The 55924-nt window shown below is 60.9% G+C and carries 57 protein-coding genes and 2 pseudogenes (1 of these 59 cut by a window edge); 30 read left to right on the top strand and 29 right to left on the bottom strand.

The window, feature by feature from the left end:
* Window positions 1-617: 617 nt before the first annotated feature.
* A complete protein-coding gene (locus tag JQ611_RS36030; protein ID WP_212270117.1) occupies window positions 618-995 on the top strand; it encodes a hypothetical protein in 378 nt (125 codons plus the stop codon).
* Between the two features lie 8 nt (window positions 996-1003).
* On the opposite strand, the gene JQ611_RS36035 is transcribed toward JQ611_RS36030, so the two are convergent.
* Window positions 1004-2650, bottom strand: a complete 1647-nt coding sequence (locus JQ611_RS36035; RefSeq protein WP_212468132.1) for a winged helix-turn-helix domain-containing tetratricopeptide repeat protein — start codon at window positions 2648-2650, stop codon at window positions 1004-1006.
* A gap of 158 nt (window positions 2651-2808) precedes the next feature.
* Between JQ611_RS36035 and JQ611_RS36040 the strand changes: the two genes are divergently transcribed.
* Together JQ611_RS36040 and mddA are read left to right on the top strand one after the other, a co-directional pair.
* Window positions 2809-3141, top strand: a complete 333-nt coding sequence (locus JQ611_RS36040; RefSeq protein ID WP_212270119.1) for a hypothetical protein — start codon at window positions 2809-2811, stop codon at window positions 3139-3141.
* Window positions 3142-3196: 55 nt separating this feature from the next.
* Entirely contained in the window at window positions 3197-3970 is a 774-nt protein-coding gene (gene mddA / locus JQ611_RS36045) for a methanethiol S-methyltransferase (RefSeq protein WP_212468133.1), read from the top strand.
* A gap of 90 nt (window positions 3971-4060) precedes the next feature.
* Here the strand turns inward: mddA and JQ611_RS36050 are convergent, their stop codons facing one another.
* The 10 genes from JQ611_RS36050 to JQ611_RS36095 form a co-directional block, all read right to left on the bottom strand.
* Window positions 4061-4267, bottom strand: a complete 207-nt coding sequence (locus JQ611_RS36050) for a hypothetical protein (protein ID WP_192740350.1) — start codon at window positions 4265-4267, stop codon at window positions 4061-4063.
* 71 nt (window positions 4268-4338) lie between these two features.
* Window positions 4339-5538: a hypothetical protein gene (locus JQ611_RS36055; protein ID WP_212468166.1), complete on the bottom strand. Its 1200-nt coding sequence runs from the start codon at window positions 5536-5538 to the stop codon at window positions 4339-4341.
* A gap of 5 nt (window positions 5539-5543) precedes the next feature.
* A complete protein-coding gene (locus JQ611_RS36060) occupies window positions 5544-6584 on the bottom strand; it encodes a hypothetical protein (protein WP_212468134.1) in 1041 nt (346 codons plus the stop codon).
* Window positions 6585-6829: 245 nt separating this feature from the next.
* Entirely contained in the window at window positions 6830-7105 is a 276-nt protein-coding gene (locus JQ611_RS36065) for a YiaA/YiaB family inner membrane protein (protein ID WP_192740352.1), read from the bottom strand.
* Between the two features lie 178 nt (window positions 7106-7283).
* On the bottom strand, window positions 7284-7442 hold the full coding sequence (locus tag JQ611_RS36070; protein WP_212468135.1) for a hypothetical protein: 159 nt from the start codon (window positions 7440-7442) through the stop codon (window positions 7284-7286).
* Window positions 7443-7515: 73 nt separating this feature from the next.
* Window positions 7516-7674 carry a hypothetical protein gene (locus tag JQ611_RS36075; protein WP_212468136.1) on the bottom strand — a complete coding sequence of 53 codons (159 nt, stop codon included), beginning with the start codon at window positions 7672-7674 and terminating at the stop codon, window positions 7516-7518.
* Window positions 7675-7687: 13 nt separating this feature from the next.
* Complete coding sequence (locus tag JQ611_RS36080; protein WP_212468137.1) at window positions 7688-8266, bottom strand: hypothetical protein; 579 nt, start codon at window positions 8264-8266, stop codon at window positions 7688-7690.
* On the bottom strand, window positions 8247-8675 hold the full coding sequence (locus JQ611_RS36085; RefSeq protein WP_212270124.1) for a hypothetical protein: 429 nt from the start codon (window positions 8673-8675) through the stop codon (window positions 8247-8249). Before JQ611_RS36085 ends, JQ611_RS36080 begins: the two co-directional genes overlap by 20 nt.
* A gap of 156 nt (window positions 8676-8831) precedes the next feature.
* Window positions 8832-9107, bottom strand: a complete 276-nt coding sequence (locus JQ611_RS36090; RefSeq protein WP_192740356.1) for a YiaA/YiaB family inner membrane protein — start codon at window positions 9105-9107, stop codon at window positions 8832-8834.
* Window positions 9108-9201: 94 nt separating this feature from the next.
* Window positions 9202-9897, bottom strand: coding sequence for a PspA/IM30 family protein (locus tag JQ611_RS36095; RefSeq protein ID WP_212270125.1), 696 nt, complete (start codon window positions 9895-9897; stop codon window positions 9202-9204).
* A gap of 103 nt (window positions 9898-10000) precedes the next feature.
* On the opposite strand from JQ611_RS36095, the gene JQ611_RS36100 reads away from it, so the two are divergent.
* Complete coding sequence (locus tag JQ611_RS36100; RefSeq protein ID WP_212270126.1) at window positions 10001-10597, top strand: TetR/AcrR family transcriptional regulator; 597 nt, start codon at window positions 10001-10003, stop codon at window positions 10595-10597.
* A 64-nt stretch (window positions 10598-10661) separates the two neighbouring features.
* Here the strand turns inward: JQ611_RS36100 and JQ611_RS36105 are convergent, their stop codons facing one another.
* The 7 genes from JQ611_RS36105 to JQ611_RS36135 all read right to left on the bottom strand — a co-directional run bounded on the left by JQ611_RS36105 (window position 10662) and on the right by JQ611_RS36135 (window position 16214).
* Entirely contained in the window at window positions 10662-11144 is a 483-nt protein-coding gene (locus JQ611_RS36105) for a hypothetical protein (protein ID WP_212468138.1), read from the bottom strand.
* 118 nt (window positions 11145-11262) lie between these two features.
* On the bottom strand, window positions 11263-11847 hold the full coding sequence (locus JQ611_RS36110; RefSeq protein WP_212468139.1) for a DUF1963 domain-containing protein: 585 nt from the start codon (window positions 11845-11847) through the stop codon (window positions 11263-11265).
* 100 nt (window positions 11848-11947) lie between these two features.
* Complete coding sequence (locus JQ611_RS36115; RefSeq protein ID WP_212270128.1) at window positions 11948-12277, bottom strand: hypothetical protein; 330 nt, start codon at window positions 12275-12277, stop codon at window positions 11948-11950.
* Window positions 12278-12529: 252 nt separating this feature from the next.
* The gene (locus JQ611_RS36120; RefSeq protein WP_212270129.1) at window positions 12530-13504 is read right to left on the bottom strand and encodes a quinone oxidoreductase; all 975 of its coding nucleotides are present in this window, start codon (window positions 13502-13504) and stop codon (window positions 12530-12532) included.
* Window positions 13505-13555: 51 nt separating this feature from the next.
* Window positions 13556-14002: a Rieske (2Fe-2S) protein gene (locus JQ611_RS36125; RefSeq protein WP_212270130.1), complete on the bottom strand. Its 447-nt coding sequence runs from the start codon at window positions 14000-14002 to the stop codon at window positions 13556-13558.
* A gap of 15 nt (window positions 14003-14017) precedes the next feature.
* A complete protein-coding gene (locus JQ611_RS36130) occupies window positions 14018-15130 on the bottom strand; it encodes an amidohydrolase family protein (protein WP_212468140.1) in 1113 nt (370 codons plus the stop codon).
* A 22-nt stretch (window positions 15131-15152) separates the two neighbouring features.
* Entirely contained in the window at window positions 15153-16214 is a 1062-nt protein-coding gene (locus tag JQ611_RS36135; RefSeq protein ID WP_212270132.1) for an amidohydrolase family protein, read from the bottom strand.
* A 240-nt stretch (window positions 16215-16454) separates the two neighbouring features.
* On the opposite strand from JQ611_RS36135, the gene JQ611_RS36140 reads away from it, so the two are divergent.
* A complete protein-coding gene (locus JQ611_RS36140) occupies window positions 16455-17741 on the top strand; it encodes a sulfite oxidase (protein WP_212468141.1) in 1287 nt (428 codons plus the stop codon).
* Window positions 17742-17758: 17 nt separating this feature from the next.
* The gene (locus JQ611_RS36145; protein ID WP_249133728.1) at window positions 17759-18088 is read left to right on the top strand and encodes a hypothetical protein; all 330 of its coding nucleotides are present in this window, start codon (window positions 17759-17761) and stop codon (window positions 18086-18088) included.
* Between the two features lie 30 nt (window positions 18089-18118).
* On the opposite strand, the gene JQ611_RS36150 is transcribed toward JQ611_RS36145, so the two are convergent.
* Together JQ611_RS36150 and JQ611_RS36155 are read right to left on the bottom strand one after the other, a co-directional pair.
* Window positions 18119-18994, bottom strand: coding sequence for an amidohydrolase (locus tag JQ611_RS36150; RefSeq protein ID WP_212468143.1), 876 nt, complete (start codon window positions 18992-18994; stop codon window positions 18119-18121).
* 8 nt (window positions 18995-19002) lie between these two features.
* On the bottom strand, window positions 19003-19416 hold the full coding sequence (locus tag JQ611_RS36155; RefSeq protein ID WP_212468144.1) for a carboxymuconolactone decarboxylase family protein: 414 nt from the start codon (window positions 19414-19416) through the stop codon (window positions 19003-19005).
* A gap of 181 nt (window positions 19417-19597) precedes the next feature.
* On the opposite strand from JQ611_RS36155, the gene JQ611_RS36160 reads away from it, so the two are divergent.
* The 11 genes from JQ611_RS36160 to terL all read left to right on the top strand — a co-directional run bounded on the left by JQ611_RS36160 (window position 19598) and on the right by terL (window position 30952).
* The gene (locus JQ611_RS36160; protein ID WP_212468145.1) at window positions 19598-20560 is read left to right on the top strand and encodes a tripartite tricarboxylate transporter substrate binding protein; all 963 of its coding nucleotides are present in this window, start codon (window positions 19598-19600) and stop codon (window positions 20558-20560) included.
* A gap of 9 nt (window positions 20561-20569) precedes the next feature.
* On the top strand, window positions 20570-21460 hold the full coding sequence (locus JQ611_RS36165) for an NAD(P)-dependent oxidoreductase (protein ID WP_212468146.1): 891 nt from the start codon (window positions 20570-20572) through the stop codon (window positions 21458-21460).
* Window positions 21457-22458 carry a Gfo/Idh/MocA family protein gene (locus JQ611_RS36170; RefSeq protein WP_212468147.1) on the top strand — a complete coding sequence of 334 codons (1002 nt, stop codon included), beginning with the start codon at window positions 21457-21459 and terminating at the stop codon, window positions 22456-22458. The genes JQ611_RS36165 and JQ611_RS36170 overlap by 4 nt, the downstream gene beginning before the upstream one ends.
* A complete protein-coding gene (locus JQ611_RS36175; RefSeq protein WP_212468148.1) occupies window positions 22448-23203 on the top strand; it encodes a GntR family transcriptional regulator in 756 nt (251 codons plus the stop codon). Before JQ611_RS36170 ends, JQ611_RS36175 begins: the two co-directional genes overlap by 11 nt.
* Window positions 23204-23456: 253 nt before the next feature.
* Window positions 23457-25166: an FAD-dependent oxidoreductase gene (locus JQ611_RS36180; RefSeq protein ID WP_212468149.1), complete on the top strand. Its 1710-nt coding sequence runs from the start codon at window positions 23457-23459 to the stop codon at window positions 25164-25166.
* Window positions 25163-26092: a glutathione S-transferase family protein gene (locus JQ611_RS36185; protein ID WP_212468150.1), complete on the top strand. Its 930-nt coding sequence runs from the start codon at window positions 25163-25165 to the stop codon at window positions 26090-26092. The genes JQ611_RS36180 and JQ611_RS36185 overlap by 4 nt, the downstream gene beginning before the upstream one ends.
* A 35-nt stretch (window positions 26093-26127) precedes the next feature.
* Window positions 26128-26844 carry an AzlC family ABC transporter permease gene (locus JQ611_RS36190; RefSeq protein WP_212270143.1) on the top strand — a complete coding sequence of 239 codons (717 nt, stop codon included), beginning with the start codon at window positions 26128-26130 and terminating at the stop codon, window positions 26842-26844.
* Window positions 26837-27142, top strand: coding sequence for an AzlD family protein (locus JQ611_RS36195; protein WP_212468151.1), 306 nt, complete (start codon window positions 26837-26839; stop codon window positions 27140-27142). The genes JQ611_RS36190 and JQ611_RS36195 overlap by 8 nt, the downstream gene beginning before the upstream one ends.
* A gap of 537 nt (window positions 27143-27679) precedes the next feature.
* Window positions 27680-29071 (top strand): DNA methyltransferase, encoded by a 1392-nt coding sequence (locus JQ611_RS36200; RefSeq protein ID WP_212468152.1) that lies wholly within the window; start codon window positions 27680-27682, stop codon window positions 29069-29071.
* A complete protein-coding gene (locus JQ611_RS36205; RefSeq protein ID WP_212468153.1) occupies window positions 29061-29498 on the top strand; it encodes a DUF5681 domain-containing protein in 438 nt (145 codons plus the stop codon). The genes JQ611_RS36200 and JQ611_RS36205 overlap by 11 nt, the downstream gene beginning before the upstream one ends.
* On the top strand, window positions 29495-30952 hold the full coding sequence (gene terL / locus JQ611_RS36210) for a phage terminase large subunit (RefSeq protein ID WP_212039180.1): 1458 nt from the start codon (window positions 29495-29497) through the stop codon (window positions 30950-30952). Before JQ611_RS36205 ends, terL begins: the two co-directional genes overlap by 4 nt.
* Before the next feature lie 388 nt (window positions 30953-31340).
* Here the strand turns inward: terL and JQ611_RS36215 are convergent, their stop codons facing one another.
* Both JQ611_RS36215 and JQ611_RS36220 read right to left on the bottom strand, forming a co-directional pair.
* Window positions 31341-32342: a tripartite tricarboxylate transporter substrate binding protein gene (locus tag JQ611_RS36215; protein ID WP_212039181.1), complete on the bottom strand. Its 1002-nt coding sequence runs from the start codon at window positions 32340-32342 to the stop codon at window positions 31341-31343.
* A gap of 121 nt (window positions 32343-32463) precedes the next feature.
* Window positions 32464-33441, bottom strand: coding sequence for a tripartite tricarboxylate transporter substrate binding protein (locus tag JQ611_RS36220; RefSeq protein ID WP_212039182.1), 978 nt, complete (start codon window positions 33439-33441; stop codon window positions 32464-32466).
* Window positions 33442-33584: 143 nt separating this feature from the next.
* Here JQ611_RS36220 and JQ611_RS36225 point away from each other — a divergent pair, with 143 nt between their 5' ends.
* Window positions 33585-34490, top strand: coding sequence for a LysR family transcriptional regulator (locus tag JQ611_RS36225; protein ID WP_212468154.1), 906 nt, complete (start codon window positions 33585-33587; stop codon window positions 34488-34490).
* Between the two features lie 604 nt (window positions 34491-35094).
* Here the strand turns inward: JQ611_RS36225 and JQ611_RS36230 are convergent.
* The gene (locus JQ611_RS36230) at window positions 35095-35496 is read right to left on the bottom strand and encodes a PTS sugar transporter subunit IIA (RefSeq protein ID WP_212039184.1); all 402 of its coding nucleotides are present in this window, start codon (window positions 35494-35496) and stop codon (window positions 35095-35097) included.
* A 324-nt stretch (window positions 35497-35820) separates the two neighbouring features.
* On the opposite strand from JQ611_RS36230, the gene JQ611_RS42175 reads away from it, so the two are divergent.
* A complete protein-coding gene (locus JQ611_RS42175; protein WP_249133729.1) occupies window positions 35821-36456 on the top strand; it encodes a hypothetical protein in 636 nt (211 codons plus the stop codon).
* A gap of 488 nt (window positions 36457-36944) precedes the next feature.
* Window positions 36945-38618, top strand: coding sequence for a SulP family inorganic anion transporter (locus JQ611_RS36240; RefSeq protein WP_212468155.1), 1674 nt, complete (start codon window positions 36945-36947; stop codon window positions 38616-38618).
* Between the two features lie 473 nt (window positions 38619-39091).
* On the opposite strand, the gene JQ611_RS36245 is transcribed toward JQ611_RS36240, so the two are convergent.
* Window positions 39092-40312 (bottom strand): vanadium-dependent haloperoxidase, encoded by a 1221-nt coding sequence (locus JQ611_RS36245; protein WP_212468156.1) that lies wholly within the window; start codon window positions 40310-40312, stop codon window positions 39092-39094.
* A gap of 372 nt (window positions 40313-40684) precedes the next feature.
* On the opposite strand from JQ611_RS36245, the gene JQ611_RS36250 reads away from it, so the two are divergent.
* Both JQ611_RS36250 and JQ611_RS36255 read left to right on the top strand, forming a co-directional pair.
* Entirely contained in the window at window positions 40685-41407 is a 723-nt protein-coding gene (locus JQ611_RS36250) for a hypothetical protein (RefSeq protein ID WP_212468157.1), read from the top strand.
* A 204-nt stretch (window positions 41408-41611) separates the two neighbouring features.
* Window positions 41612-42090: pseudogene (locus JQ611_RS36255) on the top strand (IS110 family transposase); the annotation flags it as partial.
* Between the two features lie 171 nt (window positions 42091-42261).
* Here JQ611_RS36255 and JQ611_RS36265 read toward each other — a convergent pair.
* From JQ611_RS36265 to JQ611_RS36275, 3 genes and pseudogenes are all read right to left on the bottom strand, one after another.
* Window positions 42262-43116, bottom strand: coding sequence for a metal-dependent phosphohydrolase (locus JQ611_RS36265; protein ID WP_212039339.1), 855 nt, complete (start codon window positions 43114-43116; stop codon window positions 42262-42264).
* Window positions 43117-43203: 87 nt separating this feature from the next.
* Window positions 43204-44452, bottom strand: a pseudogene (locus JQ611_RS36270) (ABC transporter substrate-binding protein).
* 32 nt (window positions 44453-44484) lie between these two features.
* Window positions 44485-46383 (bottom strand): adenylate/guanylate cyclase domain-containing protein, encoded by a 1899-nt coding sequence (locus tag JQ611_RS36275; protein WP_212468158.1) that lies wholly within the window; start codon window positions 46381-46383, stop codon window positions 44485-44487.
* A gap of 718 nt (window positions 46384-47101) precedes the next feature.
* On the opposite strand from JQ611_RS36275, the gene JQ611_RS36280 reads away from it, so the two are divergent.
* From JQ611_RS36280 to JQ611_RS36310, 7 genes are all read left to right on the top strand, one after another.
* Window positions 47102-47893, top strand: a complete 792-nt coding sequence (locus JQ611_RS36280; protein WP_212468159.1) for a DUF2092 domain-containing protein — start codon at window positions 47102-47104, stop codon at window positions 47891-47893.
* Window positions 47890-48192, top strand: coding sequence for a hypothetical protein (locus JQ611_RS36285; protein ID WP_249133731.1), 303 nt, complete (start codon window positions 47890-47892; stop codon window positions 48190-48192). Before JQ611_RS36280 ends, JQ611_RS36285 begins: the two co-directional genes overlap by 4 nt.
* A gap of 190 nt (window positions 48193-48382) precedes the next feature.
* Window positions 48383-48739, top strand: a complete 357-nt coding sequence (locus JQ611_RS36290; protein WP_212468160.1) for an HdeA/HdeB family chaperone — start codon at window positions 48383-48385, stop codon at window positions 48737-48739.
* Between the two features lie 417 nt (window positions 48740-49156).
* The gene (locus JQ611_RS36295; RefSeq protein WP_212468161.1) at window positions 49157-49591 is read left to right on the top strand and encodes a hypothetical protein; all 435 of its coding nucleotides are present in this window, start codon (window positions 49157-49159) and stop codon (window positions 49589-49591) included.
* 57 nt (window positions 49592-49648) lie between these two features.
* Window positions 49649-50092: a hypothetical protein gene (locus tag JQ611_RS36300; RefSeq protein ID WP_212468162.1), complete on the top strand. Its 444-nt coding sequence runs from the start codon at window positions 49649-49651 to the stop codon at window positions 50090-50092.
* Window positions 50085-51317, top strand: a complete 1233-nt coding sequence (locus tag JQ611_RS36305) for an HlyD family secretion protein (protein ID WP_212468163.1) — start codon at window positions 50085-50087, stop codon at window positions 51315-51317. The genes JQ611_RS36300 and JQ611_RS36305 overlap by 8 nt, the downstream gene beginning before the upstream one ends.
* Window positions 51318-51485: 168 nt before the next feature.
* Complete coding sequence (locus JQ611_RS36310) at window positions 51486-52520, top strand: alpha/beta hydrolase (RefSeq protein WP_212038874.1); 1035 nt, start codon at window positions 51486-51488, stop codon at window positions 52518-52520.
* Window positions 52521-53249: 729 nt separating this feature from the next.
* Here JQ611_RS36310 and JQ611_RS36315 read toward each other — a convergent pair.
* Both JQ611_RS36315 and JQ611_RS36320 read right to left on the bottom strand, forming a co-directional pair.
* A complete protein-coding gene (locus tag JQ611_RS36315; protein WP_212468164.1) occupies window positions 53250-54245 on the bottom strand; it encodes a tripartite tricarboxylate transporter substrate binding protein in 996 nt (331 codons plus the stop codon).
* A 437-nt stretch (window positions 54246-54682) separates the two neighbouring features.
* The gene (locus JQ611_RS36320; protein ID WP_212468165.1) at window positions 54683-55186 is read right to left on the bottom strand and encodes a heme-binding protein; all 504 of its coding nucleotides are present in this window, start codon (window positions 55184-55186) and stop codon (window positions 54683-54685) included.
* A gap of 310 nt (window positions 55187-55496) precedes the next feature.
* Between JQ611_RS36320 and JQ611_RS36325 the strand changes: the two genes are divergently transcribed.
* On the top strand, window positions 55497-55924 hold the 5' portion of the coding sequence (locus JQ611_RS36325) for a hypothetical protein (RefSeq protein ID WP_212263513.1). 169 nt of this gene lie beyond the right edge of the window; the window shows 428 of its 597 coding nt (coding positions 1-428); the start codon lies at window positions 55497-55499; its stop codon lies off the right edge, out of view.

The following is a 55924-nucleotide window of genomic DNA, read 5'->3' on the forward strand; positions in this document are numbered from 1 at the left end:
AGAGGGCGCAGGGAAGACCGGGTGCGCGCTGCACCCGCGGTCCCGTGTGCGGTTAGCACAAGAAATGCTGCACACGAGCATACAGGGCAGCGGAGAACACCCGGCCTTCCCTGCGCAATGGCTTTACGGCTTATGCCGTGCTCTCCCCGGAGACGAGTTCTTGGTTGACTCCGTCGCTGCCGTTCCCGCTTGCGCTTCTCCAACAGCTTGACGCCTGCAACGGGCGCCAGGACCACACGGTTTTGCCGTACGCTTATCCACGCCGTCGTCGAGGCGTAAACCAGCGTCCACCGCAACCCGTCCAACGTCCGTGACGACGGCCGACGCCCTTCTGAGTAGGACGGGATGGGCGAATATATGCCCCTGATTTGTGTTCTGGTAAACAGAAATATTTTTTATTTCAGGACTTGACACGATTTCCGTAAACCAGAAGCGATTTGCCCGTCGGGCTGATATGTCGCACTTAACCGTCATTGCGAGCCACCGGGTCGCAATGACGCGGAGAGGACGACATCCAAATTAAGCTGTCATTCCGCGGCTCGCCAAGCGAGAGCCCGGAATGACGGGCGGAGAGAGCCGTGATAAGAGTGACAGGCCAATTCGCACGGGAGCAGGTTGTGAAAGCATTTGGTCTGGCTGTCACGCTGGCCGTCATGGCGACGCTGTCGCCGGCGCGCGCGCTTGAGGTGAGCGGCACTTCCGGCTTTCTCGGGGAATGGGAAGTGACTGCCACCGTCACCGAAACGGCATCCGGCCGCATCAGGGACTACCGTGGCCCGCTCGTACTGAAGCATATCGGCCTGTGCACGCAGGACGGCCCGGTGGAGAAGAAAGGCGAAATGCGCCTGCAGATTTCGGCTTCGTCCCAGTTGAACGCGACATTGTCGATGCCGGGCACCGAATGCACGGCCAGCGGACCATTATCCGATGGCTATAACGGCACCATGACCTGCTCCGACCGGCAGGTCATTCCGCTCCGGCTGCGAGTGAAATAGCCGCTTTGCTAGCCGCCGGTTATGCCGGCGACACGCAGGCCCGCGACGAACCGGTCGATGAAGCCCTGATCATTGCAGAAGAAGAGCTCCTGCCGCGCGGTATCCGTTTTGTAACCCGGCTTGCGTTGCAGCAGTTCGGCGGCCACCGCTTCGGCCTGAGCCTTTTCGCCGAGACGGCCGAGCGAGGCTGCCAGTGTTGCAAACGCCCGATACGGGACATTGGGCTGCCGGGTTGCCCTGCGGGCAAACTCGACGGCGATGTCGTACTCACCGAGCGAGAAATGCGCCCAGGAGCGCACGTGATGGAAACTCCAAAGATGGCTGTCGCGCGGACTGAGCATGGTCGCTCGATCGAGCAGCGTTTCCGCTTCGATCTCCCGCCCGTACCACAATAGATTGAACCCTTGCGCAAAATACCCTTGCGCAAAGCTTGGATTGAGTTCCAGCGACAGGTCGATCGCCGCCAGCGCTTCGTCATTCTGACGGGTCAGGCACAGCGCACGGCCGAGGGCGCAGTGACAAAAACAATCGAGGTCGTCGAGCGCCACGGAGACACGCGCCTGGCGCAACGCCGTCTCCAGCCGAGCCGGACGATCCCTGGGCTCGTCATACAGCGAGCGCTGAACATTGACGTAGGCGAGCGCGCCATGGCCGCGGGCAAAATCCGGATCGGCTTCGATCGCGCGCCTAAAATAGGCCTCCGCCTGGTCAAACCCCGGTGTGGTAAATCGCCATAGATTCCATAGGCCGCGCTGGTAGCAATCCCAGGCATCCAGGCTTTCCGGCGCCTTGCGGGCAGCCAGTTGCTGCTCCACCTTCGACAGCTCCGGTTCGATCGTGGCCGCGATCTGCCGTGCCATCTCCTCCTGGATATCGAAAATATTCTCGAGCTGAAGATCGTATTTGTCGGACCAAAGCTGTTTTCCGTCCGCAGCCCGGGCCAGTTCCGCCGTGATCCTGACCGCGTCGCGACTCTTGCGAACGCTGCCGGACATCACATAACTCACGCCGAGCTGGGCACCGACCTCACGCGCATCGACCACGCGCCCCCCGAATCCGACCGTGGAGTGGCGCGAGATCACGGAAAGCCAGCGATTGCGCGCCAAGAGGCGGATGATGTCTTCGGTCAGGCCGTAGCTGAAATAGTCGTTCTCCGGGTCATTCGACATGTTCTCAAACGGCAGCACCGCGATCGACGATCGCGCGATGGCTTCCGCCTTCACGACTTCCGAGACGACATCGTCGAGATGAGACACGTCGGTGGCAATCGAGACCCGCGCGGGAGCCACGCCCGCTGCAGCGGCGTCATCAGGAGCAAGCCTGACCGCATCGGCATCCGACGCTGCGACCGCCTGAACATCGCCGACGAACCGGAAGCCGCGCCGGTGCAACGTCCTGATAAAAAGCTGATCCGTTCCGTTGTCGCCAAGCACGCGTCTGGCGCCATTGATGCGGCTGGAGAACGCGGCTTCCGAGATCACCCGGCCATGCCAGACCGTGTCGATCAACTCATCCTTGCTGACGACCCGGTCATGGTTGCGCACCAGATGAACAATGACATCGAAGACCTGAGGCTCGATGTGGACGGACACGCCCTCGCGGCGCAGCTCGTGTTGGCCAAGGTCGATCTCGAAATTAGAAAATCGGTATTTCATTACCACCTCGCCAGAGGCCACGCCACAATCCCAAGCATTGCAGATCGAAATCAACCTCTGGCGGAGGAAAAACCAACGTCTCCTGAAGGAGTCCGCCAAGCGTGAGGGCGCATCTCAATTTACAGACGGGTCAAGGATCATACAACCGGAGACGTCACATGATCGGCTCGTCTGATTTCCACGCTTACGGATATTCCGCCAGACGGCCCGTTGCCGCACGGCAACGTGGCCAGCATCATGCAGTGCGGGCGCTTGCGCCGTTCCAGTCCACGACGACGCCAACCCTGCTGAGGAAGATCCTCGTCCTGGCCGCGCGCCTGAGGCGATTCCTCAATGGCCAGGTGGCGGCCGCGATCGCCCACCATGAGCGAGAGGCCGCGTCAATCGCGCAGCGAAAGCTCGATCAACGCCGGTTGGACAAGACGCGCATCTACTGCGGCCCGATCGACCAGGTCCTGGCAGCCGCGAGGCAGCGCAAGCGCGCCGCCTGAACCGGCTTGAACGAAACGATTTCCGAGCAACTGCATATTTCAAAGGAGACTGAAGATGTCGATTACGATGCAAACGGGTACGCCTGCCGCAATCCCTTCCTTTGCGATGAGAATGCTCGCCCTATGCTACGGCGGCCTCGCCTATCTGATTTTCCTCGGCACTTTCCTGTACGCGGTCGGCTTCGTCTCGCGACTGGTCGTCCCCAAGACTATCAACACCGGCTCGGCCTCTTCGCTGTCGACGGCTTTGCTGATCAACCTGATCCTGATGTCGATCTTCGCCGTGCAGCACAGCGGGATGGCGCGGCAGGGCTTCAAGAGAATGTTCGCGCGCTTCGCCTCACCGGCGATCGAGCGCTCTACCTACGTCCTGCTCGCCAGCCTCAGCCTGATCCTGCTGTTCTGGCAATGGCAGCCGATGCCGGCGGTGGTCTGGAACATCGAAGGGCCGGTCTTCGCCGGCGTCGTGACCGCGATTGGCTTTATGGGCTGGCTTATCGTGCTCTACAGCACCTTCCTGATCAGCCATTTCGAGCTGTTCGGATTGACGCAGGTGGTGGCGCATTTCGCCGGACGCCTGACCGCGCCCATCGCGTTCAGGACGCCGGGGCTGTATCGCCTGATCCGGCATCCGATCTATCTCGGCTTTATCATCGCCTTCTGGTCAACGCCTGTCATGACGCTGGGGCATTTGCTGTTCGCGTCCGTGACGACCGCCTACATCTTCGTCGGCATCTGGCTGGAAGAGCGCGACCTGGTCGCATTCTTCGGCGACGAATATCGCAAATATCGCGAACGGGTCGCCATGTTGCTGCCCGGTCTGTTCTGAGCGAGACGAGCGAACGCGCCATGCATCAGTCGGAACGGCCTGCCGATGACCCGGCGGGCCGTTCGCGTTGTCAGAGAGAAACGACGATGCTCAAAGCGTCTCTTGCTTGTGGCCGCATTGCTTGCAGGCGAATTTGACGCGGGTGGCGCCCTTTTCGGCCTGCAGACGGTTTGGCGCGCCACATTTGCCGCAAGTTGTCTCGATCCGCGTATTGCCCTGCTTGATGGTCAGGTTTCTCTTTTCCATGGTCTCGCGGATCAGGCGCTCGGCCTCCTCGCGCATCGCTTGCTTGTCCATCAGCCGCACCTGTCATGAAGAACGCTTGCCGCGTAAGATGTCAGGCACCTAACACATTTTGATGTCGGCCGTCACGCCGCTTCCGGCGTCAATGCGAGGATGCGCCGCACCAGCGCGAGCGCGGTTTCGGTGGCGGGATCGGCGGAAATGACGGGAACGGCCAGCACCAGCAGATCGACCGGTTGATGCGACAAAATGATCACATGCGTGGCATTGCCGGCCTTCATCAGCGACATCAACCGTTCGACCGCGGGATCCGTCGCGGCAAGGCCCCATGGCGCTTCGGGACGGCGCAACACCCGGCGCGTCGACAGCGCGTTCCGCAACAATGGCGGATCGTAGGCGGCAAGATCGCTTTCGCGGTAGCGCCGGGCGCTTTCGAACATCGGATGGCGCGCCAGTTCCGCGATCAATTCGTCGCGAGTACCGGCCGCGGACGCCGCGACGGAATTCAAAACTCCCGGCACCTGGGCTTCGAACAGCGCGCGCAGCGTATCGGTCATCAGGCCGATGGTCAGCACGCCCGCAATCGCGATCGCGCAAAAGCGCATGATTTGCGCGGCATCGGCATCCGGCGACACGCAGGCGGCTGCCGCGCCAAGTAATGCGGAACTCACCAGCCGCAGCGCCGTCATCAGGATACCCTGCCGCCGCGTTTCGCTGCCGCCACCCGCGATCAACACGGCGGTGACGACCAATAGCGCACCGAGCGCGCCAAGCCGGACCGGCATATCAGGCGCGAGCGCCTGATAATCCGTGACGATGAAGGGGATCACGATCAGCGCGCCGGCCGCGAGCCGGCCGATGCTGCGGTTTTCGGAGGCCAGCAGCGAGGTCCGGTCCCGCGTCGCCAACAGCCACGCGCAAATGACAAATCCCGCAAGCTGGAATATCGCCAGCGCGATCGCATAAGGCGTCGTGTAGCTCTCCAGCCCGAACACGCCGCCGAGGCCGATCACGACCGCGCCCGCCAATGCCGCGATCTTGGCCGCACGCGGCGCGTGACGCCGCAGAATACCTTCCGTGACAATGAGCGCGCCGAGCGGCAGCAGCGCCGCCGGAATCAGCGACAGCCGGTCGAGCAGCACGCTGCCGGTCCACCACGCCACGCCGCGCGTCAAGAACAACAGCGCGACGACGCCAAGCAGCAGGAGCAGGCGCTGGGTCAATGGGCTCTTGGGATCGCGCCGGTACAGCGCGAACATCGCGACGCAAAGCCCGAGCGCGCCGCAGAGATTGACGATGGAATCGGCGATCACGCCTGATGACATCGGGCTCATCGGCTGCTCCCTGACCGGGGGCGCAAGGTGCCGAATGCGCGCGTATCGTCCAGCCAATGCAAAAGCGGAAGCACCAGCCGCTGCAGCGCCAGCACGGCGGAGGCGGCCAGCAGCGCCGGCATCGAGCCGGCCGGCACCTCGCGCTGCAGATAACGCCGCGCGCCGGCGAGATCGACGCGGCCGAGCTGCAGCAAATCGTCGCCCCTGGCGTAGTCGAGTTCGCGCAGGCAGAACGCGTTGTATTGCTCGTCGCGATGTTTTGGCGCGACGTCCCAGGTTTTCTTGAGCGCGTCCGATCCACCGGTATAGGCGTCGGTGATCACGAAACGCGTCTCGTCGAACCCGGCCTCATCACCGACGCCGAACACCGCGCGATGCTCGCGCATGATGCCGCGCGCCAGTTGCAGATGGGCGAAGCTCTGCCGCGCGCTGGCATCAGCCGAGGGAAACACATCCGAAAACGTGTCGCAGACCATTCCGAACACGGAAGGCACCTGCGTCACGTTCGAGATCCATTTGGGACGAAAACCGTCGCGGGCGAACAGCACCAGCGTGGTCAGGCCGTAGAGCACCCAGGACAGCCCCTGCCCCTGCACGTCAGGGTCGACCATCACGAGGCCGAGATGGGTGACCTCCTGCGGCTCGCCGTCGAGCTCGACGGACATCACCGACAGCGCGTTGAAGGCGATCGGGCGGCCGGTGGCTTCTTCACGGATCAGCGTGACGATGGCGCGCGACAGGCGTTCGCGCTCGCCGGAGAAGATCCCGTAGGTGAGGCTGCCGGCCGGCAGGGTCTTGCTGGCGACGGTGCGCAAATCTGCGACCAGTGCGCCGAGGTCTTGCTGCGGCAGCGAGAGGCCCGGGCTTTCGACGATCCGCGTCTGCAGGCCGGTATGGGTGCGCAAGGTGAGATCGATGGTTTCCTGCGAGAACGCCTTCAGCCAGAACGCCGCGTAGCCGGGCAGACGCCCGGCTGCAGCGCGGACCTGCCCGAAACCATGACGGATCGCCGAATTGCCGCTCCAGAAAGACGCCATGCCACCTGCCCGCACCCGATCCGGATTTGTGCGCCGGGCCCGTTAAGGAGCCATGAGTGCGGCACGTTGCGGTGGCGAGAGGGTAAACGATGTGTTGGCGGCGTCAAACAATCCGCAAGGAAGACATCAAGGAAGACATCAAGGCAGACATCGAGGCAGACATCGTGCCAGGCAGACAAACGGCGGATGCCGAAGCACCCGCCGTCTGCCCTCGCCAGCCACGGCGCTCACGTTACGTGGACCGATTACGTGGATTTGGAAACTTCCATCAGCAGCCGCTCGGCCTTGGCGTCTTCCAGACGGTTCACCATCCGGTCGCTTTCGTGCATGTCGCGCACGGTCTTCGTCAAGGTGACGCAGCACTGCACGAGCATCAGGATGCCCATCGTGAGATAGCCCTTGATCCAGAGATCGACGGGGAGGAAGTAGACGCCGACGGCGACCATGAAGGCCGAGGCCGCGAACGAGACATAGGTGAAGGTGACCCACGCGTTGCTGTGGTGTTGGACATTCTGGTTCATGGCGCCATCCTGCTGATGCGGCTGAAGTGAAGGACCGGTCCCGGACCAGTGACGTGAATCCCGTTGCGGAACTTTCCGCCGCCGGATTTCTGCGCCCGCGCCAGTTAAGGAGGTATGATTGAAGCACCCTCAGGTTGCGCAAGGGTAAACGATGCATTGAGCGGCCATTGCAAATGACTCATGATCGGGAACCGCTGACGTCGTCGGGCCGGGCTTTTTGGGCGTTATAGTCGTGCGCAAGCAACGAACACAGCCCCATACAGAATGCGCCACAGAGGCCGAACTGCACCGACATGTCCTGCGGCAGCGATCCAAGCAAGGCGCGCGGCAGCACCATGGCCGCCGTCGCGCCGACCAGCGCCGTCAGGGGCGCCCTCAGCAGAAGCGGGATCGCCCGGGCCAGCTGTCCATCAAGGACCCCTACGATCGCCGACACTCGGAAAGGTGACAAGAAACAACAGCACCGCGAAGAAGAGGGCAAAGCTTTCAAACGGCATTCCAACCGCGACCCAGGTCGTGAGAACGACCGATAACGGACCCAGCAGCAGGAACACCAGCGTTCGATTCATTGAAATCAGTTCCTCATAACGGACGGCTGCGGCCATAATCATGCGACAGCAGCGAGCACACGGCCATATTGAGTGCGCCGACAACCCCAATTGCTATCGAAGAATCCAGCGGCATCGGCCCAAGCAAGACAGCCGGCGGGCCAATGGCGAGCAGCGCGCCTGACAGCGCCGCCAGCGGCGCCCGCAACGCGATCGGCAAAATGCCGGACAGCCTGCCGTCAATGATCCCGGTGACGACGGAGGCAAGCAGGCCGAAGACAAACACCACTCCCATGATGACGGAAAGCAGGTAACCTAATCCGCCGCGCACGGCCTCGTATGCCAACAGCTCGAAAACGCCGAGCAGCGGACCCAGCAACCCGAACACGAGCGTGCGTCGCAGCCAGGGCAGATCGGTAAAGAGCGATCCGCGGTCGGCATCATTTTCGGGAGGGTTTTCAGTAGACACGTGCATTGCCCTTAATCCTGTTTTCGCCTTGTAACATGACTTCGCCGATTGGCGCGTGGTGGACGCTTGACGCGCCGTTGATGAAGCGGCGCGTCCCGCAGAAGCGGACGGCGGATGCCGGCTTTCAAGTGTTCGTACGGCCATATTCGTGCGACAGCACTGAGCACACGCCCATGCAGAATGCGCCGCCGATCGCAAGCGCCATCGACATCTCCTGCGGCAGCGGTCCGAGCAAAGCGGCCGGCAGGCCAATGGCCGATATCGCGCCGACGATCGCGATCAGGGGCGCCCGCAAGAAGATCGACAAGGTGCGGGACAGGATGCCGTCGACGAGCCCGGTGATTGCCGATACCAGCAGCGCGACGACAAACACCTGCTTGCCGATGAGCACGAGCCAGGCGTTAAGTCCCCCGCTCGCAACGTCGGGTGACAGGGCGACGAGAACGCCGAGGATCGGGCCCAGCAACAGGAACACGAGCGCCCGTCGCAGCGAGGGCGGACCCCATGCCGGTACGCCGCCAAATTCATCATCGAGAGGATTTTCGGAAGACATATGCATCGTCCTCACCTTTCTCTTGCCAGGTAAATTGGAGTTCGCGCGGGATCGCGCTCCAACGCGATTGTTGATGAGCCAGAGCGCGCCCCCGGAGAAACGAACGGCGGATGCCGAAACACCCGCCGCCCGCCTTCGCCAGCACGCGCCACAGGTTTACGCGGCCTTCGAAACTTCCATCAGCAGGCGCTCGGCTTTCGCATCTTCGATGCGGTTCACCAGCTTGCCGCTTTCGTGCATGTCACGGACGGTTTTGGTCAGGGTGACGCAGCACTGGACCATCATGATGATGCCCATCGTGAGATAGCCCTTCATCCAGAGATCGATCGGCAGATAGAACAGGCCGACGGCGACCATGAAGACGGAGGCGGCGAACGAAACATAGGTGAAGGTAACCCAGGCATTGCTGTGGGGTTGGACATTCTGGTTCATGATAGTCTCCTGTGTGTGGACGTTTGAGGTTGGGTATTAAATCGAAGGCTCGGTTCAGTCGGCTTGCCTCAGTGGGCTTGGTTCAACGGGTCGTTCAGGTCGTCTGCGTGCGCTTGGCGTTCAGCCGCGCGAGCACGTCGTCAGCGGTCGACTTCAGTCGTGGTCCAAAGCCCTGTTCGGCGAGCTTTTCGGCGGTCGCCAGCGGTCCTGAGGCGGCATCGAGTTCGATCAGGGCTTCGTCGGCAGCCTGGGCTTCCATCTGCCGTTCGCGCAGACGCTTCAGCGTCCGCTCGGCTTCCGGCAGCGTGGCTTCGTAAGGCCGGGTCGCCTCCACCCCGCCGCGGCGCATGGCGCGAACCGCTTCCGAAGCACGGGCGATGCGGCGGCCACGATCGAGCTCTGTGATCCGAGACTCCGCACCGGCGACCTGGCGCTTCATCCGCGTGATTTCGGACGCGAACAGCGTGCGCGCGGTCATCGCGGCGTCGCGGTCGGCTTCGAGATTGGCGATGGCTTGCGCGGCCTCGCGGGCGAGGTCTTCCCGGCCGGCATCAAGCGCCGCGGTGGTGCGCACTTCGAGATCGGCGATCCGGGCGTTGGTGGCGTCGAGCCGGCGGCCCTCCTGCTGATCGCCGGCGATCGCCAGCGCCAGCGTGCGCTTGGAACGTTCCACGGCCGCGGCCGCGTCGCGCATCTGCTGGTCGAGGATCAGAAGCGCCGAGCGGTCTTCCAGTTCTTCTCCCGCGGCAGCCACGCTGCCCCGGAAAAGCGTCAAAACAGTTTTGAACATTTGCAGCTCCCTGTGTTATGAGCGTTGCTCATGAATCTGTTGTAGCACATCTTGAGCAATGCTCAAGAACTATTTTGAGCATCGCTCAAGAAAATGGTAGAAAATGTCTAAGGCATTGGAAAGACGGGCTAAATTACGCGAAGATTTGATCCTAGCGGCGGAACGGAGCATTTCCACGGGCGGTTTGGGGGCGCTGAAGACGCGGGAACTGGCGCGGGAAATCGGCTGCGCCAATGGCGCGGTCTATAATCTGGTCGACGATATGGACGAACTCGTCCTGCTGGTGGGATCGCGCACGCTGCGACGGCTCGATGCCGCGCTGAGCGAAGCCGAAAGCGCGGGTCCCCCCTCGCCGACCGAGACGCTGGTGCGCATTGCGGTCGCCTATTGCGATTTCGCCGCCGAAAATCTCCAACTCTGGCGCGCGCTGTTCGAACACCGCATGACGCCGGGCAAGCCTATTCCGGAGTGGGCGGTCAGCGAGCAGATGGATCTGTTTCGCCACATCTTCCAGCCGCTCGCTGCATTGCTGGCGTCACGATCGCCAGGCGAACTCGGCGTCACGGCGCGCAGTCTTTTCTCCGCCGTGCACGGCATGGTGCTGCTCGGCCTCGAACAGAAGCTGATCGCGGTGCCGGTCGAGGCGCTGCGCGCGGAGATCGCGGTTATCGTGCGGGCGATGGTGAAGGGGCTGACCTAGGCCGCGTGCTCATCAATCAGGGCGCTTGGATGAACCTCGCTCGTCCCGCGCGCCGTTTGGCGGCCTAGACGGCGCAATGGCGGACCAGTTGGCCTTCGTCGAACAGGCCTTTCGCCATGCGATCGCGCGGGCACCAGATGGAGAGCCCGTACTCGTGCTCCGATGTTGTCTCGAGCAAATCATCGGCGAAGATGCTGATGACGCAATCCTGCCCGCGCAAATCTTCCCAGTTGTTTGCAAATTCCGGCTCGATGCCGAACAGCCGATGGCGGCGCCAGCCGGTTTCGCGCATGTCGACGAAGGGACGGTAGCACACCGGGAGTTCGCCATAGCCTTCGCCGTGGCGGAGGCGCGGATGCTGCCGCTGGATCGCGTCCCAGACTGCCTCGGCCCTGCCCGCGAGCATGTGCTTCGACATGTGTGGCAGCATCTCGTCATGCAGTTCGAGGCGCAGGCGCATCATTGCCTCGAAGGAATCCCTGTCGACGGCCTCGTCCTGCGGCCTTGAGAGCGCAAAGCCGCGCCAGACTTCGAGGGCTCCGATCACGTCCGGCGCCTTGCGGCCGATGATTTGGTAATGCGCAGTCGTGCTGGGGTCCCGTTCGTTGGCGGGGCTGCCGCGGCTACGCAAATAATCCCGGGCACGAAAGTAATCTGCGCCGTTCTCAGATCGGATTTGAGGCTGTCGATGACGTTCTGGGCTTCGAGCGCGGCGATGCCCCAGTTGACGATCCAGTCGAGCGGCGACTTGAAGGGATCTGGAAGGAAGGCAGGACGGTCGTCGTCGCCGGTGTCGAGATACGCGTCGGGGTGACGGGCCGGCGGAGAAACGTTCGCCCTTCGCCAAAAAAGCCGTGCTTGCTGACCGGCGCGAGGTCTTCGGGCGGCGGAAGGATCTTTGCCTGGGACATCTGGGCAGCGCTCAGGATCCGGCAGGCCCAAGATTTTCCGATGAAGACCAGCAGGGCACCTTCCGCCGGCAAGCCCGGCGGCCGCAATCCGGTCTGCGGTTCAGGCTTCAACGACGCGAGGTCAATCTGGGCAATGAAGTGGAGTGGCGTTCCGTCCCTGTCTTTCGCCCATTCGAAGTTGCCCGGCGCTTTCGGCGCGCCGCCGATCCACGACGTGGCGTCGCCAGAACGGTCGAAGGGCGAGTGGAACAGCAGGGCCCAGGCCGGCAGCTGTTTTGCGCGGTCCGGGTCGCCTCCGCGCTCAAACAGTTCGGCAAGCCAAGCATCATCATCATCCATTGGCTTAAGACCTCGATTGAAAGCGAAATGGTTTGGAAGCGGCGGCTGTCGTCCAGCTTGCTTCAATGCGTCTATGGCTGCGCGTTAATGCGTCCATGTCCTAGTTGTGCAACGATGCCGGCCGCGCCAGCTGCGGCGCCCATACCCGGCCGAGCGAAGCCAGCGCGTGGAACAAGCCGCACACGAACCAGCCCAGCGTCAGCGCGAGGAAGGACAGCGGCCTGAACATCGCGAGGATGTCAGCCAGCGACAAATAATGTCCCGCGATCGCGCTGTTGTAGATCTGCGCTGAAATTGCCAGCAGAAGCGCGCCGATCAGGACAAAGAAAGCGGCGCGCTGCGATCTGGTGAGCCACCGCATGATCAGGAAATACAGCGGCGAGACGAACGCTCCCGCCATCAAGCCGCCGACTATCCAGAAATCCGTCATCTCAGCCCCCTGAGTTCTCGCAACCGGAGATACACAGGAGGCGTTGAAGGGCGGTGCGGAGGTAGAGTCGGATTTTAGTAAAATTTTATCGATGAGGCAGGATCGTTGGCCAGCAAGGCATTAGCGTGCAGGCGCTTAACAAGGAACGCCGTCATGCCCGGCCTTGTGCCGGGCATCCACGTCTTTGCAGCGTTGCAGCAAGAAAGACGTGGATGGCCGGGTCAAGCCCGGCCATGACGGAGAACGGGGGCCTCACACCGTCAACACCGTCGATCCCGTGGTCTTGCGCGCGGCGAGATCGGCATGGGCCTTGGCCGCGTCTTTCAGCGGATAGGTCTGGTGCACCTCGATCTTGACCGCGCCTGATTTCACGACTTCGAACAATTCGTTTGCCATCGCCACGAGATTCTCGCGCTTGGCGGCGTAGGTGAACAGCGTCGGGCGGGTGACGTAGAGCGATCCCTTCGCAGCCAGCAGGCCGAGGTTGAGCGGCTCGACGGCGCCGGAGGACGCGCCGAACAGCGCGGCGACGCCGAGCGGCGCGAGGCAATCGAGCGATTTCAGGAACGTGTCCTTGCCGACGGAATCATAGACCACGGGCACCTTGGCGCCGCCGGTGATTTCGTCGACGCGTTTTACGAAATCCTCCTTGGTGTAAATGATCGTGTGGGCGCAACCATGGGCTTGCGCGAGCTTCGCCTTCTCCTCGCTGCCGACGGTGCCGATCACGGTGGCGCCGAGGTGCTTGGCCCACTGCCCGAGGATCAGGCCGACGCCGCCGGCCGCGGCATGCAGCAGAATGGTGTCGCCGGATTTGACGCGATAGGTCTGGCGGATCAGGTATTGCGTGGTCAGGCCCTTCAGCATCATCGCGGCCGCGGTCTTGTCATCGATGCCGTCGGGCAGCTTCAGCAGGCGATCGGCCGGAATCAGCCGCGCCTCGGAATAGGCGCCAAGCGGCGAGGCGCCGTAGGCGACGCGGTCACCGGGCTTCAGATCGGTGACACCGCTGCCGACTTCCTCGACCACGCCGGCGCCCTCGCTGCCCAGCCCGCTCGGCAGTTGCACGGGATAGACCCCCGAGCGGTTGTAGATGTCGACGAAGTTCAAACCGACCGCGGTGTGGCGGATGCGCGCCTCGCCCGGTCCAGGCTTGCCGACCTGGACTTCCTCCCAGGTCAAAACTTCAGGACCGCCGGTCTTGTGAAAACGGATGGCGTGCGTCATGGGATGCTTCTTCCTTCGGGTGGGATGAAAAGAGAAAAATCTTGCGGCGGTTCAAGTCTCGATGATGACGTAGCTGTCCTCGACATGGACCGCAAAGGTCTCGGCCACATAGGGGCCCTTCTCGAGGTCTTCAAGACCTTTGGCAAGTTCTTGAGTAAGCTCTTCGCCGCGTTCGATCGCAACCGGATAAGAACGGATCTTGACGCGCTTCGGATCGAAATAGGATTGCCCGTTGCGCATGTCGAACTCCCAGCCGTGCCAGGCGCAACGCAGCAGCTCGCCGACGCGCGAGCGCTGATAGACACCGGGCTCCGGCGAGGTCAATCGCGCCACGCACGCCGCCTTCTCCAGCGGCGCACCAGCGTGCGGACAACGATTGAGCAACGCAAAGAATTCGCCATTGACGTGGAACACGACGATGTCGCGGCCCTCGACGCCAAAGACCTTGTTGCCGCCGGGCGGGATGTCTGAGGTGCGGGCGACGATGTGCCGGGCCATGCTTGGGTTAAACTATCATAGCTTGTAGACCGAGCGCGCGTTGCTGCTGAAAATCTTCTGGCGCTCGATCTCTGACAGCGGCGTCCTGAACGCGAAGCGCGGATCGTCGAAGTCCCAATGCGGGTAATCCGACGAGAACAGCAGGCGATCGACACCGACCCATTCGATCAGCGAGCGCAAATGTTTTGCCTCATCCGGCTCGTCGATCGGCTGCGTCGTGAACCAGAAATGCTCCTTCACATATTCCGACGGCTTGCGCTTCAGATGCGGCACCTCGCTGCGGAAGGTCTCAAAATGCCGGTCCATCCGCCACATGGCAGGCGGGATCCAGCCGAAGCCGCCCTCGATGAACACGATCTTCAGGTTCGGGAAACGTTCAGGGATTCCTTCGAGCACGAGGCTGCAGAGCATCGACGCCATGGTATGCGCGTTGCTCTGGTGTTCTTCAGCATAATAAGACGGCCAGCCGCCGCCGGTCGGCGCGTGCCCGCCATAGCCGCCGACGTGAATGCCGAGTGGCAGGCCGAGTTCCTGCGCGCGCTCGTAGATCGGCCAGTAGCGGCGGCGGCCCAAGGGTTCATTGGCACGCGGGCAGACGTTGATCTGCACATAGCGGCCGGTCTTGGCGCAGCGTTCGATCTCGGCGATCGCGAGCGCCGTGTCGTCCTGGCCGGCGAGGATCGAGGCTTTCAACCGCGGATCGCGATCGGACCAGAAGGCGAGCTGCCAGTCGTTGATGGCGCGCTGGATCGCGGCGCCGAATTCGAGATTCTGCTGCGAGAAGATGAAGAGGTCGAGCACCTGCAAAATGCCGTACTCGACATCGAGGGGATCGAGGTGCTGCGTCTGCATGAAGGAGAGATCGGAACCCGGAGGCCCGCCGGTCGGCGGCCACGCATCACGCCGCGCGATCAGCGGCGAAGAGCGCGGATAGGGCGTGGTGCCGATATAGGGCGTGCGCAAATGGCTGCCATATTCCCTGAAATGCTGTTGCCAGCGCTTCGTCATGAACTGGTCGAGGTCGCTATGGGCATGGATGCTCGGATGCACGTCGCAGTCGATGATGCGCAGCCGGCTCTTGGCGGCGGCTTCCTGTTCCAGAATCGGGCGGTCGATGACGTCGCTCATGCGATCCTCCTCATAAGGTAGTTCAAGCCGCAAGCTTCAGCCGCGGAAAGGTTTCCAGCGGATTGTCGGCGCACATGCGCGAAACGATACTGGCCGGCAGATGCGGCGGCATCGCGTCATTGCCGTCGAACTGCCAGTGCGGATAGTCGGACGCAAACAGGAACATCTTGTCGGAACCGATCTGCTCGATGATATCTGCGACGCCAGCCGCATCCGGCGGGCCATCGAACGGCTGCATCGTGACGCGAAAATGGTCGCGGATGATCGAGGCCGGCTCGCGTTCGACCCAGGGCACCTCGACGCGCACGCCGCGCCAGGTCTTGTTGGCGCGCCACATGAAGGCCGGCAGCCAGCTGACGCCTGATTCCATCAGCACCACCTTCAAGCCCGGGAATTTGCCGAACACGCCCTCATAGACCAGACTCAGTATCTGGGCCTGAAACGCCTGCGCCTCCATCAAATAAAATTCGTAGCGGTAGGACGGCCAGCCGATCGAACTCGGCGCGCCCCGGTACTGGCTGCCGGCATGGATCGCGATCGGCAGCTTGTGTTTCTCGGCGGCCTGATACACCGGCCAGAAGTGACGCTTGCCGAGCAGCTGATCGCCCTGCGCCAGCACCAGCACGGAGACAAAGCGCTGATCACCCGCAAGCCGCTCGATTTCCTCGACCGCGAGATCCGGCGCCTGCATCGGCACCACGATCGAGGCGCGCAGCCGCTTGTCCTTCGAGAGCCATTCGGCCGCGATCCAGTCGTTGATCGCCTTGCAGAACGCGGCCGCCATATAAGGATCGAATACCGCTTGCGCACCGTACAACACATTGCAGATCGCGTGGCTGGCGCCGAGCTGGTCGAACGCACCGCGCTGCACCATCGCGAGGTCGCTGCCGGGCTTGCCCGTCGCAGGGCGCCAGTCGGCGCGGCCGGACAACGGCATGCTCGGCGGATAGGAATTGAGATCGAGGCCGTCGATGGCGCGGCTGACGACCTGCTCTTTCCAGTGATCGTCGAGATAGGGCAGCAGCGTGGTGCGGGTTCCGCCCACCGCGGGATGGATGTCGCAGTCGATCCGCGTGGCCGCCATGGCGTTTCCTTGAGTGTCTTTATTGGCAACGAGTGCGTCGCCCCGCAAATGTGCCGCCGATGTGCTGGCTGCGCAAGGGTCGAACGTGGAAACCGACCGGGTGGCAGACCTTGGATGGACGCATACCGAGCGATATTCGCGGCCTTGCGGCACGGCAGCAAAGCGCAAATACTCGTCTCAAGCGGGCCGGGAAAGATTCCGGCTGAACCCGCAAGAAACAGAGACCGGGGGAGAAACGTTATGACGCATACGGAGCGGAAGGCCGCCAGTAGCGAGAACAGTATGCAGATCGACCGGCGCAGATTCCTGGCAACGACGGGTCTTGCTGCCTTCGGAGTCACCCTCGGGATTTCCGGCAGCGGCGCCGACATTTCCGCCGCCTATGCACAAGGCGCCGCGCCCGCGGCCGCCGCGCCGAAAGGGCCGCAATATCTGAAATTCCCCGGCAAGAATGAAAAGCTCATCCTGCTCGGCGACAAGCCGCTGGTGGCGGAGACGCCGGAGAGCCTGCTCGACGACGACACCACGCCGATCGAGAAGTTCTTCATCCGCAACAACGGACAGCTGCCCGAAGAGACGAAGAATCCCGACGCCTGGAAAATTACCATCGACGGCGAGGTCAACAACAAGATCGAGATCACGCTCGGCGAGTTGAAATCGAAATACAAGACGGTGACGCGGCGCATCGTGCTGGAGTGCGGCGGCAACGGTCGCGGGGCATTCTCGCCGCCGGCGCGCGGCAACCAGTGGAGCAATGGCGGGGTCGGCTGCGCCGAATGGACCGGCGTGCCGCTTGCCGATGTGCTCAAGAGCGCCGGGCTCAAACCCAGCGCCAAATACACCGCGCACTATGCCGCCGATTTGCATCTGTCGGGCGACGCAACCAAGCCTGCGATCTCGCGCGGCGTGCGGATCGAAAAGGCGATGGATCCCAACACGCTGATCGTGTGGGCTATGAACAGCCAGCCGCTGCCGAACATTCATGGCGGGCCGGTGCGCCTGATCGTGCCGGGATGGCCGGGCTCGGCGTCGCAGAAATGGCTGACCAAGATCACCATCCGCGACAAGGAGCATGACGGCCCAGGGATGACCGAATTTTCCTATCGCACCCCGATCAAGCCCATGATCCCCGGCGACAAGGGCGACCCTGCAAACTTCCGGATCCTGGAATCGATGCCGGTTCGCTCGATCATTACCAGCCCGGCGAATGGCGCCAAGTTCGCAGCCGGAACGAAGGAGCTGAAGCTGCGAGGCGCGTCGTGGGCCGGCGACCTCACGGTGAAGCAGATCGACGTCTCGACCGACTTCGGTGCGAACTGGCAGAGGGCCAAGCTGGAAAAGCCGAAGAACAAATATGACTGGCAGCGCTGGACCGCGAGCGTGAAGCTGGCTTCCGACGGCTATTTTGAAATCTGGACGCGCGCGACCGATTCAAAGGGAGCGATGCAGCCGCACCAGGCCGGCTTCTGGAATCCGCAGGGCTATGGCGGCAACGCCATGCACCGGATCGCGGTGCTGGTGGGCTGATGCTGCGAGCTTTGGGAATGGCTGTCGCCGCACTGCTGTGGATGACGCCGGCGATCGCCCAGACCGCCTTCACGCCGCGTGACGAAAGCCCGGAGGAATTTGCCGCCGGGCCCGGCCGCGACGAGACGTTCTATGCCTGCACCGCCTGCCATGGTTTCAAACTCGTCGCCCAGCAAGGTTTGACGCGAGCGCAGTGGGAGGACTCAATCAACCTCATGATCAGGCGCCACAACATGCCCGCACTCGACGACAAGGATCGCGCCGTGGTGCTAGGCTATCTCGAAGCTGCCTATCCGCCGCGAACCCCCGCCGCGCGCGGCGGCTGGCAGAACCCGTTTGCCAAGTAACCTGTTTGCTGCCAAGCGAACACGAGCCAGTCAAATCCGGTACAGCCGGCTCGCGGTGTCATGCAGGATGGCGGCCTGTTCGGCATCACTGAGATGCGCGATGGCGCTTCGGAACGTGCGGTACAGCGTGCCGTAATCGGTCCAGAGCTTTTCGATCGGAAAATTGCTGCCGTAGAAACAACGGTCCGCGCCGAACATCGCGACCGTTTCCTTGACGATCGGACCGATCACGTCGGCGCGGCAGGCGTGAACGAAGGTGCCGAGCCCGGAGAGCTTGACGTTGACATTCGGGCATTGCGCCAACGCGGCCATGCCGTCGCGCCAAAGCTGCCAGCCCGACGCCGACATGTCTTCCAGCATGCCGGCATGTTCGAGCACGAACACGATGTCCGGGAACGACCGCGCCAGCTTCGCGCCGTCCGCCATCTGGGAAGCGAACAGCAGACCGTGATCGGCCAGCATCGCGAGACCACGCCGCCAGTCCGCATCGTTCATCACGTCCGCGCGCGGCGCGAAGCGGTATTGCGCGTTCTCATGCCAATGCAATTGCTGCCTGATGCCCCGTGTCGCCGGCAATGCCGCCAGACGCTTGAGCAAACTGCCGGCGTCGGGATCGGCGAGATCCGCATGGGCGACATTGGCGTGCGGCCAGCCCGTCGTATCCGCAATCGACTGAACCCACCGCGCCTCGTCGTAGCTCCGCCCCGCCGGCCAATTGGTCTGGATATAGATCGATTTGACGATATCGCAGTCCATGATGTCGCTGCGGTATTCGTAGATCGAGTAATCGCGGCAGATCGGCTGATAGGGTCCAAAAATGCGCGGCACAGGCGGCCCGGACAGCCAGGGCAGATCATTCAGGCGCCAGACATGATGGTGCGCGTCGACGGTTGGAACGGATTTCATTGCAGAATCTAACTTATGGCTTCATCTGCTTGCGGCTTCGTGGCGGGATCGGCTTCGCCGAAAATATCGGCGGCGATGCGCGTCGGCTCGATCGCGGCGGGCACGCCGCAATACATCGCCACCAGCAACAGGACGTCCTGCACCTGCGCCGCGGTGCAGCCGTTCGCCAGCGCCCCCTTGGCGTGGACGCGGAACTCGGCGGGCTTGTTGCTCGCAGCCATCATGCCGAGCATCACCAGGCTGCGGACGCCGTCGGAGAGAGCCGGCCGCTCCCAGACGTCGCCATAGACATAGGCATTGATGATGTTCTGCAGCGGCGCGCCGAACTCGCCTGCTGCAGACATGCGCTCGGCGACATCGGCCTCGCCGAACAGCTTTTTGCGCCGGCGCAGGCCTCGGGCGTACAGTTCACTGGTGTCCAATTCGAACTCCCCACGCGGCGTTGCCAATCTGACCTAGATTATACGGTTATTTCGCGAACGGATAAATCCGCCAAAATAGCCATTTCAGGCTACAATCTCTTGCACCATATCTATTTGTCCGTATAAATCCAGACCAGAAATCCGTAAAGAGATTTCGCCGATGATGGCTGGAGGAAACGGGATGAAGCTGCGATTTCGCATTCTCGCCGGTCTGGTCCTGCTCGGACTGTCGGGACCGCAGGCCAACGCCGCCGACGAATATCCGACGCGGCAGATCAAGATCATCGTGCCGTTTCCCGCCGGCGCCGGACCCGACCAGGTCGCGCGCCTGATCGGCCAGCGCCTGCAGGAGGATCTTGGGCAGACGGTCGTGATCGAGAACCGCAGCGGCGCGCTCGGCAGTCTCGGCGCGCAGGAAGTCGCGCGCAGCGCGCCTGACGGTTACACCCTGCTGATGGGAACCAACACCACCCAGGCCAGCAACGTCGCGATGTTCAAAACCCTGCCCTACGATCCGGCAAAAGATTTTGCACCTGTCATCCGCACCATCACGACAGCGATGGTGCTGCTGGTGAAGCCGGACTTCCCGGCCAGGGATCTCAAGCAATTCATGGAATACGCCAGGAGCCGTCCGAACCTGACCGCCGGCTATGGCTCCGGCGCCTCGCAGATATCGAACGCGCAACTGCAGAGCCGGGGTGGCATGACGATCCTCTCGGCGTCGTATCGCGGCGTGCCGCTGGCGGTCACCGACGTGATCTCGGGCGTGATCGATCTGGCCTTTGCGGATTTCTCGGTCGCGATCCCGCAAATGCAGGGCGGCACGCTGCGCGGCATCGGCGTGACGTCGCCGAAGCGCAACGAACTGACGCCGGACCTGCCTCCGCTCGCCGATGCCATGCCGGGCTTCGAGGCGACGATCTGGTACGGGCTGCTGGCGCCTGCGAAGACGCCGGAACCGGTCGTCAACCGGCTCTACACCGCAACCCAGAAAATCCTGTCGACGCCGGCGGTGCGCGAAAGGCTTGCGAGCCTCGGCATGGTCGTTGCCCCGATGCCGCCGGCGGAATTTGGCGCCTTCATCGCTAGCGAAATCACGCGATGGACGGCGGATGCCAAGGCCGCCGGCATCGAAGCCAAATAGGCGTGGATGATGACAACGGACGCGCCGGTCGGGATCGTTGGCCTCGGCCTGATGGGAATGGCGCTGTCGGCGCGGCTGATCGACGCAAAGATCCCGCTGGTCGGGTTCGTCGACCCGGTCAGATGCGGGATGTTCAAGGCCAGTGGCGGCATGGTCGCGAATTCGGTGCGTGAACTCGCCGGGCGTTGCCGAACAATCATCGTCGCCGTCTATAGCGGCGAACAGGTCGAGGCATTGTTCGATGAAATCGACGATGGCGCCGGCGCCGTGCGGCCGGTCGTGATCTGCACCACGACCTGCGGTCCTGGCGAGATCATCCGGATTGCCGTGCGCGCATCAGGCGCCGGGTTGCCGCTGGTGGAGGCGCCGATATCCGGCACCAGCACCGAGGTGCTCGACGGCACCGCCACGGCGCTGCTGGCCGGCGACGACGGCGTCATCGACCACGCCGGCGGACTCCTGAATATTCTCTGCCCGCGCAGCCTCCGCGTCGGCGTGATCGGCGACGCCAGCCGGGCCAAGCTCGCGATCAACCTGATCCTGCAGAACAACCGCGCCGCCCTGGCCGAGGGAATCGCGTTCGCCGAACGCATGGGCCTGGACGGATACGCCTTCCTGGCGGCGGCGCGGCAATCGGCCGCCTATTCCCGTGTGATGGACTCCAAGGGTGAGAAGATGTTGACGCGGGACTATCGGCCGCAGTCACATATTGCCCAGACATTGAAGGATGCCGAGTTGATCATCGAGGAAGCCGGGCGATGCGGCATGCATCTGCCGCTCACCACCATCCAGGCCGAACTTCTGCGCGCCACGATCGCGCTTGAGGGCCCGGACCGCGACAGCGCCGCGGTCATCGAGGCGATCCGGCGGCGGTCCGCCTTGCCTGAGGTGTTGCGATGATCCGTGCCGCCATTGCCGGTCTCGGCCGCTGGGGCCGCAATCTGGTCGAAGCCGCCAGCGGCCATCCGCGGCTGAAAATCGTCCGCGCCGTCGAGCCTGACATCAAGGCGGCGCAGCAATTTTGCAGCAAACACGATCTCGAATTGACCGCCGATCTCGATGCGGTCCTGGCCGATGACACGATCGGCGCGATCCTGCTGGCGACGCCGCATTCGCTGCATCCGGCGCAGGTGATCGCCTGCGCGGGGGCGCGAAAGCAGGTTTTTTGCGAGAAGCCGCTGGCGCTGACGCGCGCCGACGCCGCGCGGATGTTCGGCGCCTGCCGCGACGCCGGGGTCATGCTGGCCGTCGGCCATAACCGGCGCTTCTGGCCATCGATCCGCGCCCTGCACGAAACGCTGGCAAGCGGCCAGCTCGGGACCATCCTTCACGTCGAGGGCCACAACAGCAACGAAAACTCGCAGAAAATCACCAGCGGATGGCGGCTATCGCCGGAGGAATCGCCCGGCGGCGGCTTCACCGGCGCGGGCCTGCATGTGCTCGACGCCTTCGTCAGCATGCTGGGGCCGGTGGAACGGGTCTATGCCCGGCTGCGTCGGCGCGAGACCGGCCCGCCGCCGCTCGATACGGCGGTCGTGGCGCTGGATTTTGTCAATGGCGTCACCGGCACCCTTGCCACCGTGCGGGCAACGCCGTTCTACTGGCGCATACACCTGTTCGGAACGGACGGCTCCGCCGAGGTGCTGGATGAAACGACCATGATCCTGCGAAAGAGCGGCGCTGCGCCGCAACGGCTCACCTATCCAGCTACCGACGTGCTGCGCGCCGAGCTCGACGCCTTTGCCAGCGCGATCGAGAACAAGGGTGCATTCCCGGTGCGGGAAGCGGAGGTGCTGGCGACCTTGTCGGCGTTCGAGGCGGCGCTGCAATCGATGAAATCCGGCCTGCCCGTGCAATGTCAAAGCCTTCAAGAAAATGCCGGTCAACATGGCCGCTAAAAAAGAACCGCGCAAATCGGCGCGCTACCGCGACATCGCCACCGAGCTGCAGAAGGAAATCCGGCTCGGCTCGACGCCGGTCGGCGAATTGCTGCCGACCGAGACCGAATTGATGGCGCGGTTCGGCGCCAGCCGCCAGACCGTGCGCGAGGCGCTGCGGATCGTCACCGAACAGGGCCTGATCGTGCGGCGGGCCGGGCTCGGCTCGGTGGTGATCGCGGCCGAGCCGCCGGTGCTGTTCACGCACAGCGTCAAATCACTCAATGAATGGCTGCGATATTCCAACGAGACCTATCGCCAGGTGGTGGGCTCCAGCGATGTTGTCGCCGACCGCAACCTCGCCGCCCTGCTGAAATGCGAACCCGGCAAGCACTGGTTCCTGATCGAGGCGATCCGCCGCTCCGATGAATTTGCGGATCCGCTGGGCTGGGTCGAAATCTATGTGCTGCGGAAATTCGCCGGCGTGGTGAAGCGGCGCGATCATGGCCGCAGCCCGGTGCATGAGCAGATCGCAAAGATGTTCGGCGAGACCATCGAATACGCGCAACTGGAAGTGTTCGCGCGCGGCATGCCGGCGAAACTGGCAAAGGCGCTCGGGGTCAAGCCCGGTTCACCCGCGCTGACGATGGTGCGCCGTTACTATGGCCTGCGCGAGGAACTGTTCGAGGTCACCGTCACCACGCATCCGGAGGGACGCTACACCTACACCATGGACATGCAGCGCTCGCTGCGGCCGAAGGTGTAGGTTGCTCTCCTCCCTCTCCCCGTTCTTTACGGGGAGAGGGTTGGGGTGAGGGGCTCTCTCCGCCACCTGTGGTCTATCGATAGACCTGTACCCCCTCACCCGCCGCGCTATGCGCCATAGCCGAGGCTTCGCCTCGGCGTTCTCTAAGGACGGCCGCCGGAGGCGGCCATGCTCTCCCCGCAAGCGGGGCGAGGTGAAGACAGCGGCGCCGAAACTTGCTTAAGTTTCCAAAATTGGATCATGGGGAGATCGCGTGGCGGGCAACGAACAAGAAACGTATCAATGCGACGTGCTGGTAGTCGGCTCAGGCTGCGCCGGCCTGTCGGCGGCGGTCACCGCGGGACATCAGGGGCTCAAGGTGCTGGTCGTCGAGAAGGAGCCGCGCTTTGGCGGCACCACCGCGCGGTCCGGCGGCTGGCTGTGGATTCCCGGCACCTCGCTGGCGCGCAACTGGGGCATCGTCGAGAGTCCAGATCAGGCGCGGACCTATCTGCGGCATGAAGCCGGCAACTCCTTCGATGCCGCGCGGGTCGACGCGTTTCTGACCTCCGGTCCCGAAGCGGTGGATTTCTTCACCAGCAAGACCGCGGTGCGTTTCGACATGCCGTTGACCTTTCCGGATTATCACGCCGAGGCCCCCGGCGGCACGCAGGGCGGCCGCTCGATGGTGACGCGGCCGTTCAATGGAAGTGAACTCGGCGAGCACCTCAAGGATATCGGCGCGCCCCTGCCCGAACTCACCGTGTTCGGCATGATGCTGGGCTCCGGCAAGGAGATCGTCCATTTCATGCGCGCGACCAAGTCGCTGACCTCGGCGCTGTTTGTCGCCAAGCGGCTGTCGAAGCATCTGGTCGACGTGATCCGCCATGGCCGCGGCATGAACCTCACCAACGGCAATGCGCTGGCCGGACGCCTCGCCAAATCGGCGTTCGACCTGAAGATCCCGTTATGGCTATCGTCACCCGTGCGCGAACTGATCAGCGACAGCGGCGCGGTGCGTGGCGCCATCGTCGAGCGCGACGGGCGCAAGATTCGCATTAATGCAAAGCGCGGCGTCATCCTCGCCTGCGGCGGCTTTCCGCATGATGTGGCGAGGCGCAAGGCGATGTTCCCGCACGCGCCTACCGGCAACGAGCATTACTCACCGGGCCCGACCGGCAACACCGGCGACGGCTTGCGGCTGGCGGAATCCGCCGGCGGCCGCGCCGAGGATTCGCTGCCCAATGCCGCGGCCTGGGTGCCGGTCTCGATCACCACGCGCAAGGACGGCAGCAAGGGCGTGATGCCGCATTTCATCGACCGCGCCAAACCCGGCGTGATCGCGGTGACGCGCGAGGGCGTGCGCTTTGCCAATGAAGGCAATTCCTACCACGATTTTGTGCAGGCCATGATGAAGGTCGCAAAACCCGGCGAGGAGATCGCGGCGTTCCTGCTTTGCGATCATCGCGCCTTGCGCAAATACGGCCTCGGCTGCGTGCCGCCGTTTCCGATGCCGCTCGGCCATCATTTGCGAACCGGCTATCTCAAGCGCGGCGCGACCTTGGCTGAACTCGCGGCGCAGGCCGGCATCGACGCCAGGGGGCTCGAGGCGACGGTCGCGCAGTTCAACAAGAGCGCCGCCGACGGACAGGACCCGGCATTCGGAAAAGGCTCGCGCGCCTACAACCGCTACCAGGGCGATGCGCTGCACGGCCCCAACCCCTGCATCGCGCCGATCAAGGACGGGCCGTTCTATGCGATCAAGATGGTGATCGGTGATCTCGGCACCTATGCCGGCATCCGGACCGACGCCAATGCGCAAGCGCTCGATGCCGACGGCCAGCCGATCGCGGGCCTCTACGCCGTCGGCAACGACATGGCGAGCATCATGGGCGGCAATTATCCCGGCGCCGGGATCACGCTGGGGCCGGCGCTGACGTTCGGGTATATCGCGGGGCGGCACATCGCGGGACAAGCGGCATGACGGATTCTCGGTTGCCGATTTTGCACCATTTCGAAGCCTCGCCCTTCTCGGAGAAGATCCGCCTGATCTTCGGCTTCAAGCAGATCGCCTGGCAGTCGGTTCTGATCCCGCGCATCATGCCGAAGCCGGACCTTGTGCCGCTGACCGGCGGCTATCGCCGCACGCCTGTCATGCAGATCGGCGCCGACATTTTCTGCGACACCCGGATCATCCAGCGTGAGATCGAGAAGCGCTTTCCCGAGCCGACGCTGTTTCCGGGCGGCAATGGCGGCGTGCCTGACATGACCGGCCTGTGGGCCGATCGGATCTTCTTTGGCAGCGCCGTGTTCCTGGTGTTCGGTTCGCTGGGCGACAAGGTCCCGCAGGACTTCATCGACGACCGGACCAAATTGCGCGGCGCGCCGTTCGACGTGAAGGCGATGGCGGCAGCATTGCCGCATCATCGCGACCAGTTTCGCAGCCAGGCGGCGCTGATCGAGGCGCAGCTCGCGCATGGCGGGAAGTTCCTGCTCGGCGAATTCAGCCTCACCGATGCCGGCTGCTACATGAACATCTGGTACGTTCGCTCGAACCTGCCTGAACTCGCCGACGAACTGCTGGCCGAATTTCCGCGGCTGCGCGACTGGGAACAGCGGGTCCGCATCCTCGGCCACGGCACCCGCACCGAACTCTCGGGACAGGACGCGCTCACCATTGCGGCGAAAGCCACACCCGAGGCCCGCGCGCCGGAGGCGACGCGCGATTGCGAACGCTGGAGGATCGGCAACATCGTGAAGGTTTCGGCCGATGAGCCGGTCAAGACGCCGATCGAGGGGGAAATCGTCTCGCTCTCCGTACACCACATCGCCATCCGCAGGCGCGATCCTGATCTCGGCGAGGTCGTCGTTCACTTTCCACGGCTCGGGTATGTCGTATCGGATGCGTGATTGACCAAACCAACGCTTCGCTTTCAAATAGCCGCATGGCGGAGCAAACGACGGTAACCGACCGGGCACAAATTCCACGCTTCACCGCGAAAGGCGTGTGGCGTGGCTGCGTTGAAATCGCACCTATCGCCGTGTTCATCATCCCGTTCGGAATCGCGTTTGGCGTCGCCGCTTCCGCGAAGGGCATCGCGCCGGAAGTCAGCATCCTGATGAGCATCGCGATCTATGCGGGCGCCTCGCAATTCGCGCTGCTTGATCTGTGGTACGCGCCGTTGCCGCTGGCGACCCTCGCGCTCACGGTGCTCGCCGTCAACGCGCGGCACATTCTCCTCGGCGCGGCGCTCGCGCCGTGGCTGCTGCAGATCCCGATCAAGGGGCGGCTGGCGGCGCTGATCGGACTCAGCGACGGCAGCTTTGCGTACGCCATGTCCGCCCGCGAGCGGGGAGAAGTCGACGCCGGCATTCTGTTCGGCAGCGGCATCGCGATGTGGCTGATATGGATCGCAAGCACCGCGGTCGGCGCCCTTGCGGGTTCATTTCTCGGCGATCTGACGCGCTTCGGCTTCGATGCGGTCATGGTGACGTATTTCGCGGCCGTCGTCGTCGGCCAATGGAAGGGGGCCAAGGACCTGTATCCGTGGCTTGCGGCGGCGGCCGTCGCCGTGATCGGGACGTATGTTCTGCCGCCGGGCTGGCACATCATCGCGGGCGCCCTGGCCGGCGGGATCGTCGGAACCTGGCGCCATGGTTGATACGGTTGCGGCGGTGGCCGCCGTCCTGCTGCTGACATTGGTCACGATGGCGACGCGGGTCGGCGGCGTCTGGATGATGTCTTACGTCAAAATCACGCCGCGCATCGAGGCCTTCCTCAAATACATGGCGGTATCGGTGCTGATTTCGATCGTGGTTCCGACAACGCTGGCCGCGGCGCCGCGGATCTGGATGGCGGTCGCGGCGGCCGCACTCGTGGCCGCCGTCACCCACAGCGCGCTCAGCGCCATGCTGGTGGGCGAGGCCGTGGCGGCGGTGGTGAAGAATTTGGGGATGTGAGGGATGGGTGGTGGAGGGCGGAGATCGCGGCGCCAGCCCGCCTTCGCCAAAAGGCTTCGGCGTGGCAGCCTTCGCTCGCTTCGCTACGATAGGGTACGTTCCGGCTTGCCTAGCCGTAGCTCGCGAAGCGAGCGAAGGCTGGTGGTGCGCGCAGTCAGTTACAAACCAGTCTCCGCCGGCAAATTCCCTATTAACAGGGAACATACAGGGATTTTTATTAATTTCGGCTGCTAAACGAGCTTCCCCTAGAGCAAAAGACCGCGCTTCCACAGTAGTTTACTCGAATTTCCCTGTCGCAATTATCAGGGAAACGATTGCCGATATCAGGGATCACATTTCCGAGAACAGGACCCAAAACGTTGGAGACACGTGGAGAGCTCACCGCACCGATTCTTCTTTAATGAAATTTTAGTCAGCGTGCGTTGAACTGCGGTTACGGAAGCCAAGGCCCCAGTTGCGATTCGGGCTGGCATCTTAAACCCCAGGAGGCGTGGCGCATGTGCGCCGACAATCAGTACAGCCTACTAGGGGGCCGCGATGCGGAAACCTCGTCCAGTACACCAAAACGGTTACGCTGTTTCCCGTGACCTTACATCAGTCCTTGTCTGCACCGAAAAACTGAAGCCGCTCGGTCGAGAGACCCGCCGGCACCCTCGCCGCCAACTCGACAAGCTCGCAGGGAGCCTGGCCGAGTTCGGCTTCGTTCTTCCCATTATCATCGACCTCGATTGCCAGGTTGTTGCCGGCTGGGGCCTTGTCCTGGCGGCTCGGAAACTAGGCTTAGCTCAGGTTCCCGCGGTGACCATTACGGACCTGGACGAAGCCAAACTTCGCCTGCTTCGGCTGGCGCTCAATCGGCTTGGCGAAGACTCCAGCTGGGCTGACGACACCCTGAAGCTGGAATTCTCGGACGTGCTCACGCTGGACACAAACATCGACCTTCAGATCAGCGGATTCGAGATGGCTGAGCTCGACGTCCGGCTCCGCCCCTCAGCTGACGATGAAGAAGACGAGATACCGAGGATTGATCAACAGTACCGGCCGATTACCAAGCCTGGCGATATTTGGGTGTTGGATCAGCACCGGATTGTCTGCGGCGACGCGTTACAGGCAGAGAATTATACCCGGCTACTCGGAGACGAGCACGCTCAAATGCTGTTCACCGATCCACCCTGGAACGTGCCGATCAAAGGACATGTCTCTGGTCTGGGCGCCGTCAAGCACGCTGAGTTCGCGATGGCGTCCGGCGAAATGTCATCGGTAGAATTCGAAAGCTTTCTTGCGACCGCCCTCGGTCATGCCGCGCGACATGCCGTCGACGGCTCGATCCATTTCGTCGTTATCGATTGGCGCCACGTCAAAGACCTGCTCGGCGCCACCGCCGAAACCTACACCGAAATGAAGAATTTGTGCATCTGGAACAAGTCCAACGCGGGCATGGGATCGTTTTACAGGTCCAAGCACGAGTTGGTTTTCGTGTTCAAGAAAGGAAAGGCCCCCCACATCAATAACATCGAGCTTGGTCGCTTCGGCCGGTACCGAAGCAACGTTTGGGATTATCCCGGGCAGAACACGCTCAACAACAGCGCAAAGGGGAAGCTGTCGCTGCATCCGACCTGCAAACCTGTCGCCTTGGTCGCGGACACGATGCGGGATTGTTCCAAGATGAACGGTATCGTCCTTGATCCATTTGGCGGCGCTGGCACCACTTTAATTGCTGCTGAGAGAACGGGACGGCGAGCAAGATTAATCGAAATCGAGCCCCGCTTTGTCGATTGCACGGTTCGGCGGTGGCAGCAGCTGACGGGTCGAATCGCCGTTCATGCCGAGACCGGCGTGCCGTTCGGAACGACAGAAGCTTCTGAAGCAGATATTGGCAGCGGCCAGCGCGTCACCCTTCCAATTATGGGGGCAGATCATGGCCGCTGATCATTCTGATGACAATGAGGATGACAAGGTGGGGTACTGCAAGCCGCCGTCGCGCAGCCAGTGGAAGCCGGGCCAATGCGGGAATCCTCGTGGCCGCCCCAAGGGTGCACTCAATTATAGGACTGAAGTCAAGTTGATGCTGGCAGCCCCAGTCGTCGTCAATGATAACGGAAAGCGTAAGAGGATGACGACGGTACGGGCATCACTGTGGCGCGTTCGAGAAATGGCGTTGAAGGGTAACATTCGTTGTTTGGAAAAGGTTATCGAATGCGCTGCTGAAATCGACGGTGTCCTGGCTACCGAGCCGCTCGGCGACGACTCCAAAGACGATCAGGCCATTCTCGACGCGTACCGGGAAGAAATTCGAGCCGAGAGAACCAAGGACGACCCGGGGTCGCGCAACGATGACGGTGAGGATCCGAAATGAAAGCGCCGCTTTCTGCGCTGCTCAGGACCGACTTGCGTTACTTCGTCTGGAAAGCCTTCAGCACCGTCCTGCCAGGCACCACGTATCTGCCGAACTGGCACATCGATGCCATCGTTTATGAGTTAACGCGAATCCATTCCGGCGAAAGCCGACGGCTCCTGATTAACCAGCCGCCGCGCTCGCTGAAATCAATCTGCGTCTCGATCGCTTACGTTGCATGGCTTTTGGGACGCGATCCTACCCAGCGCATTATCGTCGTAAGCTACTCTAACGATTTTGCCAGCGAGCTTCATCGCCAGTTTCGGATGGTGATTGACGCTCCTTGGTACCAAACGCTGTTCCCAGGCATGCGCCCGGCAAAGGACAGTGGCACGGAACTAGTCACGACAGCTGGCGGCAGCCGCTATGCCACCTCGATTGGTGGTACTCTTACAGGTCGCGGCGCCGACCTCATCATCATCGATGATCCGCTTAAGGCCGAAGACGCCATGTCGGAACCAGCGAGAAGACGCGTCATCGACTGGTTCGGCGGCAGCCTGGTCTCGCGCCTGAACGACAAGGAGAAGGGTCCGATCGTGGTGGTGATGCAACGCTTGCACGAAGACGACTTGGCCGGCCATCTGATCCGCCAGGACGGGTGGCATCATCTCGACCTGCCCGCGATTGCCATTGAAGAAACTGAAATTGTCGTCGGCCACGGCAAACATTTTACCCGCAAAGTCGGTGATGCACTTCATGCGAAAAGGGAAAATCGAGAAATCCTCGATCGGATTAAGGCGGAGATCGGCAGCCTGATGTTCTCCGCCCAGTATCAGCAGCGACCCATCCCTCTCGAAGGCAATCTGATCAAGCGCGAGTGGTTTCGCCAGTACGATGTCCGGCCTCAGAAAGGCCCCGGCGATCGCATCATACAGAGCTGGGACACCGCCACCATGATAGGTCAGGCCAATGACTATTCTGTTTGCACCACTTGGCAGAAAGTCAAAAAAGATTATTACCTAATCGACGTCTATCGAGCGCGGCTGCAATATCCAGATCTTAGGCGCATGGTCGCACGCCTGGCCACCCGACACGCCGTCGAAACTGTCCTGATTGAAGATGCAGGACCTGGCATGCTGCTGCTGCAAGACCTGCAGCGCGATACGCCGAACGGAATGAACCGTCCCATCGGGATTAAGCCTGATGGAAGCAAAGCCGATCGCATGGCGGCGCAATCAGCCAAGATTGAAGCCGGACATGTTTATCTGCCGCAGGAAGCTGAATGGCTCGATAACTTTTTGCTTGAGATCCTCGGATTTCCGCAGGCACGGCACGACGATCAGGTTGATAGCGCGTCGCAGTTTTTGAAGTGGGCGTCCACGCAAGCATTATATGACGATATCGACCTTGGGGGTATGATCTCGGTTGGTGGCCGCGACGCCTATTACCCTTATGGTCCTACTCGCAATTGGTGACTCGCAAAATTGAACCCGATCAAAGAAGTCAGGACCAACTTCGGCGAAGGTCGCTGCAATATCGGTGCTCCTAGTCGTCCGGACCCAGACGGAATCATCCGTCACGATAGTTCCGCATTCACGTAAACGACGTTATTTTGTATGAGGGCATCACCTTGGCCAGACCACCGATAGGCAGTGAAAAATCCTTTCCGGCGACGCTGTGTCGAGCAGGCTGCGGAGCTGCTTGAGATGATCGGCTTTCCGTAGCTAATAGTGGCCGAAAAGAACCGGATTTTTTCCGGTCAGTTTCGGACGTCCAGATGGACTGAAGTGAAGTCCGCCCTGCCTCAGAAAGCAGATATCGCTGACGTTGCTCACCAAGTCCGTTTCGTGCCAGAAGGCGACTTCACCGCGGCTTAATATTCGCGCGGCGGATGACGTCCTTCCAAAGCTGAAGTTCAGCTCCGATCAGCTGGGCGAATTCGTCGGGCGTGCTTGCTACGGGGTTATAGCCCAGTGTCATCAGTCGAGCCTTAGTCTCCGCCTCGTTGATAACGGCGACAATCTCGCGGTGAAGCAATGTGATGATTTTTTCGGGCGTGCCGGTGGGAACGAGCACCCCCACCCAGCTGTCACCTACAATATCGGGAAACCCTGCCTCAGACATCGTCGGTACCTCAGGCAAAGCTCCAGCGCGAGCTGGGCCGGTCACCGCTAGAGCCCGTAATCGGCCCTCATTGACTTGGGGGTAAACGGCCGCGAGCGAAATAAACCCGATCGGCGTATGGCCCGCGACGACCGATGCCGTGGCTGGAGCTGCGCCACCAAAGGGAACGTTTACGAGGTCGAGATTAAGAACCAACCTGAATTGCTCGCCTACTAAGTGCCCTTGGGTCCCCATCCCTCCATGCGCGAAGTTTAGGTTGCCTGTATTCGCCCGGATGTGATCGATCAATTCTCCAACCGTATGCGTGGGAATGGATGGATTGACGACGAGCACCGTAGGAGTTGTGGCGGCGAGCGTTACCGGTGCGAAATCTCGCTTCGGATCGAAGCCAGGGTTGGCAAATAGACTCGGGCTGATCACAAAAGACCCGAACACAAACAATATGGTACTGCCGTCTGGCGCTGCCCTTGCTGCCCGAGCCGTTCCCAGGTTGCCCGAGGCACCTGCGATGTTCTGAACATAGAACTGCTGCCCAAGGCGCTCGCTGAGTTTCCAAGAGATTTGTCGCGCCAGGATGTCCGCCCCGCCGCCTGGTGCAAACGGCACGATGACGTGAACGGGGCGCAAAGGATAACCCGGCTCCGCCAGCGAACCTTGTGTTGACACCAAAGTAACAAGCGCCGCCGTGCCGGCCTCCAGCAGGCTACGGCGCTTGATACCGCCTCTGTCGATCGAAGACATGAACGCAGCATTGCACAGGCGCCCCCCGTCCGCGAGCAGGAGTTTCGCATCACTCTTTCAACACAGCAGGAATCTGCCACGGTCCATCGTTTCGCGAAATTTACCTGACAGCCAGCCTAGCCTAGCTTCCTTTCGCACCAGAAAACTTCACCGCCCTGGCCCATCTTTCGGTCTCGTCGGCAATCAACCGCGCAAAGTCGGCGGGAGAACCCGAAACCGGCGTTTCACCCAGTTCGGCCATGTGAGCCTTAACGCCAGGATCGCCTAGAGCGGCATTGATCTCCGCGTTGAGCTTTTCGATGATCGTCGGAGGTGTCCCCTTCGGGGCACCAATCCCATACCACGTGGTTGGTTCGTAGCCCGGCACAAATTCGCTGACCGTCGGAACGTCCGGGAGTGCCTCTGACCGGGTCGCGGAAGTCACGGCGAGAGCCCGAAGTTGACCGGACCTGACATACGTAATCGCACCGGCCATGGAGCCGAAATAAACCTGGACCTGTCCGCCGATCAGATCCGTCAGCGCAGGTGGCGCACCGCGATAGGGCACGTGAAGCATCTTAATCCCTGCCAAGGCGTTGAATAGCTCGCCCGCGAGATGTTGCGGGCTTCCGACGCCCGCCGATGCCATGTTGACCTGATCAGGCCTTGCCTTCGCGAGTGCTATGAATTCCGCGACTGTCTTTGCGGGATACGAAGGATTGACCAGCATCACGAGAGGCCCACGCGTGATGCTTCCGACCGGCGCAATGTCGCGGATGAAGTTGTAATTTAGCTTGTCGTAAAGCGTGGCGTTGATTGCGTTGCTCGCGCTGACGAGGAGCAGCGTGTGGCCGTCCGGCGGGGCGTTTACGACCGTCTCGGTCGCGAGATTGCTGGCCGCGCCGGGGCGGTTCTCGACGATGAATGGTTGGCCGAGCCGCTCGGAAAGCCGTCGTCCGATCAGCCGCGCCGCGATGTCCGACGCCCCGCCAGCAGCATAGCCGACGATCACGCGCACTGACCGCGCCGGGTAGGTTTGCGCAGACGCGATGCCGGAGGCGCCCGGCAACACGAAGGCGCCTGCTATCATTTTTAAGAATTGGCGGCGCGGAAGCTTCATGTGCGTCCTCCGACAGTTTCGGTCGCATTGCGCGAGCCGCGCCAGCGACGCTGACGTACGAATAGCATCATCTTGTTAGTTCAGATATGATGAGGTTTGACTACAATTGATACCTGTTGGGTATGACAATGGAATTTAGAAGTTTGCGCTATTTTGCGGCGACTGCTGAAGCGGGTCACATTACACGGGCTGCCGAACGGCTAAATATGCAGCAGCCGCCACTCAGCCGACAAATCAAGGCGCTCGAGCGGGAATTAGGCGTGCAACTATTCCGGCGCAAGGCGCGCGGCGTTGAACTGACCGATGCTGGACATACGCTGCTTCAGGCCTCCCGCGACATCCTTCCAAGAGTCCAGCGCGCCATCGAGGCCACGCAACGCACCGCGCAAGGCGAACAGGGTCAGGTCCGTATCGGAGCGGCGCCGACCGCGCCGTTCAATTCTTTTGTACCGCGGGTCATCCGCGCGTTCCGGGAAGCCTTTCCCCGGGTAACGCTGACGATAGAGGAAAGCCTCAGCCACGACCTGTTCCAGCGACTGCGCGACGATCAAATCGACGTCGCCTTCTACCGTAGCGCGCCCGCTGACGGGGCGGGATTAAAGCTCGACTCGTTGTTGACGGAGCCTATGATCATGGCGGTGCCAATTGGCAATCCACTCGTCAAATCCGCCCGCCGTTCCAAACTGTCCCTCCGGGACTTTGCGGACGAGACCTTCATCGTCTATGGGCGCCGTTTAGGACCAGGGCTATACGACGCTACTGTCGCAGCCTGTCATGACGCGGGGTTCAGTCCTCGGCTTGGCCAAGAGGCGCCTCGGATCGTTTCGACATTAAATCTGGTCGCGGCAGGTCTTGGCGTTGCGATGGTGCCCGCTTCACTCCAACATATGAAGGTGGATGGTGTCCGCTATTGCCCGCTAAGTGGGCCAGTTCAGCCGAAAGCTCTTTTGGCCCTCGCATCGCGTCGCGGCGATCCCTCGGCATCCGTGCGGCAATTCCTGAAGCTGGTAGTGCGAATGGCGGCGGCTTCGTCTCGGCCGCGTTTCTAACGGTCCTTGCCCAACGATCCCAACGTCCGGATCGGGTCAAAAACGGTCCGGATGACTCCGAACCACGACTTCCGGTTCACCCTGAATAACGGACATCGTCGGACCACCTTGGTTAGCCCGTTCGTGCCAGAAGCGGAACAAGGTCTCAAACCGCCATGTTTGGGCCACTTCCTCATCGGCCGTCCCTGTGGTTCAAAGCGTTGATCTTTGGTTAGCGTTCGCTCCAAAGTGTCGGAGATTTCCCATGACTGACGGTCAGGTAAATCTCATCGTTCAGCACCTTGCGAGATTGCACTTGGCGCTCCGGGGCAGCGAAGCACATCCACCAAACGCCAAGGACATTGGATTCGATCCTGCCTCTCTAAGAACTGCATTGCTGACCGGGTTGCGTTCCGCGGGTGTCGCGATCCACCACGAGGCGGCCGGGGGAGCGAAGAGCCGTCGTGGTCCTAAACGCGAGCCCCACGCCAATTTCTCAGTTGGGTCGAAAGCGCCGTTTTGGCAGTCGGTCGGCCACTTCCGGGTTACCTTGAACAACGGACATCATTGGCCCGGCTGGTCGGGTTCGTCATTGGGGCGGGTTCATTTAGAGCGCCCCTCGTCCTCATTTCCCCGCAAGCACGCTGCTGGCGGTGGTGACGTATTTACGGCCGGCCTCCTGAGCCATGTCTACAGCCTCCAGCAGGGAGCGGCTCTCGCGCACTTTGGCCAATTTGACCAGCATGGGAAGGTTGATGCCCGCGAGCACTTCCACGTTTGGACGGCTCATGCAGGAAATCGCGAGGTTGGAGGGCGTGCCGCCGAACATGTCGGTGAGGATAGCGACACCATCCCCGCTGTCGACACGATTCACCGCTTCGATGATATCGCTTCGACACAAATCGGCGGCGTCTTCGGCCCCAATCGCGACGGCTTCAATTTGCTTTTGCGGACCCATAACATGCTCGAGCGCCGCCCTGAACTCGTCGGCAAGGCGTCCATGGGTCACAAGCACTAGACCAATCATCGGAACTCGGTCCTGAGCGAGTCGAACGGCGCCTCCGCGACCAGGACGATCGTTTTATTCGGGGTAGAGGGGCAAAAAGCGCCAGACAGAAGCGCCGCACGTAGCGGTATTGCGGCATGCGCTCAACTAACGTTGGCATGTGGTGCCGACGCTTCTAAATCGACGGTGGCCACCAGGTCTTGTGATGACGCGCCAAAAATTTGGGATCTCGCGCCAATGATAAAGCGCTGAAGCATTTATCGATGCATCAAACTGGCGCCTAAAGCGAGTAACAGGGCAGCATGATCTTAGTAAGCTTTGCTTCACAGGCCGACCGCAACTTGCATGCCGTTCATTGAGCAGGCACCCAAGCCGACCTCGAAAAGACCCGCTTTCGACCAGGCAGATGAGCATCGCCACCGGGCATATAATGTTGCCGCGCTTTGGGGCTCCCATTCGGTAAATGCCGATGCGTTGCGGCGCGGGCCGTCAGGCCTTGGCCGTTGCGCCGAAGCGAACCATATGTTGATAATGGTGTTTGCTGCGCCTTTGAATTTTGGAGAACAGGCTATGTCTAGAGTGTTCCGATTAGTTGGCGCAGTCATCATGCTGGGCTCAAGCGTCCTTTCCGTGGCGGAAGCGCGGGCAATCGAACTTACCGGCGCATGGGCGACCCACGCGGATCTATGCGGCCAGGTCTTCACAAAGCAGGATAATAGAGTCGTGTATGCAGAGTTTTCCGAGGTCTTCGGTTCAGGTCTCATCATCGATGGCGACCGGATCAGAGGAAGAACCGGGACCTGCACCATCAAATCAAGGAAGCAGGCGGGCAATAGCCTAGAGCTCTCCGCAGCTTGCGCGTCGAGCGTCATGACCCAAGATCTCCGTTTCAGCCTGAAAATTATCGACGACAACAACTTTTCCCGGTCATTTCCTGAGATTGCGGGGATGAGCCTGAACTACACGAGATGCGAGCTCTAAGCGAACGACTGTAGCCTACTCTGGAGAGCGAGTGCATTTCTGTTGATGGCACAAATCGGCGGTCAAAGGGTGGGCAAGCATGTCCGCTCTGCCCCGTATTAGAGTAGCCTTCGTGCGGCGCAAGGAAAGCGTTCCAAGGCGGACTTCGAGTAGGACCTGGCGGCAAACGATCTGTAGCGATCGACCCACAACGGACATCGGCAGACTGCCATGCTGGCAGTGGCGAAGCCGCTCCAGCCCCTGCCATGGGTCGAGATGCGCGACCAGGATGCAATGTCCAGAGCGCGGAGGATCATCATGGGCCACAGCAATTGCTGCTCGTAAGTCCACCTCAATGACGGAAGCGTAAGTCGATAATGAACCCCATCGCCGTGACCCGGCAGCTGCTTTGCGCTGCGCTCCATCCGGGCTACGCTCTTGCTTGTCAACGCGCCGCGCCAGCGCAACGGATGTCGAAGCGGACACCCCGCCGGAAAGTGACCAGGCCCATGACGCCCAACCTCGGACTTTCGTCCTCGACGCTCCGCGCCGACGCCATCGCCGGGCTCACGGCCGCTGCCGTGGTTCTGCCGAAGGCCATGGCTTATGCGACGGTTGCCGGGCTGTCCGTCAGCGTCGGGCTCTACACCGCGTTCGTTCCCTTGATCGTCTACGCGCTCATCGGGACGTCGCGCGTGCTGAGCGTCAGCTCGACGACGACGCTGGCGATCCTCACCGGTGCACAGCTCGGATTGGCGGTCCCCGACGGCGATCCCGTCAAGCTCACGGTCGCAGCCGCAACGCTGACCGCGCTGACCGGCGTGCTGCTGATCGGTGCCTCGGTCCTCCGGCTCGGATTTCTTGCGAACTTCATATCGACGCCCGTGCTCACCGGCTTCAAGGCTGGCATCGGGCTGGTCATCGTGCTCGACCAGGTGCCGAAGCTGATCGGCATTCACGTTACCAAGCGGGGCTTCTTCCATGACATCGCCAGCCTGGCGCAGCACGTGCCGGAGGCGTCGCTGATCACGGTCGCGGTTGCCGTCGCAGCGCTGGTCGCCCTGCTGGTGGCCGAACGGCTGAAGCCGCATTCGTCCGCCCCGCTGTTCGTGGTGGCGGCCGGGATTGCAGCTTCGTGGTTCTTCAGCCTGCCTGCGTCGGAGGTCGCAACCGTCGGCACCATTCCGCAAGCGCTGCCCGCTTTGACGCTGCCGAGCTTCGCCCTGGTGGGACAGCTGCTGCCCGGGGCGCTTGGCATCGCCCTGATGAGCTTTACCGAAACGATCGCCGCCGGCCGGGCTTTTGCAGCGCCGGCCGACCCCCCGATCACCGCCAACCGGGAGCTGGTGGCGACCGGCGCCGCGAACCTGGGTGGCGCCTTGTTCGGCGCGATGCCGGCCGGCGGCGGCACCTCGCAATCCGCCGTGGTTCGCGCGGTCGGCGGGCGAACGCAGACCGCCTCGCTGATCACCGCCGCAGCGGCAGCCGCGACCATGCTGGTGTTTGCGCCGTTTCTCGGGCAGCTGCCGCAGGCGGTGCTGGCAGCCGTTGTCATCGTGTACTCGGTAGGCCTGATCAGTCCCGCCGAGTTCATCGCGATTCGCAAGATCCGGACGCTAGAATTCACCTGGGCGATCGCCGCGTTTGCCGGCGTCCTTATCTTCGGGACGCTGCAGGGCATCATGGTGGCGATCGTGCTGTCGCTGATCGGACTGTCCAGCCAGGTGGTCAATTCGAAAGTCTATGTGATCGGCCGCAAGCGGGGGGCCGACGTGCTGCGGCCGCTTTCGCCGGAAAATCCCGACGACGAAACCTTCGAGGGGCTGCTGATCCTGCGACCCGAGGGCCGGCTGTTCTTTGCCAATGCACAGCAGGTGGGCGACCAGATCCGCGCACTCATTGCCGAGCAACGCCCCAGCGTGGTGGCGCTGGACCTGAGCCGCGTTCCCGACATCGAATACTCGGCCTTACAAATGCTGGTGGACGGGGAGCGACGCTTCACCGCGGACGGGGTCACGGTCTGGCTGGCGGCGGCGAACCCCAACGTGCTGGCGTGCATCCGCGCCTCGCCGCTGGCGAAGCTGGGCCGGGAGCGGCTGCTGTTCAACGCCCGCGAGGTCATCACGAAGTATCAAGATCAGGTTGCGGCTAAAGACACGCCGCAAGGCCTTGAGCGAGGTTAGTCAGTCGCCCGGATGGAGCGGAGCGCAATCCGGGGATTGTGGCGCAAGTGAGCCTATGTCAGCCGCTTTCTAAATGGAGCAACACCTGGTGAGCTTCCAGTGATCCAGCCGACCAAATTTGGGTTGATCGTCACCTGAACATGGCCAAAGCGACCTCGTCGCCAAATCTCAGGAGCGATTCCTCAATTTCACACCCTGTGGGCGCGCCGCAAGCGCGATCAATTGCTCCTGTTGAACTTGGAATCGAATATAGAGCTGTAATTTGCTGCGGTGCGAATGGTCGCTAATGGCACTTTTGAGACATGCCGATGGCCTCTGACGAAGTCCGCTGTTGAGGGAGGGCAAAGCCGACTTCCCGGTTGCCCGCCCGACCTTCTCAGTTTGACCCGCAGCGGACGTCCGATGGTTGATAGCGGTCTGACTCTCAGCCCTACAAGGTCAGGAATTTCTCAAATTTCAAATTTTTTGGGGCCTCATTGCGAGGGCTTGAGCGAGTGTTCCACCATGTAGTCGGCAATCTTCTTGCCCATGTCCACGCCGACGTCGAGCGAGTTGCGGAAATGGATCCCGCCCCAAACCCGCACATTGCACTGCTCGTCCGCCAATTCTTTGATGCTGGCAAACTGACGCTTCTTTGTTGGATCGACGAGGTCGGTGGCCGTCACCGATACGCCATGCGGGGACGGAACAACCAATTCCAGCACTCGTGCCGACACTCCGGCGACGATCGCCGCCTGTGATGGGTATTCCGGGTGCATCGGCGTTGCATTCGACGGCGTCCAGCCGGCGTCGCGCTCGGTGGCATCGTTGCCATCCATATCGCCGTTGCGTATCGCCGTGACCGGACGCCAGAAGTTGTAGGTAAACTTCGCATCCCAGTCGTTAATGAAGGTGTTCGCCATCGCCATGTTGAGCAAGGCGAAGAGCCGGGCATTCTCCGCGAGTCCCAATCCCTTGGCCGCCGAGATCTGTCGCGCCGCTTCCTGCCAGGCGGGGCTGATATTCGCCTGCGTCCAAAACTTCACGATGTCGGACTGCTCCGCTGTCCGCGCCGTATTTCGGATGCCACCTAGACTCTTCGTCTCGTTGTAATCGCGCGCATAAATCGCGCTTGTCAATTGTGGGGGCGGGCCTGGGCGGAATTGGTCGGCGCTCTTAAGCACCCAAGGCTTCGCTTGGGCATATTGGGCCATTATTGGCGGCGTGGTAGGTATCCATACTCCCGGCGTGGCAACGGGCCGGTAAGTGTCGGGGGCACTGGTGCCGTCAGCCGCGCGATCGGCCTGGACGAGCGCAGCCACCTTTTCGCCAAGCGCTATGCCCGAGGTCTTCCCTGCACCATCCGGGATCGCCTTGGTCGAGGTGGTGTAAGCCTCCTCAATCAAGGCTTTCTGACCGGGATAAAGTTGGAGCAGGAGTTGCCGGGCCGCCGACGCGGCTGCGGCTTCGGCCGATGCATCGCGCGCCAAATCCCCTGTGGCAATATAGCGGGCATATCGGCCCTGCACCGAGTTGACGGCATCGGACATCGCAACATGGACCATCGCCATGCCGCGGGTCCACGGATTGCCGGCAATATTCTCAGCCTTGAGGACCCCGATCGCTGTCTGATTCCAGTCTGTGACGGTGTCGGCATTCGCCGTGCATGTCGCGAAAGAGATCAGAATGCCGATTGCTGCGGCTGTGTGTTTCATGTCGCTCCCCGTCCGCTGTAACTCCAGTGCTCAGTTGGATGGTGAGTTGGAGCTTACCCGAGTTTGCGAGCGAGCGGGAGAAAAAGCAAAGGAGTGACCTATGTCTACTTTTATCACGAAGCGGAAGAGCCGAGCCGATCTGGCGATGTCCGCTTCCGGGGGAGGGCCGGAAGTCATGGTCAGACCGGCAAAACGACGCGAATGCCCCAAAGCGGACGAAGCCAGTTTTCCCAACCATCATTGAGGTAGGTCAACGCCCGAACCGTTTACCTCTTCTCGGGGGAGCGTTAGTCAAAAACGTTGCATTTCTGACGAGCCGCTGCCGTGTCTCCTTTCCTAGGATGGCTCGGCGCAATCACTGGGAGGTAACATATGAATCAGCCCGCTGTTGCCGCTGCCTCCACGCCGACAACGCTCCTGCGGCGGGCCGTCACCTGGTGGCTCACACAGGTAAGGCATGCGCTTCCGCCAACAATCTTCTTCTTCGTCGGCTTCAACCTGATCCTATGGACCAAACGTCTGATCCTGCAGGAGCACGGCATCGAGTACAGCGGCTTCTTCACCGCGCTAGTAGCGGCGTTACTGGTCGGAAAAGCCGTTTTGGTAACCGACAACCTACCCTTCATGCGCCGCTTCGACGGCGCGCCAATGATCCAGCCCATCTTGTTCAAGAGCGCCATATACTGGCTGTGCGTTTTGACTGTGCGGCTGGCCGAGGAACTCGTCCATTTCGTCGCCGCAGGCGGCGCTATCGCCGATTTCGGAGACCACTTCGCTGGTCAATTTCCGTTGGCGCGTTTTTTGTCAATTCAGATATGGTTGATGGTCCTGTTCCTTGCCTACGTCACGATACACGAACTTAACCAGCTCTTCGGAGACGGTGAGCTGTATCGCCTGTTCTTCCGCTGGCGCTCGTCCGAGGCCAAACTCACCCGCCGTCGGCGCATTCGCCTGCTCACACATCTCAACCGACTCACCGAAGCTAACCCAATCGAGGCGTTCAGTGACCGGACATCGCCTGTGCACACCGAGCTCGTCGCCATTCTCCACCAACTGGCTTCGCCGCCACGTCGGCCGAGCCTGACTGCGACATGACGCTGCGGAGCGGACCCGGCTTCTCCTAATGGCACCTTTGAGACATGCTCGCCTATCCTGAGAATGTCCGTTCACTTTAGACCGGAAGTCGCCGTGGTCCGGCCAAACCGACGCGAATGATGTGGTGGACGACGCCCGCTCCCGGCATCGGATGTGCCAAAGGGGTGATCGTTGAACAACGAATCACCTGAGGGGGTCGTCCACATGCATGTTAGCACCATCGGCGTTGATCTCGCCAAGAACGTATTCCAAGTTCACGGCGTGGATATTGCGGGCAAGGTCGTTATCACCCGGCAGTTGCGGCGCAAGCAGGTCTTGGACTTCTTTAGTAAGCTTCCCGCTTGCCTGTTGGTATGGAGGCCTGCGGAACCGGTCATCATTGGGCACGTGAAATCTCCAAGCTCGGTCACACCGTTCGTCTAATGCCGCCGAGCTATGTGAAGGGTTATGTCAAACGGTCGAAAAGCGATGCTGCCGACGCAGCTGCGATCTGTGAAGCCGTGACACGCCCATCGATGCGGTTCGTGCCAATCAAGTCGGCCGATCAGCAAGCCTTGCTGATGTTACATCGAACACGGGATCTTTTAGTCCGTCAGCGCACGCAGCTGGTCAATGCGCTCCGAGCCCACCTTGCCGAGTTCGGCCTCGTTGCGGCGACAGGGCGCGAAGGTCTCGCGCAGCTTGCCCACCGGCCCTTTTGAGCGCGCAATTTTTGTTCGCAAGGCTGCATAGCCTGCTGGAGTTGTTTCCATGCGGCTATAACCTTCACAGGGTTGAGCTCTCAGGAAAGTACCGAGAAGCCGCCCGATCGCTCGATCTGGCGAGGGCCTGAGAGATCTCTTACGCTCGACTTTTTATCGCTGCGGCCCAGACAGGTTCACCTCGCGTTCAGCCCGAAAAACGTTGCTGTGGAGGTTCGCGATCCATTGGCGCCCCCTGGAAGTCGCATTGAGGTAGCGGATCGCAAGCTGTATTTGCGGCGCGACATTGGTCAAGTAGAACTGGGGGAATTTATAAACGATGTCGGCGGGGGTTGCGTAGCCTAGCTTGTTGTTCAGGCCGATCTCCTCGAATTCGTAAAAGAGAGCATTGGACTTCCGCATGTAATTTGGGTCGCCTAGCTGGCCGATCAAGTCGGCTGCCCGCAATAGTAGCCCTTCCTCTTCGTTAAGATCGTCGGTGTCGGCCTTCTGTGTCGTCTCATAGGGAAAGCGGGTGTAGTCGATCGCCTTGGCAATTCTCGACGCGTCAACTCCCTCCACCGCATCGAACCGTTCAATCACAAAAAGCTTTGAGCGATCGACGTGGTATGGCGCGAGCGCGGCGTCTGAAGATCCAACGGGCAACTGAATTTTGCGGCCGCTGACGTCCGCAACATACGCGTCGTCCTCGTCGCCCTGGACGATGCCGCGGACGTAACCGATGTCATGGGTCAAGCAGGCTAAGATGAAATTTGTGTAGTCGTCTGCCGTGGTGGCTCGTGCCAACGTGCGACCAATCAAGATGTCGTGGCCCACCAGGGTCACGAGCATCGTATGTTCGATGTTGTGGTACAATGCGTCACTGTTGCCAATGCACTCCAATGCCAGCTTGGCTGCAAAGGGCAGGAGCTCTGTCAATCCAGCCTGCGAAGCTACGAATCGACCTCTAGTCTCCTGCGCCAGGAATGAACCCAGTGCTTCCGCGGTGAGTTGAGGAATTGTGATCATCTTGGCTCCTCATGCTGTGGTTACGATCGACAAGGCAGTTTGCAGCGAACATATCTCGCTTGCGCCGTGCCGATCGAAGCAATCCTATCACCAATCCTTGTATGTCGGCTCGATGCACCCGCCGCAAACCCAGGGAAATGTCCAATCGGCGATGCGTCTGGCGCTCTCGGGAAGATATCTGCTCCAGACCGAAGCCTTGATCGGACTGATTGACCGCCAGACTACGTCATAGCTTCCGGAAGCTTCGAGCTTGCCGATCATGACTGGCTTGGAGAGATGATGATTGGTGTTCATCACAACCTCGAAACCGCTTGGTGCCCTTACGCGCTGGCCGTACATGGCTTGTCGGACCGCATTGACGTCGGCGGTGCCGGCCTGGCTGACGGCCTGCGCCCACATCCGAAAGCCGATAAAGGTCGCCTCCATCGCATCATTTGTGGTCTTATCCCGCTGTCCGTTGAAATCCGCCCACATTTTGATGAACGCGTCATTTTCTGCCGACTTGACGGACTGGAAGTAGTTTCGCACTGCCATGTGGCCTGCGAGCTTGCCGAGGTCCACGCTGCGCAGCTCACGTTCGCTGACGGAGAGCGCCATGACCGGTATTTTGCTGGCGTCGATCTGTTGCTTGATCAGTTCAGCGTACAAATGCGTGTTTGATTCACCGGTAACGGTCGAGATCACCGCGGTCTTCTTTCCAGCCGCGGCAAAGGCCTTCACGCTTTCAACTATCTCGCGCCAGTCGGACTGATGCGGCGACGCATAGATCGACGTAATGTCCTCCGGGGCCACACCCTCGACCGCGAGATAGGCGCTCAAGATCTGATTGGTCTTGCGCGGATAAAGATAGTCGGTCCCGAGCAGAAACCATCGGCGAACGTTGCCGCCCTCCTTGCTCATGAGATAACGGAATGGACTGCTGGCTCGGCGCGGCACCCAAGTAGAAAATGGAGCGGGAGCTTTCTTCGCCTTCGTACTGAACGGGGTAGTAAAGCAGGCCGTTGTGTTGCTCGAAAACGGGGAGAACCGCCTTCCGGGAAAGCGAGGTCCAGCAACCGAATACCGCGGCGACCTTTTCCTTGACCAGCAGATCGCTGGCCTTCGCAGCAAACGCGCCCCAATCGGACGCGGGGTCAATGACGACCGGCTCCAGTTTCTTTCCAAGCAGCCCACCTTTCCCGTTCTGGTCCGCAATCAGCATGAGCACCGTGTCCTTAAGGACGGCTTCGCTGATCGCCATCGTACCGGTCAAGGAGTGCAAGATGCCGACCTTGATCGTGTCCTCGGCGGCGTGAGCGGTCGAAGCGACGAAGCTCACCCAGGCCGTGAACATCATCGACAGTATGACGCTAAAGGTCGGCTTCCGTTTCATAATGAAGCTCCGACCAGTTCAAAAATGCGGGTTTCTTTTGTCATGCCCTTGGCCACGACGGCATCCAGTGCTCTAAATACGAAGAGACCCTGAACTCGCCGGTATACATCTTCGCTGACCAGGATCGTTGTCCCGGTTTGCTTGTTCAGGCCCTCGAGACGGGCCGCCAAATTAACGGTGTTGCCGAGTGCCGTGTAATTCATGCGCTCGGTCGATCCGACATTGCCGACCACGGCTTCACCGACATGAATGCCGAATCTTGTAATGAACGGCTCCATGCCGTCAGCCTCGAATTCGGCGTTAAGTCGCTCACCGGCAGCCTTGGCCGCGAGCACCGCCCGGCAGGCGCGCGCAACGTGGTCAGGTTGCGGGTGTGGCGCATTCCAGAACACCATCACGGCGTCGCCAATAAACTTGTCGACGGTTCCGCCCTCGGCGAGAAACGCCTCCGTCATCGCGGAAAAGTACCGCGACGTCTGCCGCATCAGCACGTCAGGATCGGCCGACTCCGCAATGGTGGTAAAACCCTGGACGTCGGTAAATACCAGCGTGATGTCTTGCTTTGCACCGCCGAGCCTGGTCGAGATGGAATTATCAATCAAGCCGCGAACGATCTCCTTGGGGACAAAGTGCGCGAACGACCAGATCGCCCGCTGCGCCAGATTCATGGTGTTGCCGAGCGCGTGGATTTCCCTGATGTAGGACGTCACCGGCACCAGCTCGGGTTCGGACAAGGTCTGCAATTGTCGCGCCTGCGCTGTAATGTGTTGGATAGACCGGGACATCCGGCTGCCAAACATCCATACGACCGGAAGGAAGCCCGCGCCAACGAGGATCGCGAGAATGAGCCCGTTGAACTGGAGCCTGCGGACGTTCTGAACGAAGTCATCCTGGGCCGCCAGCATCAATATGCTGCCATTGTAACGTTCGCCCAGCGCGAACTTAGTCACTTTGAACAGGAAGCTTTTCCCCGTTCCGTCCTCAATATTTCCTTCGTGGTTGTCCTTGTTGTATGCACCGCGAATCACCGTGGCCAGGATTCCCGTATTAATTTCGTCGATGCTGGGCAACGACGATCGAGCCGGGTGCGTCATTGCGCTCGAAACCATATCTGAATATTCGGGGTGGGCGATGATCGATCCCGCCTGATCGAAGATCATCACCGTGCCATGTTGTCCCGGTCGCTGGGCCTGGACGAATTCGCTGAACGTATCGAGCTTGAGATCGGCCGCGATCACGCCCGGCACCTTGCCGCGCAGCGGCGCGCTGACGGTAATGACCGGCGCGCCGATACTGAAGGAAAGGTAGGGTTCTGAAACATTCGGCCGGTCTGCCTGCATCGTCGCCCAGTACCAGGAACGCTTGCGGGCGTCATAACCGTATTTCCACAGATCGATTTCATCGATCTCGTCGCCTTGCTTATCCTGGAAGATCCGCCGCAGCGGCAACTCACCTCCCGCGGTGGGGCGAATGAGGTTGATCGCAATGTCCGCATTTGCAGGCGCGCGCAAGCGCTCGCGCTGCTCTTCGGTAAGGTTGCTGATGCGCCGCACCTGCAGCCATGCGCCGTTCTCGAAGCCAGCATAGATGCTGTCCATCTGCGGCAATTCCTGCAGCGCTGCCTTGAACAGCGGAATGGCGCGGCCGGTCTCGCTTCGTTCATCTGAGTCGGCCACGCTTGAGCTGGTGGCCAGCACATGGACCAAGGACGAGATGGTAGAGAGTTCGCCTTGCAGGCGCCCCAGGACTTTGGTGCTGGTTGCGTCCATGTAGGCCGACGCGGCTTCATGGGTGGCAAAGCGCAGGGACCGAAGCTGAATAGCGATCAGCAACGCGGTCAACGCGACGATAAACGCCATCACCGCAAACGTGATGGAAGTCCGGAATGTAAGCATCTGCGTTCCGTCTAATGGCGCAGGATAGCTGCAATCCGTCCAAATAATCTTCCTGGGCAGCACCGCTTTAGCGTCACCGCAGTTTGCTCCGCTACGAGAGAGTTTGGTGGTTGTCTATGCAAAATCGGACAGCAACACCTCGCCTGGGTATATACCCGCAAAACTACGGGTTTTTGTTTCGCAGCAATCGGTTGAACCCGCCGGCAAAGCCGACTTTCCGGTTGAGCATCGGGATTCGGTGCCTCAACCATCGACCTCTCGTCCCTTGAGCGGGGCCCCAGCATCTCTTCCCGAGGCTGGGGCCGTTTCGTTTTTTTTGACAAGTAGAAAAAACCAGCCGGTTGTATTCATAATGTGGGAGCGGAGCCGCTCGTTTCCGAATTGCCTCGTCAACTTTCATTATATGCAGTTTGTGCCATCCCGATTTGTGCTGAATCGCCGGCTGGTTCTGTTGTTATTAAAGCTACTGGCCTTTTGACCTTGGGGGCGCGTTGTTCGAGAAGCGCAAGGGCTCGTTTGAAGGTCTGATTAGTATAGTCCGCTTTCAGCCTTAGGCTCAGGTAGTCCTCAGAACTTGCATCGTGCCAGGATCACGGCCGCGATCTTGTGGGTTTCCTAAAACGATCTCGAGCTGCGACATTACTGGCGCAATCGTAAGGCCCCCGCTACTGTCATAGAAGGCCACCGATGTTGACATTTTGAACGGGAGAAAATTGCGATGATGAAGCAAGTGATACCACGGCACGGAATTTTGATCGGGGCCGCGCTCATGGTGAGTGTTTCCATAATGCCCGCTGCCCGTGCCCAGAACGGCGAAGCCGAGAAGCTTCTAAAGGGAATGGCGGACTATGTTTCCGGCCAGAAAACTCTCACCGTAACTTACGACTCCGATATCGAGGTGATTACGTCAAAGTTACAGAAAATCCAGTTCACCAGCTCCGGACAGGTGCAATTGAGCCGTCCGGACAAGCTTCGTGCCACCCGAACGGGTGGTTACCGCGACGTCGAGATTGTGTTTGACGGCAAAATGCTGACCGTCAACAACAAGGACGGCAAGGACTACGCCCAGATCGAAGCCCCCGGCACTGCAGAGGAATTGATTGATGTACTGCGAGATAAGCATGGAGTGGTAGCGCCTGGTGCCGATTTGCTGCTTTCCAACGTCTTCAATGTCTTGATGACCGACGTGGTTGAGGCCGCCGTCATTGGCAAGGGCGTCATCGACGGCGTCGAATGCGACCACCTCGCATTCCGTAACGTGGAAACAGACTGGCAGATCTGGATCGAATCCGGCGCGAAGCCGATCCCGCGCAAGTACGTGATTACCAGCAAGGGCATCGGCGAAGCGCCGCAATACACCCTGCGGATCAAGGACTGGAAGACCGATGTGGCGGCCGACGCCTTCGCGTTCAAGGCGGATCCTTCCTTCAAGAAGATCGCGCTCGGCGATCTCTCCGATATCGACGAAGTCCCGCAGGGCACCACCACCAAGACAGGAGACAAGCGATGACCCGAACAACCTTATTCCGTCTGTGGTTCGCGACCGCTCTCGGCGTCGGCGCCCTTTTCTGGGGAGGTCAACTGCCCCACAATGGACAGTCATCGCTGGTGTCGTCAGCCGAAGCCAGGATCGGCCGTCCGCTGACGCCGATGAGTTACGCCGGCGTTGCCCGGCGAACCACGCGCCGGGCCATAGTCGGCGGAGCCGTAGTAGGTGGCGCCGTCGCGGCCGGAGCCTACTATGGAGCTGCGGGAGCATGCTCGCAGGTCGCGGACGCCTACGGGCGGATCGTCACGGTCTGCCAGTAAGTCGTTTCTTAACGACGAGAAGAGCCGCAGCGCTTCGGAGCGCTGCGGCTTCCTAACCAGCATTCGGCTCAGCGTTTCCGATTTTGTTGTCAGCGCTGCTGATCGCGGGTTCATGGTCGCAAGCAGTGAACCCGCCAGTGATCGGGCCGCTGAAAATTGATGTGTAAAAATGCTAGAAAGAAACATTGAAATGATCGCAAAGAAACTGTTTTTGGGTTGCGCAGGCATCGTTTTTGCGGGCCAGGCCTTTGCTCAGGTCGAACTCAAGACATACGCCGACCGCGACGGCTATCTCGACGTTCAGAAGCTGACCTGCGCTCAACTGGCGAATACGTTTCAGGAAGACGCGGATTACTTGGCTGCCTGGTATAGCGGTTGGTACAACGGCCTTGGCAAGAAGCACATGATGCAGGTCTCGCGCGCCAAAGCTCTGCAACACGAAGTCATCGTCCATTGCAAGGCCAATCCGGGCAAGAAGGTCATCGAGGCGATCGACGTCGTCTTCAAAGACTATAGAACCGACCAGGGCATCAAGATGAACAAGTGATCGGGACTCCGGTCGGGCAAGTTGCGAGGCAGGGGAGCAGATGATGCATGTTGAATGGTCTAGAGACAGAAACGGGCGATACCCTGATCGCCAATGACGTTCTTCGGCGGAGGACATCGACAAGACCTGAATGATCTGCTTGAAGTTGCTCGGTCCTTGCGCGTTGATGGATATCGTCGGATTGGAGACCATGTACCACGTCGCTGCAGCGACGTGAGGGGGGATGCGCAACTGAAGAAGAACGCAGAATACAGGCACACTTCCTCGACAAGAAAAACCTGTGCGTAAAACCCGGAGAAGGCTTTTACAAGTATCCGAAGCCGGCCTTTGCGGAGCCGGACTTTCTACGTTGAGTGTATTACAGCATCGAATGCCGAATAGTCGGCGTCTCATCGCGTCTCTTCAAAGGAAAAAGTCATGAAAAAATTGGGCATAATCGTCGCTCTGGTTGCCTTACTGGCAGGCTTAGCTAGTTTTAGTACGCCCTCACGGGCCGAGACCGGTCAAGTTGCCGTCGTGTTCACGAAAGGTGGCTTCATTGTCGGAGCTGGCGGCGGTGAGGGCGTGCTGACCTTCCGAGGCAAGCGCTATCCGTTCACCGTATCGGGCATGAGCATCGGCTTCACGATCGGAGCCTCGACAACCAAGCTGGTCGGACGGGCCGTCAATCTGAATAGCCCGGCTGCGTTTGAAGGCAGTTACAGCGCGATCGGAGCCGGCGGTGCGGTTGCGGCCGGGGCTGCAGGCGTTCAATTGCAGAATGCCAATGGCGTGATACTGCAGCTCAGCGGCCCGAAGGTCGGCGCTGAAGTGTCGGCTGCAGTGGGCGGGGTAACGGTCCGATTTAAATAGTCGCGGGCCGCATGGTGTGATGACCGATGTTGATTTTAATTCGGATGGAGTAACTACGTGAACGAGCCACCGCACCCGGCTGCGCCCCATCACCTTCCAGGTTTCATCACCGCGCCGGGTGACACCGACGTTTTGATGATCGTTATGGGCATCCTCCTGATCGGCGCCGTTCTCGGGGTCGGCAATCTCTACCTGCACTTGCACACCTTGCCGGAGCGGATGGCGCATCGAACTCACAAGCTGCAATTCGAGATTGTTGCTGTGCTCGGTCTACTGGCACTTTTTACGCACAACCATTTGTTCTGGGTGATCGGCCTGTTCCTCGCGATGATCGACTTGCCGGACTTCATCACGCCGCTACGCAGGATTGCCGGATCGGTCGAAAAGCTGGCCGGCGTTCCGGCTGGACCGGACCCAACCGAGCCGCCGGCAGAAGCTGCAGCCCACGCGGCCGGCACGAGAAGCCCCGCCGCCAAGAGTGAGGCACAGGTTCATGCTTGAGATCATCCTTTGTTCGCTCGTGACAATCTTGCCGGACTATCTCTATCGCCGCTATCGGCAAGGAAAGCGCTTCGGCCACGAAATCACGCTCTATTCGGTCTGGTTCGAGCTGAGATTTGGCATCATCGGCTGCCTGATGCTCACCGTCGCGCTGATCACGATGATCTTCTACTATCATCCGTCGACCACTTCGGCGACGTTGTACTACCGTACCGTCCCGCTCATGTCCGAAGTAGCCGGCCGGGTGGCGGAGGTTAACATCGATGTCAGCGCATCCGTCAAACAAGGCGAGGTGATTTTCAGGCTGGACAGCGCCAAACAGGAGGCGGCGCTGTTGACGGCTAAGCGCAAGATCGCCGAAGTCGATGCCGCCATGCTGTCGGCGCAGGCCGATGTTCTCAAGGCCGAAGGGCAGATCCTGCAGGCGCAGGGCGATTATCAGCAAGCGACCGATGAGCTGAACACCAAGCGGGACCTCCAGCAACGCAATCCCGGTATCGTCCCGCAGCGTGACATCGAAAAACTCACGGTGCTGCAGGCGGGCCGGCAGGGTTCGCTCGATGCCGCCAACGCTTCAAAGCAATCCGCGGCGGTCCGCGTCACGGCCCTCCTGCCCGCCGAGAAAGCCAGCGCAGAGGCAGCGCTGGCCGAAGCGCAGGTCGATCTGGACAAGACCTTCATTCGTGCAGGGTTCGACGGGCGGGTCGAGCAGTTTGGGCTGAGGCCGGGCGATATCGTCAATCCAATGATACGGACGGCCGGCGTCCTGATTCCGGACGGTGCGGGTCGGCGTGCCCTCTCGGCGGGGTTTGGGCAGATCGAGGCTCAGGTCATGAAGGTCGGAATGGTGGCCGAAGCTACCTGCATTTCCAAGCCGTGGACGATCATTCCGATGGTGGTGACCAATGTGCAGGACTACATCGCAGCCGGCCAGTTCAGGGGCGGCGAACAACTGATCGAGGCGCAGAGCACCGTGCGTCCTGGCACCATTCTCGTTTTCATGGAGCCGATCTACAAGGGCGGGCTGGAGGGCGTGACGCCCGGCAGCAGCTGTATCGCCAACGCCTACACCAGCAATCACGAATTGATTTCGTCCGGGAAACTGGGTTCATTCAAGAAATTCGCGCTGCACGTCGTTGACGCCACTGGCCTCGTGCACGCAATTCTATTGCGGATCCAGGCCGTGCTGCTGCCGATCAAGACGCTGGTGCTAAGCGGACACTAACCACATGGTCACCGCGCGCCGTTGGCCCAAGAGCAATAGTATTAGTGCGCATTGGGTGGGGAGACAGTTGCTATGTCGATGTGGAGTAGCGGTCGCACGGTAGGCAGGTCAGTCGCCGTTCTACTTTCCTTCCTTTTGGTCGGTTGCGCAACCAGACTTGGGCCAGAAGTGCTGACGCCCGTGGTGGCCTCCGGTGGTGGGAAGACCCTGCAAATTTATGTGGCGACTACGCGTGATCGCGAGGTTTCGTCAGGAAACGTCTTCACTGCGAACCGCTCCAATGTGCTCAACTTTGCAAAGTTTGCCGTCTCGGTGCCCCCTAACCACAAGCCCGGCAATATCGAAATGCCGACCGCAACTCCCGATCCAGGGAGCAGCTTTGCTGTAGTGGATCAGGCTGCACTGAGCGAAACCGATTTTCGTAAAGCCGTGGCTCCGCAAGGCAATACTCGGCGGAAAAAGCACAAAGCCTTTGTTTTCGTGCACGGATTCAACAATACCTTCCAAGAGTCGCTGTTCCGGATCGCGCAATTGCAAGCGGACATCAACATCGACGGAATTCCGATCCTGTTCGCGTGGCCATCGCAAGGTCGGGTCGGTGCTTATGAAATGGACAAGCAATCGGCAAACTATTCTCGTGATCATCTGATGGCTTTGCTAACGATGCTAAGCAGCAGTTCCGAGGTCAGCGACATTATGGTGGTAGCCCACAGCATGGGTGCCATGTTGACCGTCGAGGCTCTGCGCCAACTTCGTTTCGAAGGCAAAGACCGAGTGATTGCCCGGCTAGGCCGTGTTGTGCTGGCGGCGCCCGACATCAATGCGAAGACGTTCCGTGCTCAGGCACAAGCCATCGGTCCGCTCAAGCCACCATTGCTGGTTCTGGTTTCCAAGGATGATAGCGCGCTTCGAGTGTCCAGTTTTCTTGATGGTGGTATTGCGCGTGCGGGCGATATCGATGTTGACGATCCGGTTGTGCGAGAGGCTGCCCTGAAGGAAAGGGTTCAAGTTGTCGACATTTCGAGGCTCGCAAAACACGACGATCTGGGACATGACCGGTTCGTGAGTGTTGCCGTACTCTATTCACGATCGCACGACCAAGCCTCGCGTTATCGCAACACTTCTGGCACATTCATCTTTACAGACGACGAAGGGACATTCTTGCGGCCGATCGACATCGGAAATCAGGTCGCTGCGCAATGACCGACCTCCTGAGCCGTCATTAGAAGCCGTGAGCTACTTTCATCGGAACCTAACCTATGCAGGGTTGGGGTTGATGCACGTAGTTCAGCTTATTCTGCCATTTTGAGCTCTCGAATCGTCTCTCGGGGAGCCGTCAGGGGAGTAAGAGGATTGCCAGACCCAAACGGGTTGGCCTAGACAACGCCATAGCGACATCTCCTTGGTCAAACCTTGGTTGTCGCCGCTCGCAAGCCCTTCACGCGGACCAAGATATTGATTGGCGCCGCTATATTATTTTTGCCGGATATAGGATGCTGTTATCAGGCCGTTACAATGACGCGTTTCGGACGACCGCTTTGCGCCAGGAGCGGTCATTCGCCTCGCGTCCGCCTATGCCCTGAGCAGACCGACGTGGACATCGCAAACGCTCGAAGTCACTGGCCCGATCTTCACTGGGCCGGGGCAGTCCACCCATACGCAATCGCAGATTGGGTTCTCGCGATGATCGGAAACAACACTCCCTGGACGGGAGAGGACGAGCGCCCGTTGCTCGAACTACACGCGGGCCGATCCCATATTTCGCTTGCGGCAGCCCTCAAACGCACAAGGTCGGCGATGCCGAGGTGATCCGCTAAGCGAATATTTCGGCCAAATGATTTGCTCGGCCGTGGACGCTGGCGAGACGCTGTCAAAAATTGAGCGAATCGAGTGACGGTCGCCGCGCCAAAGCCGGACGGGCGAAAGTCGCGCCTACATCGGCTCCAGCCCCAGCCCCGCGATCAGCTCGGCCCAGATCGGCGCTTCCGTCCGGTAAAGCGTCTGGCTGGCTTCCAGTGTCATCGGGGCTTCGTCGATCGCCTGGTTCTTGAGCATCTCTCGGATCGCATCGGTCTTGCCGGCGGCGACGAACAGGTCCGACAGCTTTTGCACGATTTCGGCTGGCGTTGCGGCGGGGACGGCGCAGGCCTGGAACGTGGTGAGGCCAAAGGCGCGCGAGGTTGCGCCCTGCTCGTGGAAGGTCGCGACATCAGGCAACACGCTGATGCGGCGGCGGGACACCGCGATCGCGCGTCCCCTGCCGGTTTGCAGCACGCCGAGCGCGGCGGTGTAGCTCCCGATCCCGCCGTCGAGCGTCTGCCCCGCGAGATCGGTCCACATCGGCGCTTCGCCGCGATAGTGCACGGCCTCCATCTTGAGGCCGTACTGCTTGTTGAGTTCCGCGATCGCGATATGCGCGTAGGATCCGGCCGCATAGGTGCCGATGTTCACTTTTTCGGTCTTGCGCGCGTAGGCAATGAATTCCTCAAGATTTTTCGCGCCACACTTTTCGCTGACGATCAACGGAAGACTGCCGGTCGGCATGATGCTGACGACGACGAAATCCTTGCCTACGTCATAGCGGATGTCCTTCATCGTCACCGGGTTGGTCATGTACGTCGTCGTGTTGTTGATCATCGCGGTGTAGCCGTCGGGCGCGGACCGCTTGAGTTCCACCGCGGAGACGGCGCCGCCGCCGCCGACCTTGTTTTCGACCACCACGGTCTGTCCAACCTGCCGCGAAATGTAGTCACCATAGGTGCGTGCGAAGAGATCGGTCTGGCCGCCGGCCGCGAAGCCGACGAGCATCTTGATCGGTTTGGCCGGCCATGCCGTGTTCGCAAACCCCGGGCCCGCGGAAGCCACGGCCGCCGTCGCCGCGCCGGCCGCCATGAGCTGGCGGCGTGTGAAAACGAACGGTGCTGGCATTTTCCTCTCCACTTTTTTGTGAGCGCGTTATTGGGGCTGCAGCGTCACGGCGCAAGCGAATGTGGGGGATGCCGGTCACAGAATGAGCGCGCGTGCTTCGATACACTCCGCTCAAATGGAGGGGGTGGTCCCTTTGGCAAGGAGAGCGCAACATGACGACCGACGCAAACGAACTGTCCTTGAACGAACTCAACCACGTTTGGGCGGCAAATCTCATTCGGATTCCTTGGCCTGCCAGCGATTTACGAAGCGTCCCCCGGCCAGCTGGAGCTCACACCCAAAGACCGCTTAGCGCCATGAGCGGCCAGTCGCAAATCGAATAATAACGATGTCTGCTTTTCACTCAGAAGCGGCCAACGCCCGCCAGATTAGCGATGTCCGAAAAGTGCCATGAAGAGACATGCCGTGAGCCGTTGCTCAAACGATAAGCGCCCAACTTAGAAATCGAGCTTCCCTTGTATCGATTCTACCCCTGCCCTGGCGCAGGCTTCGTCGGCATCGCCTCCGGGCGCTCCCGAGACGCCAATCGCGCCAACCAGCGAACCGCCCGCCTCGACGACGAGTCCGCCGCCAATGACAACCACGCCCGGAAGATTGCGAATTCCCGCCTGCATCATGCCGGGCTGACTGATGGCGAACAGATTACTGGTGCTGGTGCGGAAGGTTGCCGCGGTCCACGCCTTGCCCGATGCAGTCGCAGGGGTATGAGCCCCGGCATAGCGGTCGCGCAGTATCACCTGTGTTACGCCGAAGCGGTCGACAACGGCTATCGCGACCTGGTAGCCGCGCTGCTGACAATTCGCGAGGGCGGATTGGGCTAGTTCGAGAGCGATTCCGGGGGCCAGGGATTTGTAGGTAACGAGCGAATCCTGCGCGAGGCACGGCGTCGAAGCCAGAAGAGCGAAACCTGCCAGCAGATGTACGTAACCGTTGCTGTCCATAACCGAGCCTGTTCAGCGGGCCTTAGCCGCCGCTTGATGTTGCATTTGTCGCCCTGCTGAATTATGACGTGCCCAGGGGAAGTACAGTCTCCCCTTGAGGCTTCGGTCCAAGAACTGTGCACACTCGACTTGTCGAGGCAATATGCACATGGACGAACGAATGCCACCATTTCCTCCAAACGAACGCAATCTGCAGCCCGCTTCTGGCCAGATATCAGCCGCCGTCGATTTGGCGTGCGCTGGGCTTTCTGCGGCGAGATTCAGGGGAGCCGTCATTGCGGCCACGCTTTTCCTCACGGGAGTGAACGATATGTCAAACCACGCGATGAGTTTCGAAAGCACCCAAACCGGTGTCGCGCCTGAGGGCTGGACGGCTACCCTCACAGGATCCGGCGACTCGAAATGGACGGTCGAAAGCGATGAAACGGCGCCGTCAAAGTCGAAGGTGCTCAAGCAATCCGGCCAAGCGACCTATCCGCTGCTCCTGAAGAACGACACCAGCATCAAGGACGGCTTTGTCGAGGTGAAGTTCAAGGCCATCGCCGGCTCCCAGGACCGCGCCGCCGGCATCGTCTGGCGGGCGAAAGATGCGAACAATTACTACGTGATGCGAGCCAACGCGCTTGAGGACAATGTCGTTCTCTACAAGACCGTCAACGGCGTTCGAAGCCCGCTCGACATAGTCGGCCGCAAGGGTGGTTACGGAGCGGACGTCAAGGTTCCGGCGAATACCTGGCA

Origin of the sequence: Bradyrhizobium sp. AUGA SZCCT0182 (genome assembly GCF_018130185.1) — a bacterium.
In the GTDB taxonomy this organism is placed as follows: Bacteria; Pseudomonadota; Alphaproteobacteria; order Rhizobiales; family Xanthobacteraceae; genus Bradyrhizobium.

Excerpts from the sequence above, each read along its gene's own strand:
- JQ611_RS36035 (WP_212468132.1), bottom strand. The coding sequence starts at position 2,650 with ATGAAATACCGATTTTCTAATTTCGAGATCGACCTTGGCCAACACGAG.
- JQ611_RS36040 (WP_212270119.1), top strand. The coding sequence starts at position 2,809 with ATGATCGGCTCGTCTGATTTCCACGCTTACGGATATTCCGCCAGACGG.
- mddA (WP_212468133.1), top strand. The coding sequence starts at position 3,197 with ATGTCGATTACGATGCAAACGGGTACGCCTGCCGCAATCCCTTCCTTT.
- JQ611_RS36050 (WP_192740350.1), bottom strand. The coding sequence starts at position 4,267 with ATGGACAAGCAAGCGATGCGCGAGGAGGCCGAGCGCCTGATCCGCGAG.
- JQ611_RS36055 (WP_212468166.1), bottom strand. The coding sequence starts at position 5,538 with ATGTCATCAGGCGTGATCGCCGATTCCATCGTCAATCTCTGCGGCGCG.
- JQ611_RS36060 (WP_212468134.1), bottom strand. The coding sequence starts at position 6,584 with ATGGCGTCTTTCTGGAGCGGCAATTCGGCGATCCGTCATGGTTTCGGG.
- JQ611_RS36065 (WP_192740352.1), bottom strand. The coding sequence starts at position 7,105 with ATGAACCAGAATGTCCAACACCACAGCAACGCGTGGGTCACCTTCACC.
- JQ611_RS36070 (WP_212468135.1), bottom strand. The coding sequence starts at position 7,442 with ATGGTGCTGCCGCGCGCCTTGCTTGGATCGCTGCCGCAGGACATGTCG.
- JQ611_RS36075 (WP_212468136.1), bottom strand. The coding sequence starts at position 7,674 with ATGAATCGAACGCTGGTGTTCCTGCTGCTGGGTCCGTTATCGGTCGTT.
- JQ611_RS36080 (WP_212468137.1), bottom strand. The coding sequence starts at position 8,266 with ATGGCCGTACGAACACTTGAAAGCCGGCATCCGCCGTCCGCTTCTGCG.
- JQ611_RS36085 (WP_212270124.1), bottom strand. The coding sequence starts at position 8,675 with ATGTCTTCCGAAAATCCTCTCGATGATGAATTTGGCGGCGTACCGGCA.
- JQ611_RS36090 (WP_192740356.1), bottom strand. The coding sequence starts at position 9,107 with ATGAACCAGAATGTCCAACCCCACAGCAATGCCTGGGTTACCTTCACC.
- JQ611_RS36095 (WP_212270125.1), bottom strand. The coding sequence starts at position 9,897 with ATGTTCAAAACTGTTTTGACGCTTTTCCGGGGCAGCGTGGCTGCCGCG.
- JQ611_RS36100 (WP_212270126.1), top strand. The coding sequence starts at position 10,001 with ATGTCTAAGGCATTGGAAAGACGGGCTAAATTACGCGAAGATTTGATC.
- JQ611_RS36110 (WP_212468139.1), bottom strand. The coding sequence starts at position 11,847 with ATGGATGATGATGATGCTTGGCTTGCCGAACTGTTTGAGCGCGGAGGC.
- JQ611_RS36115 (WP_212270128.1), bottom strand. The coding sequence starts at position 12,277 with ATGACGGATTTCTGGATAGTCGGCGGCTTGATGGCGGGAGCGTTCGTC.
- JQ611_RS36120 (WP_212270129.1), bottom strand. The coding sequence starts at position 13,504 with ATGACGCACGCCATCCGTTTTCACAAGACCGGCGGTCCTGAAGTTTTG.
- JQ611_RS36125 (WP_212270130.1), bottom strand. The coding sequence starts at position 14,002 with ATGGCCCGGCACATCGTCGCCCGCACCTCAGACATCCCGCCCGGCGGC.
- JQ611_RS36130 (WP_212468140.1), bottom strand. The coding sequence starts at position 15,130 with ATGAGCGACGTCATCGACCGCCCGATTCTGGAACAGGAAGCCGCCGCC.
- JQ611_RS36135 (WP_212270132.1), bottom strand. The coding sequence starts at position 16,214 with ATGGCGGCCACGCGGATCGACTGCGACATCCATCCCGCGGTGGGCGGA.
- JQ611_RS36140 (WP_212468141.1), top strand. The coding sequence starts at position 16,455 with ATGACGCATACGGAGCGGAAGGCCGCCAGTAGCGAGAACAGTATGCAG.
- JQ611_RS36145 (WP_249133728.1), top strand. The coding sequence starts at position 17,759 with ATGGCTGTCGCCGCACTGCTGTGGATGACGCCGGCGATCGCCCAGACC.
- JQ611_RS36150 (WP_212468143.1), bottom strand. The coding sequence starts at position 18,994 with ATGAAATCCGTTCCAACCGTCGACGCGCACCATCATGTCTGGCGCCTG.
- JQ611_RS36160 (WP_212468145.1), top strand. The coding sequence starts at position 19,598 with ATGAAGCTGCGATTTCGCATTCTCGCCGGTCTGGTCCTGCTCGGACTG.
- JQ611_RS36165 (WP_212468146.1), top strand. The coding sequence starts at position 20,570 with ATGACAACGGACGCGCCGGTCGGGATCGTTGGCCTCGGCCTGATGGGA.
- JQ611_RS36170 (WP_212468147.1), top strand. The coding sequence starts at position 21,457 with ATGATCCGTGCCGCCATTGCCGGTCTCGGCCGCTGGGGCCGCAATCTG.
- JQ611_RS36175 (WP_212468148.1), top strand. The coding sequence starts at position 22,448 with ATGGCCGCTAAAAAAGAACCGCGCAAATCGGCGCGCTACCGCGACATC.
- JQ611_RS36185 (WP_212468150.1), top strand. The coding sequence starts at position 25,163 with ATGACGGATTCTCGGTTGCCGATTTTGCACCATTTCGAAGCCTCGCCC.
- JQ611_RS36190 (WP_212270143.1), top strand. The coding sequence starts at position 26,128 with ATGGCGGAGCAAACGACGGTAACCGACCGGGCACAAATTCCACGCTTC.
- JQ611_RS36195 (WP_212468151.1), top strand. The coding sequence starts at position 26,837 with ATGGTTGATACGGTTGCGGCGGTGGCCGCCGTCCTGCTGCTGACATTG.
- JQ611_RS36200 (WP_212468152.1), top strand. The coding sequence starts at position 27,680 with ATGCGGAAACCTCGTCCAGTACACCAAAACGGTTACGCTGTTTCCCGT.
- JQ611_RS36205 (WP_212468153.1), top strand. The coding sequence starts at position 29,061 with ATGGCCGCTGATCATTCTGATGACAATGAGGATGACAAGGTGGGGTAC.
- terL (WP_212039180.1), top strand. The coding sequence starts at position 29,495 with ATGAAAGCGCCGCTTTCTGCGCTGCTCAGGACCGACTTGCGTTACTTC.
- JQ611_RS36215 (WP_212039181.1), bottom strand. The coding sequence starts at position 32,342 with ATGTCTTCGATCGACAGAGGCGGTATCAAGCGCCGTAGCCTGCTGGAG.
- JQ611_RS36220 (WP_212039182.1), bottom strand. The coding sequence starts at position 33,441 with ATGAAGCTTCCGCGCCGCCAATTCTTAAAAATGATAGCAGGCGCCTTC.
- JQ611_RS36230 (WP_212039184.1), bottom strand. The coding sequence starts at position 35,496 with ATGATTGGTCTAGTGCTTGTGACCCATGGACGCCTTGCCGACGAGTTC.
- JQ611_RS42175 (WP_249133729.1), top strand. The coding sequence starts at position 35,821 with ATGCCGTTCATTGAGCAGGCACCCAAGCCGACCTCGAAAAGACCCGCT.
- JQ611_RS36240 (WP_212468155.1), top strand. The coding sequence starts at position 36,945 with ATGACGCCCAACCTCGGACTTTCGTCCTCGACGCTCCGCGCCGACGCC.
- JQ611_RS36245 (WP_212468156.1), bottom strand. The coding sequence starts at position 40,312 with ATGAAACACACAGCCGCAGCAATCGGCATTCTGATCTCTTTCGCGACA.
- JQ611_RS36250 (WP_212468157.1), top strand. The coding sequence starts at position 40,685 with ATGAATCAGCCCGCTGTTGCCGCTGCCTCCACGCCGACAACGCTCCTG.
- JQ611_RS36265 (WP_212039339.1), bottom strand. The coding sequence starts at position 43,116 with ATGATCACAATTCCTCAACTCACCGCGGAAGCACTGGGTTCATTCCTG.
- JQ611_RS36275 (WP_212468158.1), bottom strand. The coding sequence starts at position 46,383 with ATGCTTACATTCCGGACTTCCATCACGTTTGCGGTGATGGCGTTTATC.
- JQ611_RS36280 (WP_212468159.1), top strand. The coding sequence starts at position 47,102 with ATGATGAAGCAAGTGATACCACGGCACGGAATTTTGATCGGGGCCGCG.
- JQ611_RS36285 (WP_249133731.1), top strand. The coding sequence starts at position 47,890 with ATGACCCGAACAACCTTATTCCGTCTGTGGTTCGCGACCGCTCTCGGC.
- JQ611_RS36290 (WP_212468160.1), top strand. The coding sequence starts at position 48,383 with ATGATCGCAAAGAAACTGTTTTTGGGTTGCGCAGGCATCGTTTTTGCG.
- JQ611_RS36295 (WP_212468161.1), top strand. The coding sequence starts at position 49,157 with ATGAAAAAATTGGGCATAATCGTCGCTCTGGTTGCCTTACTGGCAGGC.
- JQ611_RS36305 (WP_212468163.1), top strand. The coding sequence starts at position 50,085 with ATGCTTGAGATCATCCTTTGTTCGCTCGTGACAATCTTGCCGGACTAT.
- JQ611_RS36315 (WP_212468164.1), bottom strand. The coding sequence starts at position 54,245 with ATGCCAGCACCGTTCGTTTTCACACGCCGCCAGCTCATGGCGGCCGGC.
- JQ611_RS36320 (WP_212468165.1), bottom strand. The coding sequence starts at position 55,186 with ATGGACAGCAACGGTTACGTACATCTGCTGGCAGGTTTCGCTCTTCTG.